General features: G+C 70.3%; 51 protein-coding genes and 2 tRNA genes (1 of these 53 running past the window's edge). 42 read left to right on the forward strand and 11 right to left on the reverse strand.

Annotation, left to right across the window (positions count from 1 at the left end):
* The first annotated feature begins 311 nt into the window (after positions 1 to 311).
* The 19 genes from ABT061_RS42015 (at position 312) to ABT061_RS42105 (ending at position 23,386) form a co-directional block, all read left to right on the forward strand.
* Positions 312 to 1,604, forward strand: a complete 1,293-nt coding sequence (locus tag ABT061_RS42015) for a bifunctional folylpolyglutamate synthase/dihydrofolate synthase (RefSeq protein ID WP_350928965.1) — start codon at positions 312 to 314, stop codon at positions 1,602 to 1,604.
* Between the two features lie 49 nt (positions 1,605 to 1,653).
* Complete coding sequence (locus tag ABT061_RS42020) at positions 1,654 to 1,992, forward strand: DUF4233 domain-containing protein (protein WP_350928826.1); 339 nt, start codon at positions 1,654 to 1,656, stop codon at positions 1,990 to 1,992.
* Between the two features lie 11 nt (positions 1,993 to 2,003).
* A complete protein-coding gene (locus tag ABT061_RS42025) occupies positions 2,004 to 3,845 on the forward strand; it encodes a hypothetical protein (RefSeq protein WP_350928828.1) in 1,842 nt (613 codons plus the stop codon).
* A gap of 91 nt (positions 3,846 to 3,936) precedes the next feature.
* A complete protein-coding gene (gene ndk / locus ABT061_RS42030) occupies positions 3,937 to 4,347 on the forward strand; it encodes a nucleoside-diphosphate kinase (RefSeq protein ID WP_030924808.1) in 411 nt (136 codons plus the stop codon).
* Positions 4,348 to 4,538: 191 nt separating this feature from the next.
* Positions 4,539 to 5,570 carry a rod shape-determining protein gene (locus ABT061_RS42035; RefSeq protein WP_350928830.1) on the forward strand — a complete coding sequence of 344 codons (1,032 nt, stop codon included), beginning with the start codon at positions 4,539 to 4,541 and terminating at the stop codon, positions 5,568 to 5,570.
* On the forward strand, positions 5,570 to 6,478 hold the full coding sequence (gene mreC / locus ABT061_RS42040; RefSeq protein ID WP_350928832.1) for a rod shape-determining protein MreC: 909 nt from the start codon (positions 5,570 to 5,572) through the stop codon (positions 6,476 to 6,478). The genes ABT061_RS42035 and mreC overlap by 1 nt, the downstream gene beginning before the upstream one ends.
* A gap of 4 nt (positions 6,479 to 6,482) precedes the next feature.
* Positions 6,483 to 7,010: a rod shape-determining protein MreD gene (gene mreD, locus ABT061_RS42045; protein ID WP_350928834.1), complete on the forward strand. Its 528-nt coding sequence runs from the start codon at positions 6,483 to 6,485 to the stop codon at positions 7,008 to 7,010.
* A 48-nt stretch (positions 7,011 to 7,058) separates the two neighbouring features.
* Positions 7,059 to 9,122, forward strand: coding sequence for a penicillin-binding protein 2 (gene mrdA / locus ABT061_RS42050; RefSeq protein WP_350928836.1), 2,064 nt, complete (start codon positions 7,059 to 7,061; stop codon positions 9,120 to 9,122).
* A gap of 79 nt (positions 9,123 to 9,201) precedes the next feature.
* A complete protein-coding gene (gene rodA / locus ABT061_RS42055) occupies positions 9,202 to 10,365 on the forward strand; it encodes a rod shape-determining protein RodA (protein WP_350928838.1) in 1,164 nt (387 codons plus the stop codon).
* 55 nt (positions 10,366 to 10,420) lie between these two features.
* On the forward strand, positions 10,421 to 12,331 hold the full coding sequence (locus ABT061_RS42060; protein ID WP_350928840.1) for a TIGR03960 family B12-binding radical SAM protein: 1,911 nt from the start codon (positions 10,421 to 10,423) through the stop codon (positions 12,329 to 12,331).
* 104 nt (positions 12,332 to 12,435) lie between these two features.
* Positions 12,436 to 13,215 (forward strand): TIGR03936 family radical SAM-associated protein, encoded by a 780-nt coding sequence (locus ABT061_RS42065; protein WP_350928842.1) that lies wholly within the window; start codon positions 12,436 to 12,438, stop codon positions 13,213 to 13,215.
* 97 nt (positions 13,216 to 13,312) lie between these two features.
* Positions 13,313 to 16,081: an Rne/Rng family ribonuclease gene (locus ABT061_RS42070; protein WP_350928844.1), complete on the forward strand. Its 2,769-nt coding sequence runs from the start codon at positions 13,313 to 13,315 to the stop codon at positions 16,079 to 16,081.
* Between the two features lie 333 nt (positions 16,082 to 16,414).
* Positions 16,415 to 16,717 carry a 50S ribosomal protein L21 gene (gene rplU / locus ABT061_RS42075; protein ID WP_030924785.1) on the forward strand — a complete coding sequence of 101 codons (303 nt, stop codon included), beginning with the start codon at positions 16,415 to 16,417 and terminating at the stop codon, positions 16,715 to 16,717.
* 19 nt (positions 16,718 to 16,736) lie between these two features.
* Positions 16,737 to 16,994 (forward strand): 50S ribosomal protein L27, encoded by a 258-nt coding sequence (gene rpmA / locus ABT061_RS42080; RefSeq protein ID WP_030924780.1) that lies wholly within the window; start codon positions 16,737 to 16,739, stop codon positions 16,992 to 16,994.
* Between the two features lie 105 nt (positions 16,995 to 17,099).
* Positions 17,100 to 18,452, forward strand: coding sequence for a GTPase ObgE (gene obgE, locus ABT061_RS42085; RefSeq protein WP_350928847.1), 1,353 nt, complete (start codon positions 17,100 to 17,102; stop codon positions 18,450 to 18,452).
* A gap of 48 nt (positions 18,453 to 18,500) precedes the next feature.
* Positions 18,501 to 19,625: a glutamate 5-kinase gene (gene proB, locus ABT061_RS42090; protein ID WP_350928850.1), complete on the forward strand. Its 1,125-nt coding sequence runs from the start codon at positions 18,501 to 18,503 to the stop codon at positions 19,623 to 19,625.
* Between the two features lie 18 nt (positions 19,626 to 19,643).
* Entirely contained in the window at positions 19,644 to 20,933 is a 1,290-nt protein-coding gene (locus ABT061_RS42095) for a glutamate-5-semialdehyde dehydrogenase (protein ID WP_350928852.1), read from the forward strand.
* Positions 20,934 to 21,179: 246 nt separating this feature from the next.
* Entirely contained in the window at positions 21,180 to 21,371 is a 192-nt protein-coding gene (locus ABT061_RS42100; protein ID WP_350928854.1) for a hypothetical protein, read from the forward strand.
* Between the two features lie 221 nt (positions 21,372 to 21,592).
* Entirely contained in the window at positions 21,593 to 23,386 is a 1,794-nt protein-coding gene (locus ABT061_RS42105) for a serine/threonine-protein kinase (protein WP_350928856.1), read from the forward strand.
* 271 nt (positions 23,387 to 23,657) lie between these two features.
* Here ABT061_RS42105 and ABT061_RS42110 read toward each other — a convergent pair whose 3' ends face one another.
* The gene (locus ABT061_RS42110; RefSeq protein ID WP_350928858.1) at positions 23,658 to 24,683 is read right to left on the reverse strand and encodes a M48 family metallopeptidase; all 1,026 of its coding nucleotides are present in this window, start codon (positions 24,681 to 24,683) and stop codon (positions 23,658 to 23,660) included.
* A gap of 74 nt (positions 24,684 to 24,757) precedes the next feature.
* Between ABT061_RS42110 and nadD the strand changes: the two genes are divergently transcribed.
* The 4 genes from nadD to ABT061_RS42130 all read left to right on the forward strand — a co-directional run bounded on the left by nadD (position 24,758) and on the right by ABT061_RS42130 (position 26,975).
* The gene (gene nadD, locus ABT061_RS42115) at positions 24,758 to 25,429 is read left to right on the forward strand and encodes a nicotinate-nucleotide adenylyltransferase (RefSeq protein ID WP_350928860.1); all 672 of its coding nucleotides are present in this window, start codon (positions 24,758 to 24,760) and stop codon (positions 25,427 to 25,429) included.
* 312 nt (positions 25,430 to 25,741) lie between these two features.
* A complete protein-coding gene (gene rsfS, locus ABT061_RS42120) occupies positions 25,742 to 26,149 on the forward strand; it encodes a ribosome silencing factor (protein WP_030924760.1) in 408 nt (135 codons plus the stop codon).
* Positions 26,146 to 26,772, forward strand: coding sequence for a histidine phosphatase family protein (locus ABT061_RS42125; protein ID WP_350928863.1), 627 nt, complete (start codon positions 26,146 to 26,148; stop codon positions 26,770 to 26,772). The genes rsfS and ABT061_RS42125 overlap by 4 nt, the downstream gene beginning before the upstream one ends.
* A gap of 130 nt (positions 26,773 to 26,902) precedes the next feature.
* Positions 26,903 to 26,975 (forward strand) — tRNA-Ala (locus ABT061_RS42130).
* A 436-nt stretch (positions 26,976 to 27,411) separates the two neighbouring features.
* On the opposite strand, the gene ABT061_RS42135 is transcribed toward ABT061_RS42130, so the two are convergent.
* Complete coding sequence (locus ABT061_RS42135) at positions 27,412 to 28,752, reverse strand: ATP-binding protein (RefSeq protein ID WP_350928865.1); 1,341 nt, start codon at positions 28,750 to 28,752, stop codon at positions 27,412 to 27,414.
* Entirely contained in the window at positions 28,749 to 29,426 is a 678-nt protein-coding gene (locus ABT061_RS42140; protein ID WP_350928867.1) for a response regulator transcription factor, read from the reverse strand. The genes ABT061_RS42135 and ABT061_RS42140 overlap by 4 nt, the downstream gene beginning before the upstream one ends.
* Positions 29,427 to 29,476: 50 nt before the next feature.
* Between ABT061_RS42140 and ABT061_RS42145 the strand changes: the two genes are divergently transcribed.
* A complete protein-coding gene (locus ABT061_RS42145) occupies positions 29,477 to 30,127 on the forward strand; it encodes a hypothetical protein (protein WP_350928869.1) in 651 nt (216 codons plus the stop codon).
* Here ABT061_RS42145 and ABT061_RS42150 read toward each other — a convergent pair.
* Positions 30,124 to 30,621, reverse strand: coding sequence for a 2-thiouracil desulfurase family protein (locus ABT061_RS42150; RefSeq protein ID WP_350928871.1), 498 nt, complete (start codon positions 30,619 to 30,621; stop codon positions 30,124 to 30,126). The genes ABT061_RS42145 and ABT061_RS42150 overlap by 4 nt on opposite strands.
* 86 nt (positions 30,622 to 30,707) lie before the next feature.
* On the opposite strand from ABT061_RS42150, the gene ABT061_RS42155 reads away from it, so the two are divergent.
* From ABT061_RS42155 to ABT061_RS42170, 4 genes are all read left to right on the forward strand, one after another.
* Positions 30,708 to 31,070, forward strand: coding sequence for a hypothetical protein (locus ABT061_RS42155; protein WP_350928873.1), 363 nt, complete (start codon positions 30,708 to 30,710; stop codon positions 31,068 to 31,070).
* On the forward strand, positions 31,067 to 31,447 hold the full coding sequence (locus ABT061_RS42160; protein WP_350928875.1) for a hypothetical protein: 381 nt from the start codon (positions 31,067 to 31,069) through the stop codon (positions 31,445 to 31,447). Before ABT061_RS42155 ends, ABT061_RS42160 begins: the two co-directional genes overlap by 4 nt.
* Positions 31,448 to 31,513: 66 nt before the next feature.
* Positions 31,514 to 32,161, forward strand: a complete 648-nt coding sequence (locus tag ABT061_RS42165; protein ID WP_350928877.1) for an SRPBCC family protein — start codon at positions 31,514 to 31,516, stop codon at positions 32,159 to 32,161.
* 311 nt (positions 32,162 to 32,472) lie between these two features.
* Entirely contained in the window at positions 32,473 to 33,702 is a 1,230-nt protein-coding gene (locus ABT061_RS42170) for a CynX/NimT family MFS transporter (RefSeq protein ID WP_350928879.1), read from the forward strand.
* 62 nt (positions 33,703 to 33,764) lie between these two features.
* On the opposite strand, the gene ABT061_RS42175 is transcribed toward ABT061_RS42170, so the two are convergent.
* Positions 33,765 to 34,958, reverse strand: a complete 1,194-nt coding sequence (locus ABT061_RS42175; RefSeq protein WP_350928881.1) for a phytoene desaturase family protein — start codon at positions 34,956 to 34,958, stop codon at positions 33,765 to 33,767.
* A 36-nt stretch (positions 34,959 to 34,994) separates the two neighbouring features.
* Entirely contained in the window at positions 34,995 to 35,891 is an 897-nt protein-coding gene (sigJ, locus tag ABT061_RS42180; RefSeq protein WP_350928883.1) for an RNA polymerase sigma factor SigJ, read from the reverse strand.
* A gap of 109 nt (positions 35,892 to 36,000) precedes the next feature.
* Here sigJ and ABT061_RS42185 point away from each other — a divergent pair, with 109 nt between their 5' ends.
* Both ABT061_RS42185 and ABT061_RS42190 read left to right on the forward strand, forming a co-directional pair.
* Positions 36,001 to 37,431 (forward strand): MFS transporter, encoded by a 1,431-nt coding sequence (locus ABT061_RS42185; protein ID WP_350928885.1) that lies wholly within the window; start codon positions 36,001 to 36,003, stop codon positions 37,429 to 37,431.
* Between the two features lie 19 nt (positions 37,432 to 37,450).
* A tRNA-Ala gene (locus ABT061_RS42190) sits at positions 37,451 to 37,523 on the forward strand.
* 316 nt (positions 37,524 to 37,839) lie between these two features.
* Here ABT061_RS42190 and ABT061_RS42195 read toward each other — a convergent pair.
* Positions 37,840 to 39,042, reverse strand: a complete 1,203-nt coding sequence (locus ABT061_RS42195) for a serine hydrolase domain-containing protein (RefSeq protein ID WP_350928887.1) — start codon at positions 39,040 to 39,042, stop codon at positions 37,840 to 37,842.
* 336 nt (positions 39,043 to 39,378) lie between these two features.
* Here ABT061_RS42195 and ABT061_RS42200 point away from each other — a divergent pair, with 336 nt between their 5' ends.
* From ABT061_RS42200 to ABT061_RS42250, 11 genes are all read left to right on the forward strand, one after another.
* Positions 39,379 to 42,054 carry a family 78 glycoside hydrolase catalytic domain gene (locus tag ABT061_RS42200; protein WP_350928889.1) on the forward strand — a complete coding sequence of 892 codons (2,676 nt, stop codon included), beginning with the start codon at positions 39,379 to 39,381 and terminating at the stop codon, positions 42,052 to 42,054.
* Positions 42,051 to 43,046, forward strand: coding sequence for an ABC transporter permease (locus ABT061_RS42205; RefSeq protein WP_350928891.1), 996 nt, complete (start codon positions 42,051 to 42,053; stop codon positions 43,044 to 43,046). The genes ABT061_RS42200 and ABT061_RS42205 overlap by 4 nt, the downstream gene beginning before the upstream one ends.
* A complete protein-coding gene (locus ABT061_RS42210) occupies positions 43,043 to 43,915 on the forward strand; it encodes an ABC transporter permease (protein WP_350928893.1) in 873 nt (290 codons plus the stop codon). The genes ABT061_RS42205 and ABT061_RS42210 overlap by 4 nt, the downstream gene beginning before the upstream one ends.
* Complete coding sequence (locus tag ABT061_RS42215; RefSeq protein WP_350928895.1) at positions 43,912 to 44,910, forward strand: ABC transporter ATP-binding protein; 999 nt, start codon at positions 43,912 to 43,914, stop codon at positions 44,908 to 44,910. The genes ABT061_RS42210 and ABT061_RS42215 overlap by 4 nt, the downstream gene beginning before the upstream one ends.
* A complete protein-coding gene (locus tag ABT061_RS42220) occupies positions 44,907 to 45,863 on the forward strand; it encodes an ABC transporter ATP-binding protein (protein ID WP_350928897.1) in 957 nt (318 codons plus the stop codon). Before ABT061_RS42215 ends, ABT061_RS42220 begins: the two co-directional genes overlap by 4 nt.
* A gap of 65 nt (positions 45,864 to 45,928) precedes the next feature.
* Positions 45,929 to 47,506 (forward strand): ABC transporter substrate-binding protein, encoded by a 1,578-nt coding sequence (locus ABT061_RS42225; protein WP_350928899.1) that lies wholly within the window; start codon positions 45,929 to 45,931, stop codon positions 47,504 to 47,506.
* 38 nt (positions 47,507 to 47,544) lie between these two features.
* Positions 47,545 to 48,381, forward strand: coding sequence for an SDR family NAD(P)-dependent oxidoreductase (locus ABT061_RS42230; protein WP_350928901.1), 837 nt, complete (start codon positions 47,545 to 47,547; stop codon positions 48,379 to 48,381).
* On the forward strand, positions 48,378 to 49,307 hold the full coding sequence (locus ABT061_RS42235; RefSeq protein WP_350928903.1) for an NAD(P)-dependent oxidoreductase: 930 nt from the start codon (positions 48,378 to 48,380) through the stop codon (positions 49,305 to 49,307). Before ABT061_RS42230 ends, ABT061_RS42235 begins: the two co-directional genes overlap by 4 nt.
* 4 nt (positions 49,308 to 49,311) lie before the next feature.
* Entirely contained in the window at positions 49,312 to 50,256 is a 945-nt protein-coding gene (locus ABT061_RS42240) for a zinc-dependent alcohol dehydrogenase (protein WP_350928905.1), read from the forward strand.
* Positions 50,257 to 50,320: 64 nt separating this feature from the next.
* Positions 50,321 to 51,040, forward strand: coding sequence for an MBL fold metallo-hydrolase (locus tag ABT061_RS42245; protein WP_350928907.1), 720 nt, complete (start codon positions 50,321 to 50,323; stop codon positions 51,038 to 51,040).
* Complete coding sequence (locus tag ABT061_RS42250) at positions 51,037 to 51,936, forward strand: aldo/keto reductase (RefSeq protein ID WP_350928909.1); 900 nt, start codon at positions 51,037 to 51,039, stop codon at positions 51,934 to 51,936. The genes ABT061_RS42245 and ABT061_RS42250 overlap by 4 nt, the downstream gene beginning before the upstream one ends.
* On the opposite strand, the gene ABT061_RS42255 is transcribed toward ABT061_RS42250, so the two are convergent.
* The 4 genes from ABT061_RS42255 to ABT061_RS42270 all read right to left on the reverse strand — a co-directional run bounded on the left by ABT061_RS42255 (position 51,918) and on the right by ABT061_RS42270 (position 56,135).
* A complete protein-coding gene (locus ABT061_RS42255; RefSeq protein ID WP_350928911.1) occupies positions 51,918 to 52,775 on the reverse strand; it encodes a fumarylacetoacetate hydrolase family protein in 858 nt (285 codons plus the stop codon). The two genes, ABT061_RS42250 and ABT061_RS42255, sit on opposite strands and share 19 nt — an antisense overlap.
* Positions 52,776 to 52,783: 8 nt before the next feature.
* Complete coding sequence (locus ABT061_RS42260) at positions 52,784 to 53,563, reverse strand: IclR family transcriptional regulator (protein WP_350928913.1); 780 nt, start codon at positions 53,561 to 53,563, stop codon at positions 52,784 to 52,786.
* Between the two features lie 138 nt (positions 53,564 to 53,701).
* Positions 53,702 to 55,276 (reverse strand): acyl--CoA ligase family protein, encoded by a 1,575-nt coding sequence (locus tag ABT061_RS42265; RefSeq protein WP_350928915.1) that lies wholly within the window; start codon positions 55,274 to 55,276, stop codon positions 53,702 to 53,704.
* Positions 55,277 to 55,637: 361 nt separating this feature from the next.
* The gene (locus tag ABT061_RS42270) at positions 55,638 to 56,135 is read right to left on the reverse strand and encodes a hypothetical protein (RefSeq protein ID WP_350928917.1); all 498 of its coding nucleotides are present in this window, start codon (positions 56,133 to 56,135) and stop codon (positions 55,638 to 55,640) included.
* Positions 56,136 to 56,301: 166 nt separating this feature from the next.
* On the opposite strand from ABT061_RS42270, the gene ABT061_RS42275 reads away from it, so the two are divergent.
* A protein-coding gene (locus ABT061_RS42275; protein WP_350928919.1) for a diacylglycerol/lipid kinase family protein crosses the window boundary here: on the forward strand, positions 56,302 to 57,164 show its 5' portion. It continues 55 nt past the right edge of the window; the window shows 863 of its 918 coding nt (coding positions 1-863); the start codon lies at positions 56,302 to 56,304; the stop codon falls past the right edge of the window.

Consider the following 57,164-nt stretch of genomic DNA (forward strand, 5'->3'; position numbering starts at 1 on the left):
GTCGCCGCCGGACAATCTTTCATGAGGGCCCTCACCTTTGGTGGGGGCCTTCGTGCTTTCCGGGAAGGGTTCCGAAAGGCCGGGGCTCCCGCCGGTCGGCTGGAATCCGGGCCGTCGGCCGGTGATCCTCGGGTTTTCCAGGAGAGTTCTGGCCGGCCGGTGGGAGCCTTTCTGTTTTCGTATCTCGCGATGGGAAAGGGCCCCACCGGGTGGTGAGGCCCTTTTTTGCGTTGGGGGTACTCGTGTCCGGAAGCCGACCGGGACGTCAGTAGGCTGGAGACGTGGACTATCGAGCGGTTGAACAAGCGATCATGCAGCGTGGAGTCGAGTGGAACTTCGAGCCCAGTCTCGACAGGATCGCCGCGCTTATGGACCTGCTCGGTTCCCCGCAGCACTCCTATCCCGTCGTGCACGTGGCCGGTACGAACGGTAAGTCGAGCACGACCCGGATGATCGAGGCGCTGCTGCGTGAGCGCAATCTGCGTGTCGGCCGGTTCACCAGCCCGCATCTCGTCTCCATGCGCGAGCGCATCAGCGTGGACGGTGCCCCACTGAGTGAGGAGCGCTTCGTCGAGGTCTACGAGGACATCGCGCCCTACCTGGAGATGGTCGACGCTCAAGGGCGACGGCTCTCCTTCTTCGAGACACTCACCGCGATGGCGTTCGCGGCGTTCGCCGACGCCCCCGTGGACGTCGCGGTCATCGAGACGGGAATGGGCGGCATCACCGACGCCACCAACGTCGCGGACGGCGCTGTGGCGGTCATCACGCCCATCTCCCTCGACCATGTCGAATACCTCGGGCCCGACGTCGAGACGATCGCGGGGGAGAAGGCCGGCATCATCAAGGCCGGGGCGACCGCCGTGCTCGCGCAGCAGGAGCTTCCCGCAGCCGCGGTGCTGATGCGGCAGGCGGCCCAGACGGGCGCCACCGTGGCACGCGAGGGACTGGAGTTCGGAGTGCTGGGCCGGGAGCTCGCCATCGGTGGGCAACTGCTCCGGCTCAAGGGTCTCAAGGGTACCTATGACGACATCCTGCTCCCCCTGTACGGCGCTCACCAGGCCGGCAACGCCGCCTGCGCCCTGGCCGCGGTCGAGGCGCTGACCGGCGGGGACGAGCCTCTCGACGCCGAGCTGGTGCGGCAGGCGTTCCTGGGGGTGCGCTCGCCCGGCAGGCTGGAGGTGGTGCGCCGGGGCCCCACGGTTGTCGTCGACGCCGCGCACAACCCGGCGGGGATACGGGCCACTCTGGACGCCGTGCACGAGTCCTTCGACTTCGCGAAGCTCATCGGAGTGCTGGCGGTGTTCGAGGACAAGGACGTCGAGGGCATCCTGGAACTGCTGGAACCGATGATGGACGAGATCGTGGTGACCCGGAACTCCTCGCCAAGGTCCATGGACGTGGACGATCTCGCCGCGCTGGCCGAGGAGATCTTCGGTCTTGACCGGGTGCACCAGGTCGAGCGGTTGGACAGTGCGATCGACAGGGCGATCGGCATGGTCGACGCTCTGGGAGAGTTCAGCGGTGCCGGGGTGTTGATCACAGGTTCCGTGGTCACCGCCGGCGACGCGCGGCTCCTGCTCAAGGCGGACGAGACGCAGTGAGCGGTGAGTGCCGACGGCCGCAGGCCGGGCGACTGAGGAGGAGAGAGAAATGATCACGGTCACTCCGGGCATGAGGCGCCTCTGCGCCAGCGTGCTCGGCATGGAGGCCATAGTCGTCGGGCTGTTCACGCCGGTGGCCATCAACACCCAGGGCGTCGAACCGGCCATCGCGGCCACCGTCGGGCTGGGTCTGGCGCTCCTCTGCGTGCTGGTCATCGGCCTGCTCAAGCGGCCTTTCGCCTACGTCGTGGGAAGCCTGGTCCAGGTGCTCGCCATCGCCTCCGGCTTCATGGTCCCGACCATGTTCTTCCTCGGAGTGATCTTCGCCGCGCTGTGGATCACAGCGATATTCGTCGCTCGCCGTGTCGAGGGCGTGACTTCTCGCTAAAGTCGGCCAACATGGCCGTCCCTCCCATTCAGCCGACTCGGGCAGTGGGCGCCGGGCCCACGGGCCTGGTGCGCGCACTCCGTGTCTCGTTGATGCTCGACGTCGTCCTCGGACTGCTCGTAGCAGTAGTGCTGCCGTTGGCGATCGTCGCCATCCCCAACACCATCTCGGTGGTCGCAGCCCTCCTGCCACCGGAAGTCTCACAGATAGCGATGATCAGGGCGCATGGGCTGGCGCTCCCCGCGATGGTCCTGACCATGCCGGTGGCCGCGGTGCTCGTACGCCGGGTGCGGGCGGCCCCGATGGTGGTCGCGGGGCTGACCCTGCTCGCCTTCGCGGACGCCGCCGGCGGCTATGCAGGGTCCACGGTGCTGGTGGGGGTCCTGCGGGTCCTGCACGGTGTCGGCGCGGGCCTGCTGGTCCCCGCCACCCTGATGGCCGTCTGGGGGCGCTCACCGTTCCTTCGGGCGCTGTGGGCGGCCGCGCTGGCAGCGAGCCTCCTGGCCGCACAGGCGCTCGCGCTCTGGCCCCTCGACCAGGTCGACTCCTGGCGCGTCACCCTGCAGCCGTACCCGATGCTCACCGGGGTAGCGCTCGTGCTGGCCGCGCTCTACCTCGTGCTGTGGCTGAAGGACGGGGAGAGCGCCGCCGGTCCGGGCGCGGTCGTCGCGGCACGCGGGCGCACGCTGTGGGCGGTCGTGCCCGCCGCGGGCGTCGCGGCCCTCGCCCTGGGCAGCACGTTCGACTGGTCGGCGAGTCTCGTGATCCGCGCGGCCCTGGTGTCCGTCGTCGTGCTGCTCGCCCTGGCCTCCTCGGGGGCCTCACGGGGGGCCGCCGGCCGCGCGCCGGCCTACGCGATGGTCGCGGTCGGTGTCGTTGTCCTGCCCACCGCGGCCCAGGTCACCTACGTCGAACTCGGCGGGCTGGGCGGTCCGGGTCTGTCCGGCCTGTGGTCGGCCTTCGCGATCGCCACCGTGGTGGCCCTCCTGGCCGCCGCGCTGACGAACCGGCTGGGCGCCACGGCCATGCCCATGGTCACCGCCGGTGGACTGGTGGTGGTGGTCGGGGGCCTGTGTGCGGTACGGCTGTTCCTTCCCGCTCCGGGCGGGCTCGCGCTGATTCTTCCGTTCACGCTGCTCGCGGGTGGTGCCTCGGTGGCTCTCACCGGCGCGCTGCGCTCCTGTGCCGAGGAGGCCGCGCTCCTGGCGCTGTCGCTGTTCTTCCCCGCGGTGCTGGCCGGATTCCTGCTGGGCAGCGGTGTCCAGGTCGCCCAGCTGCGGGAGGCCAAGACCCCGCAGGCGCTGGTCGACGGGTTCGTGGACGCTCTGCACCTGTGGGCACTGATCGGGGGTGGCCTGGTGCTCGTGGTGATCGTGCTCGCTGCCGTACTGGCCCGTCTCCTGCCGGGGAGTCCGGGAAGTCCGGAGAGCCCGCCGGATGCCGGTACGGCGGACACCTCGCCCGTGGCGGGCCCCACCTCCGGGCTGGTGCCCTCTCCCGCGGGGGAGGTCGATCCCGCCGGCGGGGTACGGCAGGGAGGCGTCATGCGAGGACAGTCAGGGCCCACGGTGGTGCGGCCGCGCTCCGAGGCGATGACCGGTTCCCACACGCAGGTCCGCTCGAAGCCGGAGGCCGGGCCGGTGCGCGGGTCCGTCGCCGCGGCGGGAGGAGGTGCTGGGGCGGGCAAGGGCAACAGGTCCAGGCCCCGGCACGAGCCGGACCGCGTTCCCGAGCGGGACCCCGACACGGAGCCGGAGCCGGAGCCGGAGAAGGTGGTCGCGCCGCCGGTGGTGGTGCCACCGCCCGCGCCCTCTCCGGAGGATGGCCCGGGGAGCGGTCCGGCCCTCCAGTGACTCCGCCGACCACGGGAAAGCGCGCGAAGGGCGGTAAACTTCGCGCGATTACCGCAGTCAGCGACCCATACGTGTTCGAAGGAGAACCTCAGTGTCCGAGCGCACCCTTGTCCTGATCAAGCCCGACGGTGTGGCGCGTGGTCTCATCGGCGACGTGATCGCCCGTGTCGAGCGCAAGGGCCTGAAGGTCGTGGCGCTGGAGCTGCGCACCCTGGACGTCGACACCGCCAAGACGCACTACGCCGAGCACTCCGAGCGGCCGTTCTTCGGTGAGCTGGTGGAGTTCATCACCTCCGGTCCGCTGGTCGCGCTGGTGCTGGAGGGGCCGCGCGCCATCGAGGCCTTCCGCTCCCTCGCCGGCCTGACCGACCCGGTCAAGTCCGCTCCCGGCACCATCCGCGGTGACCACGCTCTGGAGATCGGCGAGAACGTCGTCCACGGCTCGGACTCCCCCGAGTCCGCCGCAAGGGAGATCAAGATCTTCTTCCCGGATCGCTTCTAGGCGCCCGCTTTTATCGTGTTTGTCGGGCCCCGCCGTCCTTCTGGACGGCGGGGCCCGACCTATTTGGCTAACCCAAGATTTTGCTGCGGTAGGCCGGCTCATTGCGCTCAAGGGTGGGTGCGTCACGTTACGATTCGAGTGCGTTCCGTAGTTTTCGCCGACGACCTGACGGAAGGAGGCCAGCCTTCCTCATGGGCAGCAATCTTGCTTTTTTGGGCCGTGACATGGCAGTCGACCTCGGCACCGCGAACACCCTCGTGTATGTCAGAGGGCGCGGAATCGTGCTCAACGAGCCGTCCGTCGTAGCGATCAACAGCATCACTGGGAAGATCGTGGCCGTTGGCATCGAGGCCAAGCGGATGATAGGCCGTACTCCGAGCAACATCATCGCCATCCGTCCGCTCAAGGACGGTGTCATCGCCGACTTCGACGTCACCGAGCGCATGCTGCGCTACTTCATCCAGCGGGTGCACAAGCGCCGCCATTTCGCCAAGCCGCGCATCATCATCGCCGTGCCGAGCGGGATCACCGGGGTCGAGCAGCGGGCGGTCAAGGAGGCCGGATACCAGGCGGGCGCCCGCAGGGTCTACATCGTTGAGGAGCCCATGGCCGCCGCGATCGGCGCCGGGCTCCCCGTGCACGAGCCCACCGGCAACATGGTGGTCGACATAGGCGGCGGCACCACCGAGGTGGCGATCATCTCGATGGGCGGTGTGGTCACCAGCCAGTCGATCAGGGTGGGCGGTGACGAGCTCGATCAGGCGATCATCGCCTTCGCGAAGAAGGAGTACTCGCTGATGCTCGGCGAGCGCACCTCCGAGGAGATCAAGATGGCCATCGGCTCCGCCTGTATCCTCCCGGAGGAGAGCCATGCCGAGATCAGGGGACGTGACCTGGTCAGCGGCCTGCCGAAGACGATCGTGGTGTCGGCGGCCGAGATCCGCAAAGCCATCGAGGAACCGCTCAACGTGATCGTCGACGCGGTCAAGACCACACTTGACAAGTGCCCGCCGGAGCTCTCCGGAGACCTCATGGACCGGGGGATCGCCCTCACCGGAGGCGGGGCTCTCCTCAAGGGCATGGACGAGCGGCTGAAGGCCGAGACCGGCATGCCGATCCACCTCGTCGACAACGCCCTCGATTCCGTGGCGCTGGGTACGGGCAAGTGCGTCGAGGACTTCGACGCACTGCAGCAGGTCCTGGTTCCCGAGCCGCGGCACTGATGAAGGACACCCGCCGGGCACGGGTCAACCTGGGGCTGCTACTGGCCGCCGCGCTCGTGCTCGTGACCATCGACCACCGTTCGGCCGCGCAGTCCCCGTTCGGGCCGCTCCGCATGGTCGGCACGACGTTGTTCGGCACCGCGGAGAGTGTGGGGTCGGGGATCGTGCGGCCGGTCGGCGAGTTCTTCGAGACGATGACCGAGGCTCCTTCCGCGCGTGGACGCATCGAGGAGTTGCTCGCGGAGAACCAGCGGCTCAAGCGGGACCTGGTGGCGCAGAGCCTCGACCGGGGGCGTTCGGAGGAACTGCGCAAGCTGCTCGGGGTCTCGGGCACCGGCGGATACAAGATCCTGCCCACCCAGGTGATCGCTCGGCGCGGGGCTCCCGGCTTCGAGGAGGCCGTCGAGCTCGACGTGGGGCGCGCCGACGGGGTGCGCACCGAGATGACGGTGCTGAACGCCGACGGCCTGGTCGGCAGGGTGATCCACGTGGGCGCGTCCACCTCGACCGTGGTCCTGCTCAGCGACCCCGCCTCGGCGGCCGGAGCCCGGCTGGAGGGAAGCAACGAGATCGGGGTGGTGCACGGGGTGGGGGAGAACGGCCGCCTGGTCCGCTTCCGGCTGCTCGACTCGACCGCGCCGATCATCCCCGGCCACCGCATCGTGAGTTTCGGTTCCCAGCGCGGCACGCCGTACGTGGCGGGGGTGCCGATCGGGGTGGTGGAGCGGGTGGAGGCCACGCCGGGTGAGCTGACCCGTATCGCGTACGCGCGGCCGTACGCCGACCTCACCGCGCTGGACGTGGTCGGCGTGGTGGTGCAGGCGCCGCGCCGGGACCCGCGTGACGCGGTGCTCCCCTCCGGCCCGCGAAAGGCGGCGCCTCCCCGCTTCCAGCGAGAGGGGGTCTGACGGGATGGGGCGCAACGCGATCTTCGTGGCGCTGCTCCTGGGAATCATGATTTTCCAGGTGACCGTCGTCAACAGGCTGCCGCTGCCGGGGCAGGCCGCGCCGGATCTGGTGCTGCTCGCCGTGGTGGGGTACGCGCTGGCCCGCGGGGCGGCGGCGGGGGCGGCCATGGGTTTCGCCGCCGGGCTTCTCAGCGATGTGCTGCCGCCGGCCGCGCACCTGTTCGGGCACCACGCGCTGGTGCTCTGCCTCGTCGGCTTCATCGCGGGGCGCGCGGTGGAGAGCCATCCGGGGGCGGGGCCGCTCGCGGCGCTGGCCTGCGCGGTCGCCGGTCCGGTGATCGCGGTGGCGACCGGCGCCCTGCTGGGAGACCCACGGATCGGCGTGCCCATGCTCACGACCACGCTGCCGCAGGCGGTGCTCTACAACCTGCTTGCCGCGTCGCCGGTGGTGTGGGTGGTGCGAAGGCTCGTCTGCGGGCCGGAGCCACGCCCCGTCCAGGTGCTCGGATACGTCATGCGGAGCCGCTTGTGAGGCACCTCGTGCTGGGGGACACGTGAGCGGCGGTGAGGAGGAGCGAGCATGGGCCTGATGCGGGGGCGGCTGGTCGTGGTGCAGTTGCTGGTGGTGTCGATGCTGGCGTTGCTCGCTGTCCGGCTCTGGCAGGTGCAGGTGGTGCGCGGTCCGGAGTACGTGGTGGCCGCCACCGAGACGCGTACGCGCGATGTCGTCGTTCCCGCGGTACGCGGGCAGATCCTTGACTCGACGGGCCGTCCGCTGGTCCGAAACCGGACCACGCTGGTGGTCTCGGTCGACCGCACCCGCCTGAACCGGATGGAGGGCAACGGCAAGGAGGTGCTCGAGAAGCTGGCCGCCGTGCTCGGCCGTCGCCCCGCCGAGCTACGGGAGCGCATCAGGGCATGCGGGCCGGGGGTCGCCCGTCCCTGCTGGCCGGGCTCTCCGTACCAGCCGATCCCCATCGACGCGGATGTCACCACGCGCGAGGCCCTGCAGATCCTGGAACGGCAGGAGGAGTTCCCCGGGGTCACGGCCGAGGTGCAGGCGGTACGGGAGTATCCGAGCCGGAGCGCGGGAGCGCAGGCGCTCGGCTACCTGCAGCCGATCACGCAGGAGGAGCTGAACAGGCGCGACGGGCTCAGAGCGGCGTTCTCCGGGGTCGACCTGGTGGGCAGGGACGGCCTGGAGTCGGTCTACGACGCGTCGCTGCGTGGGACGCCGGGGATGCGGCGGGTGCAGGTCGACCGGCTTGGCAAGGTCATCGGGGTGGAGCAGCACGTGTCTCCGGTGCCGGGCGACACGCTCATCACCAGCATCGACTCCAGGGTGCAGGCCACGGCGGAGAAGGCATTGGCCGAGGCGATGAAGGGCGCGCCCACGGCGGACGGCGCGGCGGCGGTGGTGCTGGATGTGAAGACGAGCAGGGTCGTCGCTCTGGCCAGCGCGCCGACGTACGATCCGGCGATCTGGACCGGGGGAATCTCCGAGGCGCAGTACCAGCGCCTGCTGTCCGGCAAGGCGGGCAAGCCGTTGGTCTCCCGGGCCATCAAGGGCGAGTTCGCGCCTGGTTCGACGTTCAAGGTGTCGTCGGTGGCGGCGATGCTCAAGGACGGCTACCCGCTGCACGGCCAGTACGACTGCCCGGGGTCCTTCATGGTGGGCGACCGGCCGTTCAACAACTTCCGGGGTATCGGGCTGGGAACGCTCACCCTGCACATGGCGCTGGTGAAGTCCTGCGACACGATCTTCTACCGGGCGGCCTACGAGCAGTGGCTGCGCGACGGCGGGCTCAATCCCAAGGGGAGGACCAAGGAACCGATGGCGGCCATGGCGCGCGCCTACGGTTTCGGCCGACCCACCGGCATCGACCTGCCGGGTGAATCGGCGGGCCGGATTCCTGACCGGGCGTGGAAGAAGACGCTCTGGTCGGTGACCAAGGACACCAACTGCAAGCGGGCCAGGACCGGATACCCGGAGGTGGCCAGGAGCAGCCCCAGCAGGGCCGCCTTCCTCAAGCGGTTGGCGTACGAGAACTGCCTGGAGGGGTACCAGTGGCGGCCCGGTGACGCCGCCAACTTCTCCATCGGGCAGGGCGACGTGCTGGTGACGCCGCTGCAGCTGGCGGCGGCCTACGCGGCGCTGGTCGGGGACGGCAGGCTGCGCAGCCCCCGGCTGGGCTGGGCGCTGGTGCGTCCCGACGGCACCAAGGTCAAGGAGATCGAGGTGCCGGTGGTGGGCAGGCTGCCGCTCTCACCACGGGAGCGGGCCTACATCAAGGGGGCGCTGAGCGAGGTCGCCTCCGACGGCACCGCGGCCGGGGCCTTTGTCGGGTTTCCCATGAACAAGGTCAAGGTCGGCGGAAAGACCGGCACCGCCGAGGTCTACGGCAAGGCCGACACGTCGTGGTTCGCCTCGTTCGCCCCGACGGACAAGCCGCAGTTCGTGATCGTCGCCATGGTGTCCCAGGGCGGGATGGGCGCCCAGACCGCGGCTCCGGCGGTGCGGAAGATCTACGAGGGCATCTTCGGGTTCAAGCCCGACGGCAAGCAGGCCTCCCCGATCCTGCCGGGCGGGCGCCCGGTAAGAGCGCTTCCGGTGATCGCGAAAGACGGGACGGTGGCGCGATGAGGTCCGCTGTGGCATCGGTGACACCGTCCGCGGTGGTGTCCGTGACGGCGTCGGCGGTGACGTCCGCCAGGAGAGCGGCGTGAACCGGGCGGCGGCCGCACCGCCGAGGGCGTCCCTGGCCGGCAGGACGGTGGCGGCGGCCACCGCGGTGGGCCGGATGGACGGGGTGATGCTGGTCGCCGTAACCGCCCTGGGAGTGATCGGCACGATGCTGGTCTGGTCTTCGACCAGGACATGGGCGGCCGGCTCCACGGGACTGGTCAAGAAGCACATCCTCAACCTCGTCATCGGAGCCGTGCTGGCCGGTACGGCCGCGATGCTGGACCACCGGACGCTGAGAACCTTCGCGCCGCTGGTGTACGGCGTGACGCTGATCGGGCTGCTTCTGGTGATCACACCCCTCGGCAGCACCGTGAACGGCGCACACTCGTGGATCATGCTGGGTGGTGGTTTCGCGTTCCAGCCCTCGGAGTTCGCCAAGCTCGGCCTGGTGTTGATGCTCGCCATGCTGCTGGCCCAGCCCGCCCGCGGCACCGACCGGCCGAGGAGCTTCGACGTCGTGATCGCGCTGGTGGTGGCCACCTTCACCATGGGGTTGGTGATGCTCCAGCCCGACCTGGGAACCACGATGGTCATCGGGGTGATCACGGCGGGTGCGATCGTCGTGGCCGGCGCCCGCAAGCGCTGGATCGGCGGGCTCACCCTCGGGGTGCTCGGCGCGGGGGCGGCCGTGTGGTTCCTCGACATCCTGGAGCCGTACCAGATCGCTCGGTTCACCGCGTTCCTCAACCCGGCCAGCGACCCGCGCGGGGTCGGCTACAACAGCACTCAGTCGTTGATCGCGATCGGGTCGGGAGAGGTGTTCGGCAAGGGGCTGTTCGGGGGCGGCCAGACCACCGGCCGCTTCGTACCCGAGCAGCACACCGACTTCATCTTCACGGTGGCGGGGGAGGAGTTCGGCTTTCTCGGTTCGGTCACCGTGGTGGCGCTGCTCGGGGTGATCCTGCTGCGGGGGGTGCGGATCGCGCGGGAGTGCGAGGACCGGTTCGGCACGCTGGTGGCCGGGTCGATCGTGTGCTGGCTGGCCTTTCAGTCGTTCGTCAACATCGGGATGACGGTCGGGATCATGCCGATCACCGGTCTTCCCCTGCCGTTCGTCTCCTACGGCGGTACCGCCACCTTCGCCAACATGATTGCTTTTGGGATGCTTCAGGCGATTCACATGCGCCGGCAGTCTTTCTAGCGCCGGCATGGGTGACTGCCTATGGCACTCTCTCCAGGCGGATATTCTTGATGGCATGTCTGTCGAGTCGCTGTTTCCCCGCCTGGAAGCGCTCCTGCCCAGAGTGCAGAAGCCGATCCAGTATGTCGGAGGTGAGCTCAACTCGACCGTCAAGGATTGGGACGAGACCACGGTTCGCTGGGCGTTGATGTATCCGGACGCCTACGAGGTCGGTCTGCCCAACCAGGGCGTCCAGATTCTCTATGAGATCCTCAACGAGCTGCCGGAGACACTGGCCGAGCGGACCTACGCGGTCTGGCCCGACCTGGAGGCGCTCATGCGTGTCGAGGGCGTACCTCAGTTCACGGTCGACGGGCACCGTCCGGTACGGGCGTTCGACGTGTTCGGTCTCTCCTTCTCGACCGAACTCGGCTACACCAACATGCTGACCGCGCTGGATCTGGCGGGCATCCCGCTGGAGGCGTCGGAGCGGGGCGACGATGATCCGATCGTCCTGGCCGGCGGTCACGCGGCGTTCAATCCCGAGCCGATCGCCGACTTCCTCGACGCCGCCGTGCTGGGCGACGGGGAGCAGATCGCCATCGCGATCACCGAGGTCATCCGGGAGTGGAAGGCCGAGGGCTCGCCCGGCGGGCGCGACGGGCTGCTGATGCGGCTGGCCGAGTCCGGCGGGGTCTACGTGCCGAAGTTCTACGACGTCGACTACCACCCCGACGGCCGTATCCAGCGCGTCGCACCCAACAGGTCGGGTGTGCCGTGGCGGATCCACAAGCACACGGTCATGGATCTGGACGAGTGGCCGTACCCGAAGAAGCCGCTGGTCCCGCTGGCCGAGACCGTGCACGAGCGGTTCAGTGTGGAGATCTTCCGCGGCTGCACCCGAGGTTGCCGGTTCTGCCAGGCCGGCATGATCACCCGTCCGGTGCGTGAGCGCTCGATCACCACGATCGGCGACATGGTCGAGGCGGGCGTGAAGGCGTCGGGTTTCAACGAGGTCGGCCTGTTGTCGCTCTCCTCGGCCGACCACTCCGAGATCGGTGAGGTCGCCAAGGGACTGGCGGATCGTTACGAGGGCACCAACACCTCGCTCTCGCTGCCCTCGACCCGGGTCGACGCGTTCAACATCGACCTGGCGAACGAGTTCTCGCGCAACGGCAGGCGTTCCGGTCTGACGTTCGCCCCCGAGGGCGGCTCCGAGCGGATGCGCAAGGTGATCAACAAGATGGTCACCGAGGAAGACCTGATCAGGACCGTCACCACCGCGTACACCCAGGGCTGGCGGCAGGTGAAGCTCTACTTCATGTGCGGCCTGCCCACCGAGGAGGACGTCGACGTCGAGGGCATCGCCGACCTGGCCAAGAAGGTCATCAAGGCCGGTCGAGAGGCCACCGGGTCGCGCGACATCCGCTGCACGGTCTCCATCGGTGGCTTCGTTCCCAAGCCGCACACCCCGTTCCAGTGGGTCGGCCAGGCCGACCACGAGACGGTCGACCGCAGGCTCAGGGCGTTGAAGGAGGCCCTGCGCGGTGACAGGGAGTACGGCCGGGCCATCGGCCTGCGCTACCACGACGGCAAGCCCTCGATCGTGGAGGGTCTGCTGTCGCGGGGCGACCGCCGGGTCGGGGAGGTCATCCGCGCGGTGTGGGCGGACGGCGGCCGGTTCGACGGCTGGAGCGAGCACTTCTCCTATCAGCGCTGGATGGACGCCGCGGCCAAGGTCGGCGTCGACGTCGACTGGTACACCACGCGCGAGCGCGAGGAGAACGAGGTCCTGCCCTGGGACCATCTCGATGCCGGTCTCGACCGCGAATGGCTCTGGCAGGACTGGCAGGACGCGGTCAACGACGTCGAGGTCGAAGACTGCCGATGGACCCCGTGCTACGACTGCGGCGTCTGCCCCACGATGGGGACGGAGATCCAGATCGGGCCCACCGGGAAGAAGCTGCTGCCACTGACGGTTGTCTGAGGTAGGCGGTGCGTGAGCGCCGCCCACCCAAGAGACGACGACCACGACTTTGGAAGGACGACACCACCCTGAAACCCGCTCCCGACGGGCCGCCGCCCGCGCCAGTGGTGCAGCGCCTCCGTGTGCGCTACGCCAAGCGCGGCCGCCTGCGCTTCACCAGCCACCGCGACATCTCCCGGGCGCTTGAACGCGCGGTCCGGCGAGCCGACGTCCCGGTGGCGTTCAGCGCGGGCTTCTCGCCCCACCCGAAGATCTCCTACGTGGGAGGGGCCGCACCCACCGGGGTCGCCAGCGAGGCCGAGTACCTCGAGATCAGCGTGACGCGCGAGTGTGACCCGGAGCGGCTACGAGCCGCTCTGGACGCCTCGTTGCCTCCCGGTCTCGACGTGCTTGACGTCGTGGAGGCCGGCCCCGCGAGTCTGTCCGACCAGATGGAGTGCTCGGCGTGGGAACTGCGGCTGCCCGGAGCCGATCTCACCCTCGCCGGTGTCGCGGTTGAGAGATTCATCGCCACCGATCACGTCGAGGTCGAACGCCTTACCAAGAAGGGGATGCGACGTTTCGACGCGCGGGAGGCGGTGCTGAGCCTCGCGGCATTTGAGGGCAAAGGGACAACAGCAGGTCAGGCGTCCAGTCGGCCATGTGTCATACTTCGCATGGTTGTACGGCACGCAACTCCTGCCGTTCGACCCGACGACGTTCTCACTGGACTGCGTCTTGTGGCTGACTTCGCGCCGCCGGTGCCCCCCGAGGTGACCAGGCTGGCGCAGGGCCCGCTGGACGTTCGCACCGGTGAGCCCGCTGATCCGTTCGGCCTGGACCGCGACATTACGCGCGGCGGCGAAGCGGAACCGGTGGGCAGGCACGTCGGCGGCGACATATAGGACTTGGCGCCGGGCTATGAGCCTGGCGGACAGTGAGAGACGAGAGCTCCCGCGCGGCGCGGAGACGTGCCCGGGAGCTGAACGGGAGAGCGCCCGCATGCTCGACAACGAGCCCAACGCCGGGGTCAACAGCCTCGGTGGGGACACGACAACAGAAGAGACGCGGCCACCGGCGCCCCGGCGCAGGGCCGCGAGCCGACCCGCAGGACCTCCGCCGGAGGAGCCGGATTCGGCTCCCGAAGTCGTGACGGCACCCGCACCCCGGGCGGCGTCCGGCATCTCGCCGGAACCGTCGGCGGCCGGTGCGTCCGGGCCCGCGGCGGAGCCCGCGAAGGCTGTGGAGCCCGCCGAGGCGGCAGAGGTGAAGGAGGCCGCGCCCAAGCGCGCCACCAGGCGCAAGACCACCGCGACGGACGGCACCGCCACCACCACGCGGCGTAGTCGTGCGAAGAAGGTGGCCGAACCGGTCGCCGAGCCTGTCGAGACGGCGGCCGCCGCCGTTCAGGAGCCCGCCGCCGAGCCCGCGCCGCAGGAGGAGCCCGCCGCCCCTGCCAAGCGCACCCGTACGCGCAAGAAGGCAGTCGTGCGGGAGGAGCCGGCCGTGGCCGAGGAGGTCACCGGCGAGGTGCCCACGGCCGGGGCGGAGGAGGCCGAGGCGGAACTGCTGCTCGAGCTGCCCGTCGACGAACCGCTCGATGACGAGCCCGCGGGTGAGGACCTCATCGAGGAGGCCGTCGAGGAACGGCGGCCGGGGCTGTTCGCCGACCCCTTCGGGCTGGTCGCCCAAGAACGTTCCGAGGTGCCCTCGGTGACCTTCCAGGCACCCGCGGCGGTGTTCCAGCCGCTGTTCCAGGCCCCCGACCCGCAGCGGGCCACGCAGCCCGCCGCCCGGCCCGCGCCGGTCCAGCCTCCCGCGCCGCAGCCGGAGCCCGAGCCCGTCGAGGCGAAGGCCGAGATCGCCGAGGAGCCCGAGGACGAGGACACGGACGGAGACGAGGACGCCGGTGGCCGCCGGCGTCGGCGCCGCAGGGGTGGCCGGGGCCGTGGCAAGACGCGGGACCTCGACGAGAGCGAGGAGACCGAGGCCGAGCAGGACGAAGAGGACAGGCCCGAGGCCGAGCAGGACGAAGACTCGGAGAGCGGCAGCTCGCGCCGGCGTCGCCGCAGGCGGCGCAGGGGCACCGACGAGGCGGGAGAGGTCCACGACGACCCGCCGAACACCGTGGTGCGCATCCGCGCGCCCCGCGCCGGGCGCAGCACCTCGGTGGACGAGGTGCAGAGCGTGCGAGGCTCGACCCGCCTGGAGGCCAAGAAGCAGCGCCGCCGCGAGGGGCGCGAGCTTGGCCGCAGGCGTCCGCCGATCATCACCGAGTCGGAGTTCCTGGCCCGCAGGGAGTCCGTCGAGCGCATGATGGTGGTCCGCCGTACCGGCGGGCGCACCCAGATCGCGGTGCTGGAGGACGGGGTCCTCGTCGAGCACTACGTCAACCGCGAGGCGAGCCAGTCGTACGTGGGCAACGTCTATCTCGGCAAGGTGCAGAACGTCCTGCCGAGCATGGAGGCCGCGTTCGTCGACATCGGCAAGGGCCGTAACGCGGTGCTGTACGCCGGAGAGGTGAACTTCGACACCGCCGGGCTGGAGGGACAGCCCAAGCGGATTGAGGTGGCGCTGAAGTCGGGCCAGTCGGTGCTGGTACAGGTCACCAAGGACCCGATGGGGCACAAGGGCGCCCGCCTGACGAGCCAGATCAGCCTGCCCGGGCGCTACCTGGTCTACGTGCCCGACGGCTCGATGACCGGGATCAGCCGCAAGCTCCCCGACAAGGAGCGCACCCGCCTCAAGAGCATCCTCAAGAAGGTCATGCCGGAGAACGCCGGGGTCATCGTCCGCACGGCCGCCGAAGGCGCGTCGGAGGACGAGCTGAGCCGCGACGTGGCCAGGCTGTCGGCGCAGTGGGAGAACATCCAGCGCAAGGCCAAGTCGGCCAGCGCGCCGGAGCTGCTCTCCTCCGAGCCGGACCTGACGGTCCGGGTGGTCAGGGACGTGTTCAACGAGGACTTCTCCTCGCTGGTCGTCGCGGGAGACGAGGTGTGGGAGACGGTCGACGAGTACGTCCGTTATGTCGCCCCGCACCTGGCCGACCGCCTCAGCAGGTGGGAGGAGGACGGTGACGTCTTCGCCGCCTACCGGATCGACGAGCAGATCGCCAAGGCGATGGAGCGCAAGGTCTGGCTGCCCAGCGGTGGCTCGCTGGTGATCGACCGGACCGAGGCCATGACCGTGGTCGACGTCAACACCGGCAAGTTCACCGGCCAGGGCGGCAACCTTGAGGAGACCGTCACCCGCAACAACCTGGAGGCGGCCGAGGAGATCGTCCGCCAGCTCAGGCTGCGCGACATCGGCGGCATCATCGTCATCGACTTCATCGACATGGTGCTGGAGAACAACCGGGACCTGGTGCTGAGGCGGCTGCTGGAGTGCCTGGCCCGCGACCGTACCAAGCACCAGGTCGCCGAGGTCACCTCCCTGGGTCTGGTCCAGATGACGCGTAAGCGGGTCGGTCAGGGGCTCCTGGAGGCGTTCTCCACGGTCTGTGAGTGCTGCAACGGCCGCGGCCTGCACGTCTCGACCGAGCCGGTCGAGGGCAAGCCGGAGCCGCGTGGTACGCAGGGCAAGATGGCGGTCGAGAAGGCCGTCGCGGAGAAGCTCGGCAAGGACGGTAGCCACGCTGTGGCGGCCGGTGACCAGTCGGGTCGTGATACGGTGACCGATGCGCTTGATGGAGTCCAGAATGAGGACGGTCAGGCAGCACAGGCTTCTGGCCGGGGGCGGAGACGCTCCCGCAAGGCCAGGTCGGCCGAGTAGGTCCTGTCCCGCAGATTTTGCCGTGGCGTGGGTCTGCCGGACGGTGTCTCGTAGGGCGGAAGAGGAGCTCATAGCGTGCTATGGGTGACGGAACCGTCGCGAGGCCCCGTCCGGGTGACCAAGGCAGGCAGAAGATCCAAGGAGCAGGACCTGAGGTCGGCACCTCCGACGTTCCGCCCGGTTCGACCAGGACACCGTCAATCCGGTATTCTGGTGAACCGGTGCGCTCATGGCGCGCCCTGTTCGCGCGCCTACCCGGTACGTCATCAATGACCACAGCCGGATGCGGGGCGCAGCATCCAGCGAGCAAGCAGTCAGAAGAAGGGTTCCGCGGTGTACGCGATCGTTCGTTGCGGCGGCAGGCAGCAGAAGGTCTCCGTCGGTGACGTCCTTGAAGTGGACAAGGTCGCCGGCGAGGTCGGTTCCACGGTTTCGCTGCCGACGGTCCTCGTCGTCAACGACGGCGACGTGACCACCGAGGCGGGCAAGTTCACGGTTGCCGCCGAGATTCTCGGTGAGACCAAGGGTCCGAAGATCCGGATTCTGAAGTACAAGAACAAGTCGGGGTACAAGAAGCGCCAGGGTCACCGCCAGCGGTACACCCAGGTGAAGATCACCGGCATCGACCAGGCCTGAGTTTCGGGAGTTTTGCGAGATGGCACACAAGAAGGGCGCGTCGTCCACTCGGAACGGCCGCGACTCCAACGCCCAGCGGCTCGGTGTGAAGCGCTTCGGCGGTCAGCTGGTCAACGCCGGCGAGATCATCGTTCGTCAGCGTGGCACCCACTTCCACCCCGGCGACAACGTCGGCCGTGGCAGTGACGACACGCTGTTCGCGCTGGCCGCAGGCCACGTTCTGTTCGGTGTCAAGCGCGGGCGCCGCGCGGTGAGCATCGTTCCGGTCGCGGAGTAGATTCGCACCGACAGACGTTGAGGGCAGGGGTGGATCGCATTCGGCGGTCCACCCCTGTTCGCGTTTTCCGCAGAAGTTCCCGTAGATAGAGGTAGGAAAGTAGAGATGCCGGACTTTGTGGACCAGGTGGTCCTGCACATCAAGGCCGGTGACGGGGGAAACGGCTGCGCCTCTGTCCATCGGGAGAAGTTCAAGCCGCTGGGGGGCCCGGACGGGGGCAACGGTGGCCGCGGCGGCGACGTGATCCTGGAGGTGGACGCCAACACGGCGACGCTCCTGGAGTACCACCGCCGCCCGCACCGCAAGGCCGACAACGGCAAGCAGGGACAGGGCTCCAACCGCGACGGTGCCAACGGTCCCGACATCGTCATCCCGGTGCCGGACGGCACCGTGGTCAAGGACGCCGACACCGGTGAGGTCCTCATCGACTTGGTCGGCGCGGGCACCCGCTATGTGATCGCCGAGGGCGGGCACGGCGGGCTCGGCAACGCCGCACTGGCCAGCGCCAAGCGCAAGGCCCCCGGGTTCGCGCTGCTCGGCGAGCCCGGCGACGAGCTCGACGTGATGCTGGAGATGAAGAGCGTCGCCGACGTGGCGCTGGTCGGCTTCCCCAGCGCGGGCAAGTCCTCCCTCATCGCGGCCCTGTCCGCGGCCCGGCCGAAGATCGCCGACTACCCGTTCACCACGCTGGTCCCCAACCTCGGGGTGGTCACCGCGGGCGCGACCGTCTTCACGGTCGCGGACGTCCCCGGCCTGATCCCCGGCGCCTCACAGGGCAAGGGCCTGGGGCACGAGTTCCTGCGCCACGTCGAGCGCTGCAACACGCTGGTGCACGTGATCGACTGCGCCACGATGGAGCCGGGCCGCGACCCCATCAGCGACTACGAGGCGATCGAGGCCGAGCTCGCGGCGTACGGCAAGCTGGAGGACCGGCCGCGCCTGGCGGTGCTCAACAAGTCCGACGTGCCCGACGCCCGCGACCTGGCCGACATCGTCGGGCCGATGCTCGAGGAGCGGGGGCTGCGGGTCTTCTCGATCTCCGCGGCCACCCACGAGGGGCTCAAGGAACTGACCTACGCCATGGGGGAGATGGTCGCCGCGGCCAGGGCCGCCGCCCCTGTCCCCGAGCCGACCCGACTGGTCATCAGGCCCAAGCAGCACGGTGACACCGGATTCGCCGTCCGCCGGATCGACGAGGACACCTTCCAGGTCACCGGGGCCAAGCCGGAGCGGTGGATCCGCCAGACCGACTTCACCAACGACGAGGCCGTGGGCTATCTGGCCGACCGGCTGGAGCGGCTCGGTGTCGAGGAGGAGCTCACCAAGGCCGGGGCGAAGGCCGGGGCCGAAGTGATCATCGGTTCCATGGAGAACGGCTACATCTTCGACTGGCAGCCGACGCTCAACGCCGAGGCCGTGCACCAGGGGCCGCGCGGGTCGGACAACCGGCTCGGTTAGTACGCTTCCCGCTGTTCTTCCAGTGATCATTTTTGAAAGGTGCGTGTCGTGGACTCTGCGCGCGAACGGATCCGTAAGGCCTCACGCCTCGTCGTGAAGGTGGGTTCGTCCTCGCTCACCACTCCGCAGGGAATGATCGACGTCGACCGGGTGGACGCCCTGGTCGACGTGCTCGGCGCCCGGCGGAAGTCCGGCACCCAGATCGTGCTGGTCTCCTCGGGCGCGATCGCGGCGGGCCTCGGCCCGCTGGGCCTGGCGGCCAGGCCACGCGACCTCGCCACCCAGCAGGCCGCGGCCTCGGTCGGCCAGGGTGTGCTGGTGGCCCGCTACACCTCCTCCTTCGCCAGGTACGGCCTGCGGGTCGGTCAGGTGCTGCTGACCGCCGACGACATGATGCGCCGCTCGCACCACGTCAACGCCGAGCGCACGCTGGCACGCCTGCTGGAGCTGGGCATCGTCCCGGTGGTCAACGAGAACGACACCGTGGCCACCGACGAGATCCGATTCGGCGACAACGACCGCCTCGCCGCCCTGGTCGCACACCTGACCAGGGCCGACGCGCTGGTGCTGCTGTCGGATGTGGACGCCCTCTACGACGGCGACCCCCGCCGCCCCGGCGCCCGCCGGCTCACCGAGGTGCGCGGGCCCTCCGACCTCGTCGGGGTCGAGCTCGGCAAGGGCGGCGCGGTCGGCACCGGTGGCATGGTCACCAAGGTTCAGGCCGCCAAGATCGCCACAGGGGCGGGCGTTCCCGTGGTGCTGACCGCCGCCGCGCACGCGGCCCAGGCCCTCGCGGGAGCCGATGTCGGCACCTACTTCCACCCGGAGGGCCGCCACCCGGGCACCCGCCTGCTCTGGCTGGCCCACGCCACCACCGGCCGAGGCCGGCTCCATCTGGACTCCGGCGCCGTCGAGGCCGTGGTGAGCCGCCGCAAGTCACTGCTTCCCGCGGGGGTCACGGCGGTCGAGGGCGACTTCGCGGCGGGCGACCCGGTGGATCTGTGCGAGCCGCTCGGCCAGGTGATCGCGCGCGGCCTGGTCAACTTCGACGCGGGGGAGATCCCCGGGCTGCTCGGCCGTTCCACCAGGGAACTGGCGGCCACCCTGGGGCCCGAGTACGAACGAGAGCTCATCCACCGTGACGACATCGTCATACTGGAATCCCACCACTAGTTCTTTTTGGAGCGCGAGATGTCCGAGGACTTCCTGAAGGTAGCCCTGGCGGCTAAAGAGGCCGCCGCCGAGCTGGCCCCGCTGCCGAGGGCGCCGAAGGACGCCGCGCTCCGGGTGGTCGCGGACGCGCTCGTGGCCGGGTCCGCCGAGATCGTCGCGGCCAACGCGCTCGACGTCGAGAAGGCCAGGGAGAGCGGGACCTCCGAATACATGATCGACCGTCTCAGCCTCGACGAGGCCAGGATCGAGGCGATCGCCGAGGCGGTCCGTCAGGTCGCCGACCTTCCCGACCCGGTGGGTGAGGTGATCCGGGGCAACACGCTGCCCAACGGACTGGAGTTGCGCCAGCTCCGGGTCCCGCTCGGGGTGATCGGCATCATCTATGAGGGCCGGCCCAACGTGACCGTGGACGCCGCGGCGCTCTGCCTCAAGAGCGGCAACGCCACCCTGCTGCGCGGCTCCTCCAGCGCGTACGAGTCCAACACGGTTCTCGTCAGGATCATGCAGGAGGCGCTGGCGGGCACCGAGGTGCCCGCGGGGGCCGTCCAGCTGGTTCCCGGGCTGACCCGCGACTCGGTCAAGCAGCTCATGCGGGCCCGCGGCCTGGTCGACGTGCTGATCCCGCGCGGCGGGGCCTCGCTGATCAATTCGGTGGTGGAGGAGTCCACGGTCCCGGTGATCGAGACCGGCGTGGGCAACTGCCACGTCTATGTCGACGCCGACGCCGACCTCGACCTGGCGATCCAGATCCTGATCAATGCCAAGGTCCAGCGCCCCTCGGTCTGCAACTCCGCGGAGACGCTCCTGGTGCACGCGGCCGTGGCGGACACCTTCGTGCCGCGCGCACTGGCCGCGCTGGAGGCGGAGGGCGTCACGGTGCACGGTGACGCCCGCGTCGCGGCGTACGGTGACGTGGTGCCCGCCGACGAGGAGGACTTCCGGATGGAGTACCTCTCGCTGGACATCGCGGCCGCCGTGGTCGACTCGCTGGAGGACGCGGTCGCGCACATCAGGAAGTACGGCTCAGCCCACACCGACGCGATCGTCACGCGCTCGGTCAGCGCCTCCCGCAGGTTCGTCGCCCTGGTCGACTCCGCGGCCGTGGCGGTCAACGCCTCGACCCGGTTCACCGACGGCGCGGAGTTCGGCTTCGGCGCGGAGATCGGCATCTCCACCCAGAAGCTGCACGCGCGCGGCCCCATGGGCCTGCCGGAGCTGACCTCGACCAAGTGGGTCTACACCGGCGAGGGCCACCTGCGCACCAGCGAGGGTACGGTCCTCGCCTCGGCCGAAGCCCGCCTGAGGTAGGGGCGCGGGCCGCGGAGCGTTCCCGGCGCCGAGGACCAACGGCGTCGGGAACGCTCCGCGAGCCGCACGGTACGGGTGATCCATCGGGGTTCCGGGATCATCGCGCTGCCGGGCGCTCCGGGGTCTACGGTGTAGTCGGCACTCCGGAGGTTCATCGGGGATCTCGTTCGGTGACTTTGATCGTCACTGAGCGTTATGGTGTGTCGCTCCGTGTGATCACGGTCGCTTATGGTTTGACTGGACTTCATGGAAATCGTCGTTGCATTCCTCTTCATAGCTTTTGTCGTTTTTGGTGCGGACCGGCTACTGCTGCTCATGGAGAGCCGCGGGCATGTCAACTGGCGCCGCACCCGGCGCCGTGACCTGTCGGCGGAACCCACCGCGAAGCTCGACAGCCTGCTGGAAGACCCGGTCCGCAAGCCCACGCGCCGGCCCTGAGAGGCCCCGCCCGTGGCCTGACCCGAGCCTGACGAGGCGCACGAGGAGGCGCGCGTCCCGCCATGCCGATCTTTTCAGGAGTCCGGCGTGCCATCGGGAAAACGTCACACTCGCCCGCTATGGTGTGGTCTCCTACGGCTGGACAGCAGGGAAGCGAGCGGGAGCGAGCGACCCGATAGGCGCAGCGGTCCCTGACCCATGTGGCCGACGCAGGAGGTCACATGGGTCGTCTCGGGCGGGTCGGTCCTTACACGTTGCTGGAGCGTCTCGGCCGGGGAGGCATGGGCGAGGTCTACCTCGCCGTCGGCCGCCGTGGTGACAACGTCGCGCTCAAGGTCCTCCACGACATGGTCGACACCGACTCCGAGGCCCGGATGCGTCTGGAGCGGGAGGTCCGTGCCCTTCGCAGGGTCGAGAGCCCCTACGTGGCCCGCGTCGTCGACGCCGACCTCAACGGTGATCGGCCCTACCTGGTCATGGAGCACATCGAGGGAGAGACCCTCCTGGAGCGGGTACGGCGCGGCGGCCCCCTGGACGGAGGTCTGCTCACCCTCGCACAGGGGCTGGCCACCGCCTTGTCGATCATCCACGCGGCCGGGGTCGTCCACCGTGACCTCAAACCCGCCAACGTGCTGGTCAACGAGGACGACGAGCCCGTCCTCATCGACTTCGGCATCGCCCACGTCCTGGACGCCACCAGACTCACCCTGACCGGCACCTTCCTCGGCACCCCCGGTTACACCGCCCCCGAGCTGTTCGCCGACGAGCCCGTGGGCGAGCCCGCGGACGTGCACGCCTGGGCGGCCACCGTGGCCTTCGCCGCGACCGGCAGGCCCACCTTCGGCAGGGGCACGGTCGAGGCGCAGATGTACGCGATCCTCAACGGTCAGGCCGATCTTGAGGGTGTCCCGGCAGCCCTGCTGCCCCTGATCCGCGCGGCCCTGCACCGTGAGCCGGCCAAGCGCCCCACCGCGGCCCTTCTCGCCGGCCGCCTCGGCCGGCTCGCCCGGGTGGCCTCGCCCGAGGCGGGAGTCTCCCAGAAGGCGGCAGGCTCCGCGGGGGAGAAGCCCGGCGGAGCCAGGAAGCAGGAGAGCCGTCCCAAGCCCCGCGCCAAGGGCGACGAGCCCGCGAGGAGCGGCCGATCGGCCAGGGGAAGGTCGCCCGCCCCGGCGGCGGAAGGCTCGGCGGGGCCCGCGCGGGCGGTACGCCCCCCTGCCGCCGCGGAGGGCACGTCACGTGGCGGACGGGCGGCGCTCGCCTCCGGTGAGGCGCCCCGCGCGGGGCGAGCGCTCCCCGCGGCGGGGGAGACGTCGCGGGGCGGGCGTCAGGCCTCCCCGGCCGCTGAGGCGTCCAGCGGTGGGCGTGCGGCTCTCGCGGCAGGTGAGGCGTCGCGGGGCGGGCGTTCCTCCGCCGCGGATGGCCGGGCGACCCGGCGCCGGGCGGGCAGACGGTCCGGCGGCGCGGCAGGGGAGGCTCAGGCCCCTGGCCGGGCAGGGCCGCTGCCCACGGGCAACGCGGCGCTGCTCCTGCTGGCGGTGCTGGCCGTGCCGTGCGTCGTGGCCACGGTCATCTGGCCGCCGGCCACCTTCGCCGTCACCGGCCTGTTCGCCGCACTGGCCCGCGCGCTCTGGGGCGGGCACTGGCTGGTCAGGAAGCGCAAGTCGGCCAGGGTCCGGGTGGCCCTGCGGGTGCTGGGCTTTCCGGTGATCTTCGCCGCCTCGCTGCTGACCGTCCTGGCCTGGCCGGGGCTGCCGGCGGCCGCCCTGGCGGGTCTCGCACTCTGGCTGACCCTCGGTGGCTCGCTGCCACCGGAGTGGTGGCTGCACTCGGCCCCGATCGCCGTCTCCGGCGTCGTGTTCGGCGTCGTCTGTGGCGGTCTCCTCGGCCGGGAGATCGAGCGGATCGGCGCCGAGCTCGTCGAGCTCCGCAAGGAGGGACTGCGCGCGCTCGCCGTGCTGGGCGGCTTCGTCGCCCTGTGCTCGGCGGCCGTACGCGCGATCGCCCTTCTCGTGTAGGGGGCGTCCTTTCGTCGAAAAGGCCCCCGGCGCCAGGTCCCGGCCGGTGGTGGGGGTCGTGCCGGCTCAGGCGACCTTGGGCGGTGTGGCGGCCCAGGTGTCGTGGGAGGCCGGGGCGCCGGTGATGTGCCCCACGTTCGTTCAGGCGCCGCGGTCGGTCCCCTTGCCCGCGGGATCACCGTTGACCTTCAGGGGGCGCGGCAACGCGTTCCGGGGCCGTACCTATCGAATAAAAAAGGGCCCGTCCGGGCCCTTTTGGTGGAACTCGCGGCTAATTTCCATCGCGGCGGGAGAAGCGATTGAAGATGCGCTCCCCGGCGTTGACAGCACCTTCCGCCACGTCGCGCAGAACACCGATGAACGGGTCCTGGGACTGCGACCAGGACTCGCGGTAGGAGCGGGCGGCAGCCCGGACCTCCTCGGAGATCTTCGCGTTGGAGTCGTCGGCGCGGCGGGGGTAGTCGCCGGCGATGATCGTGTCGTACTCGCCGCCGCGGCGCCACTTGTCGAGCTCGGCGACGCGGGAGACGGCGAACGGATGGGTGGTGCCCAGCAGGTTGAGGACCTTGAGCAGGCCGTCGCGGACGTCGCCCGCGGTGTCGTACTCCCGTGCCTGGTCGAGGAAGGCCTCGATGTTCATCTCGTGCAGGCGCGAGCCGCCGGCGAGCTTCATCAGGGCGCGCAGCGCCGCATCGGGGTCCTGGCCGCAGAGCAGGCCGCCGCGGTCGGCGGAGAGCTCGGACTTGCGGTGCCACTCCTCCAGGCCGGCCACGATCGCGCGCAGGCCGATGTAGCCGAGCGGGATCCAGGCCACGCGCGTGGCCAGACGGGTCAGGATGTCGAGCATGGTGCGGTAGACGGCGTGGCCCGACAGGATGTGGGCGGTCTCGTGGCCGATGACGAAGCGCTGCTCCTCCAAATCCATCAGGTCCAGCAGGCCGGTCGTGACGACGATGAACGGGTCGTCGAAACCGATCGCCTTCGCCTGCACCAGCGGGCTCTGCTGCACGTAGACCTCGGGAATGCGGTGGAGGTCGAGCGTGTAGGCCGCGTCGCGGCCCATGTCGTGCAGTGCTCGGAACTGCGTGTCACCGGTGCGTACGGCCGAGGCGAGGTAGATCAGGCGCAGGCGGCGCTCACTGACCAGGCCGGACATCTGCTTGAGCACCGTGTCGAATCCGCTGAGCGATCGGAGGGCGACCAGCGCGGACCGGTCAGCGGGATGTTCGTAGGCGCGTGAGCTGATGCCGGGAAGCTGCACGCGGTTGCGATCCGGGGTGGTGGTCATGTCCGGCATGCTACGTCGGGTCTGCCTGCCACGCGCGGGGGGTGATTAAAAGCTCTGTACGGCTTGCGCGTATGGTCCGTTTCATGATGAACGCGCCTACCGGTCGGGGGAAGCGGCGCCTGGGCGTCATGGGCGGGACCTTTGATCCGATCCACCATGGTCACCTGGTCGCGGCCAGTGAGGTCGCCCACCACTTCGACCTCGACGAGGTGGTCTTCGTGCCGACGGGACAGCCCTGGCAGAAAGCCGACAGGACCGTCTCCGCCGCGGAGGACCGGTATCTCATGACGGTCATCGCGACCGCGTCCAACCCTCGCTTCTCGGTGAGCCGCGTCGACATCGACCGCCCGGGGCCGACCTTCACCATCGACACGCTCCGGGAGATCTCCTCTGCCTGGGGGCCCGACGTCGATCTCTACTTCATCACCGGCGCCGATGCCCTGGCCCAGATCCTGAGCTGGCGCGACGTCGACGAGCTGTTCACCATCGCGCACTTCGTGGGTGCCACCAGGCCCGGCCACGTCCTGCACGACCCCGGCCTTCCCGAGGGGAAGGTCAGCCTGGTGGAGATCCCGGCGCTGGCCATCTCGTCGTCGGAGTGCCGCGAGCGGGTGGCCGCCGGGGAGCCCATCTGGTACCTCGTGCCCGACGGCATCGTCCAGTACATCAACAAGCGTGGCCTCTACGGCAAGGCGTCATCTGAGGGGGATCGTCCCCGGCGGTTGGGGCAGGGCAGGCCGGAAGAGAATCTGTGAATCGCGATGATCTGCGGAAATGGCGCAAGTTAGAACGTGTTTCGCTATGATTTGAGAAGTTTGCGTGGGACGGGTGTCCACAGCTCAACCGGCTTGATCGCCGAATGACCCGGGCACCTGCCCGTCCCACCCGAGATCGGCAGGCGCGGCCCCGACCGCGCGGTACGCCCCCGATCAGACCGCCAATCCGTTTGCGGTACGGAATCGGGCGGCCCACGATAGGCGTTGTTCGAACGGTGGCTCTTCAACGAGCGCCGAATCGGGCACCCTGATAGGTGACAGCGCCGACTAGCAGGAGGACTGACCCACACCGTGACAGCAACCGACAGATCCATCCAGCTCGTCAGGCTCGCCGCCGAGGCGGCGGCGGACAAGCTGGCCGATGACATCCTCGCCTATGACGTGAGCGACCAGCTCGTCATCACCGACGCGTTCGTGCTCTGCTCCGCCACCAACGACCGCCAGGTCCGCGCCATCGTCGACGAGATCGAGGATCGGCTGCGGATCGAGGCCGACGCCAAGCCCGTCCGCCGCGAGGGCGAGCGCGAGGGCCGCTGGGTCCTGCTGGACTACATCGACATCGTCGTGCACGTCCAGCACGAGGAAGACCGCACCTTCTACGCGCTCGAGCGCCTGTGGAAGGACTGCCCCTCCATCGCGCTGCCGGACAGCGTGACCCAGGTCGCCGCCCAGCGCGCCCGCGGGGCGGTAGCTGAGTGAGCCGTCGCGTCGTCTGTCTCAGACATGGTCAGACGCTGTGGAACGTCGAACACCGCTTCCAGGGCCACAGCGACATCCCGCTTGACGAGACCGGGATCGCGCAGGCGACCCGTGCGGCCTCGCTGCTCGCCGCGCTCCGCCCGAGCATGATCGTCTCCTCCGACCTCCAACGGGCCTTCGACACGGCCTCGGCACTGGCCCGCGTCACCGGCCTGAACGTCATGGTCGACAAGGATCTGCGAGAGCGGGGCGGCGGGCAGTGGGAAGGGCTCACCCGGGAGGAGATCTCCGCGGGTTGGCCCAGGGAGTTCGCGGCCTGGGAGGCGCCGGGCGGCGAGGAGGTCGGCGACGTCGCCGACAGGGTGGCCTCGGCGGTGCGCCGCTGGGCCGCGCAGGTCGACTCCGACGGCCTGCTCGTCGTCGCCTCCCACGGGGCGGCGATCCGGCTCGGCATCGCCAAGCTCATGAACCTGCCGCAGGAGCTCTGGCCCGCCCTGGGAGGCCTGGGAAACTGTTCCTGGTCGGTGCTGGAGGAGTCGCGCAAGGGCTGGCGCCTGCTGGAGCACAACGCCGGAACCCTCCCCGAGCCGGTCAGCAGCGACGACAGCCCCGAGGCCACCTAGGAGTGACCTCGCCGGTGCGGCTTGCGCCCCGGTGGCGGGCGCGGGCCGTGTGGCCGTCGATTAGGTGAACATGTCGGTGTCCTTATATGCTTCCCAAGCGCCGCGACGAGAGCACTCGAAGCGGTGACCAGGGGCTATGGCGCAGCTGGTAGCGCGCCTCCATGGCATGGAGGAGGTCTGGGGTTCGAATCCCCATAGCTCCACAGTTGAACCGCCTCTGACCTGCGCTTTTGTGCAGGGCAGAGGCGGTTTCCGTTTCTGGCCGCGGATCTCGGCGCGTCTTGCCGGGCCGGCCGCGCGCCCTCCGTCTGAACGTGAGGCCGGCCCGGTGAGACGCGCGGGGGATCACGGACGCGGGTGGCGTACGCGATCCCTTCCGCGCTCCTTCATGATCGTGCAGCCGGATTGGCGAAACAGCGTGCTTTAGCTGCTCTTAAGGCGTGCTTACGTGCGATCTAACCAATGTCTGACTTCTCCGTGCCCCGGGGGAAGCGGCTTCTCGCCTCCCTCGAACGAGGCGGGCGACGGCCAAGCCCCGCCCGTTTCCGGCACGGGACCCACAAAAGAGAAGAAACGCGCCTGTCGCGCAAACCCCGATGGTCTCCCCGACAAGCATGACGGTGACCTTCAGCGGGCTGTTCAACGCGGTGCGTTCCCGCGGGACCAGCGGCCGCGGACCAGGCGCCGGGTGATGCGCGGAGGCCGATCGTGCCGGTCGGTGCGGAACCAGAGCTGGACCCTGGCGCCGCCGAGGGAGGAGGCGTCGATCCGCAGCGTGCCGCCGGTGGACTCGGCGAGCCGGCGGGCGATGTCCAGGCCCAGCCCGGTGGATCCCGCGCCGCTGCTCCCGCGCCGCAGCGCCGCCTCCGGGTCGGGGATCCCGGGGCCGGCGTCGGCGATCAGCATGCCGACGGTGCCCGAGCCCTGGTGCAGGGTCACCGTGAACGCCGTGCCCTCGGGGGTGTGCCGGAAGATGTTGCCGAGCAGGGCGTCCAGCACGGCGCTGAGCTCTCCTGCCGCGACCGGAACCCGCGTGGAGGTCGAGGCGCCGATCAACTCCCAGGCGCGCTGCTGGTCCTCGGCCAGGGCGGACCAGAAGGTCAGCCGCTCGCGCAGCACCTCGGCGGCGTCACAGTGGACGAGCTCCGGCGCCAGGGAGGGTTGCCTGGCCGCCGCGATGATCTGGTCCACCTCCGCTTCCAGGCGGCCCAGCGCGCTCCTGCTCTGTTCGGCCTCGGGCCCCAGGTGGTCCAGGCTGAGCCGGAGTGCGGTGAGGGGTGTGCGCAGGCGGTGCGACAGGTCGGCGGCCATCTCCCGCTCGGCGGCCAGGAGCTGGACCACGCGGTCGGCCATGCTGTTGAACGCCTCACCGACCGCGACCAGCTCGGGTGGGCCCTCCGGCTCGATGCGGACGCTGAGATCTCCGGCGCCCAGCGCGCTCGCCGCCCTGCCCAGGCGCCGGGCCGAACGCACCACCCGGACGCCCAGCCGGTCGCCGACCAGCAGGGAGCCGGCGACGAGCACCGTCGCCACCCCGCTCAGCACGGCCCACGACGCGGCGACGCCCCGGGTGAGGTCGTCCGAGGGGATGAAGATCTCAATGACCACGGTCCGCCCGCCCTCCAGGGCGACCGGGCGCAGCAGGAGGTAGCCGGTGTCCATCTCCGCGGTGATGGCCCTGGTCAGCCGGGAGGCGGCGGCCACGGTCTCGGCGGGGGCCCTGACGGTGCCGGCCGAGCCGCCGCCGGGCAGGTGGACCGCGATCCGGTCCTGCGCGCCCGTGCTGAGCAGCGCGTGGGTGAGCCGGGTCTCCTCGACGGTGATGGCCAGCACCGGGACCAGAGCCGACGCCTGCCGTTCAGCCTCGGCCATGGCCCGGCCGTAGGCGATCTCCCTGACGATGAGCCCGAGCGGGATCAGGAAGGCCAGGGCGACCATCGAGGTCCCGGCGACGGTGAGCAGGGCCAGGGTCCGTCTCACGACGGTGTGATCAACATGACCCCCACGCCGCGTACGGTGTGCAGGTAGCGGGGGGAGGACGCGCTCTCGCCGAGTTTGCGCCGCAGCCACGACAGGTGGACGTCGATCGTCTGGTCGTCGCCGTAGGACTGCTGCCACACCTCGGTGAGCAACTCCTTACGGGAGACCACCCGGTCGGCGCGGGCGGCGAGGTAGGCGAGGAGGTCGAACTCGCGTCTGGTGAGGGTGAGAGGGACGCCGTCCAGATGGGCCTCGCGCCGGTTCAGGTCCACCGACAGCGCACCGACGCACAGTAGCGGCGGTGGGGTCGCGCTCCGCGCCCGGCGCAACACGGCGTCCAGACGGGCGTTCAGGTGGTCGCCGGAGAACGGCTTCACCAGATAGTCGTCGGCCCCCGCCTGGAGCAGACGGACGATCTCCGCTTCGTTGTCCCTGGCCGTGGCGATGATGACGGGGACACTGGATACGCTGCGGACCATCTTGAGAGCCTCCGCCCCGTCCAGGTCGGGTAGCCCGAGGTCGAGGACCACCGCGTCCGGGGGGTTCTGGGTGATCTCCCTCAGGGCGTCGAGGGCACGTCCCGCGCTGCGCACGACGTGCTGGCGCCTGCTGAGTTCCTGAATGATCGCGGATCGTACGTACTCGTCATCTTCGACCACCAGAACTGTCGCCATGTCATGTAACGGTAGTGAATGGTGGGACATGTAACGTAATAATCCGTGACATGCGGCAAACGCTGGGGTTCATAGCGGTGTGGTGCGGAGCCACCGTCCTGGCGATCTCGGTCGCCTGGTTCGGCGTCCGCGACGTGCTCCGCAGCGAGGTCTTCGAGGACGCGAGTATCGAGCCCCTCAACGCCGCCATCGGCCGCACCGGAGACTCGCGACTCCCGCTGGGGGCGCCGACGGGACCGCAGGTCATCGGCGTGCCGACGGCCTCCTCGGAACCCGTCCGTACCCCGGCGCCCCGTCTCATCCCGCCCACGCGGGATACCGCCGGATCGCAGCCGGCCCGTTCCCCGTCGAGGACGGCCGCGCCGGTGCGCACGCGGGACGCCGGGCTCTCCCGGTCGGCGCCGTCCCCCTCGCGGTCCGGATCCGGCGCGCCGTCGCCCACCGCGCCCAAGCCGGCGGCCACCAAGACCAGGTCGATCTCGACCGAGAACCTGCGCGTGGTGAACGTCAAGGGTGGTTCGGTCTCGTTCGCCATCGAGAACGGTGTGTGCCGCCTGATCGCCGCGGCCCCCAACGCGGGCTACGAGGCCAAGGTCGCCTCGGCCACCGGGTGGATCCGGGTCGACCTGGTCAAGGGAGAGCACGGCTCTGCGGTCTTCTGCATCGGCGGGGAGAGCCGTACAGACCTGTGGGAATACTAGGGTTCGCCGATCTCGCGCAGTCGTGCGGCGGCCTCGGTGATGCGATCCTCGCCGAAGACCGCGATGCCGTGCAGTTCGAGCAGGGCCGAGGTGACTCCGTGACCGGGGACGCGCCGGCCGGCGAAGGTGCCGTCGTAGACGGTCAGGCTGCCGCAGGAGGGGCTGCCCTCCTTCAGGATCGCCACCTTCACGTCGAAGGACCTGGCGACGGCGAGCGCCGCCTGAGCACCGGCGAGGAAGGCGGCCGTGACGTCGGCACCCCCGGCGGTCAGCACCCGGGCCGTCCCGGAGAGCACCGCCGCGCCTCCGGCGCCGCTCTCGATCTCCGCGGCGGGGCGCGGGACGGGCAGGCCGCCCTCGACCTCCGGGCAGAACGGAACGAGTCTCCCCTGGCGCCGCCACGCGGCCAGCAGCGCGTCGCCGCTCGTCTTGGCGGCCCCGTCGTAACGGACCTTCCGCCCCATCAGGCAGGCGCTGACCAGGATCCTTTCCACGGTCTCAGAATAGACGCCGTGCAGGAGGGGGTGAGGGGGGCGGGCAGTACCCTACTGCTCATGCTTTTCGATCCCCTGCGGTCTCGATGATCGGCCCGCTCGCGACCGGCCTGATCCTGTTCTCCCTGGCGGTCGGCCTGGTCAGCCTCCTGACCACCATGCGGAACAGAGCGATGGGCACCGTGCTCCTCGTCGCGCTCGGGGTGCTGGAGGTCGGACTGCTGGTCCAGGCCGGGTTCGTGATCGCCGCGATGGTGCGGGGCGAGGGGCCGGCGAGCTCGGCCACGCTCATCGGCTACCTGGCGGGCAGCGTGGTGATCCCGCCGGTGGCGGCCTTCTGGGGGATCGGCGAGCGCTCACGCTGGGGGCCCGCGGTGGTCGCGGTGGCGGGCTTCGCGATTCCCGGCATGGTCGGGCGGCTGCTCCAGGTCTGGCAGGGGATGCCGTGAGCGAGCCGGCGATCGGCAGTGGGCCCGGCCGCGCGCTGGTGGCGGTCTACGGGGTGTTCGCCCTGGCCGCGGGGGCCCGCGCCGCGGTGCAGATCGCGACGCGCCTGCAGGAGGCCCCGCTGGCCTACTGGCTGTCGGCGTTCGCCGCCGCCGTCTACATCGTGCTCACCGTCGCGCTGGCCAGGGGGAACCGGCCCCTGGCGCTGGTCGCCTGCGGGATCGAGCTGGCCGGGGTGCTCATCGTCGGCACGCTCAGCATGGTCTACCCAGAGGCGTTCCCGCGTGCCACAGTCTGGTCGGGTTATGGAAGCGGATATCTCTTCATCCCGTTTGTGCTGCCAGTCCTGGGGCTTTACTGGCTTCTGCGGCGCCGCTAGTTAGGTCCGGACCGCACCGGGCAGGTCTGCCTCCCGAACCGACCGAACCACAAGGGAGGCACGGTCATGAGCTCGATCGAACAGTCAGTCGACGTCAACGTCCCGATCCGGACCGCGTACAACCAGTGGACCCAGTTCGAGAGCTTTCCCGAATTCATGGAAGGCGTGGAGTCGATCAAGCAACTCAGCGACACGCGTACCGCGTGGGTCGTCGAGATCGCGGGGGTCCGCCGGGAGTTCCAGGCGGAGATAACCGAGCAGCACCCCGATGAGCGGGTGGCCTGGAGATCGGTCGAGCGGCCGCACCAGGCCGGTGTGGTGACCTTCCACCACCTCGGTCCGGACACCACCCGGGTCACGCTCCAGATGGAGTACGACCCCGAGGGGTTCGTCGAGACCGTCGGCGACCGGCTGCAGATCGTCCGCCTGCGGGTCCGCGGTGACCTGGAGCGTTTCAAGACCTTCATCGAGTCGCGCGGTGGCGAGACCGGCGCCTGGCGCGGGGATGTGCCGGGACCGCACGAGCACGGTGCCCGGGTCGGCGGCACCGGCACGACAGGTGGCCGCGGCTCTGACGAGCCCGCACCTCCGCGCACCGTGGGCCAGGGCTACCCGCCGGAGTCCGCGCTTCCGCCTCCCGGCGGCGAGCCGCTGCCGCCGGCCGGCCGCCGGCTCGGCGAGGAGCCGCCGCTCACCCCGGGGCCACGCGTCTGACGCTCGCGGGTCCGGGATGACCGCCTGATGTCCGCCCGGATCGCAGGCTCGCCCGGTGCGGCCCCAGATGTCCGGTGCCCTGACCGTCCGGGTTCTTCGGCATCGGAGCCGGGGACACGCCGGTGCGCGAGAGAGCCGGGTCACGCCCTGTAAAGGGATGCGTGGCCCGGCTTTCATATTGTCAGCAGTTTTCGATCACCTCCACCCCGACGCGTCGGTCAGGAACAAACAGAGGTTTCAGTCCTGTTAAAGTTACAGTCAGCCAATCATCCTACGATTGGATGAAACCACTGAGGAGGACTGAAACCAGCATGAGCGTGCTAACCCATCAGACCAGGGGCCGCACCGGTGGAACGACAGGATCTCTCGCCTGGTTGCTCGTGCTGGGAATCGTTCTCGCGTCGCTGAACCTGCGCACCGCCGTCACGAGCGTCGGGCCGGTTCTCGACCAGATAGCCTCCGGCCTCGGCATGACCGCCCTCGGAGTCGGGCTGCTCACCACGCTCCCCGTGCTCATCTTCGCCTCGGTCGGCGCGCTGACCCCGGCGCTGGCCAGGAAGGTCGGCGAGCACCGCCTCCTGCTCTTCTCCCTCATCGTCCTGGGCGCCGGCCTGCTCATCCGCTCGATGGTGGACTCGGCCGAGGTGTTCCTCTACAGCAGTGCCCTGGCACTGTCGGGCGGAGCGGTGGGCAACGTGCTCATCCCCAGCCTGATCAAGCGCCACTTCCCCGGCAGGGCCGGGATCATGACCACCGTCTACACCACGGCCCTCGCGGTGGGCACGATGCTCGCGGCCGCCGCGACCGTGCCCATCCAGCAGGCCACCGACGGCAACTGGCACGTTGCCCTCGGGGTGTGGGGGGCGCTCGCCGCCGTCGCCGCCATTCCGTGGCTTGCGCTCGCGCGCAGTGAGCCGGAGCGGCGCGGCGCGGGCGAGGGAACGAGTGCCCGCGCCCTGCTCCGCAGCAGGCTGGCCTGGGCGGTCGCCGCCTACTTCGGCACCCAGAGCATGGTCGCCTACATCATGTTCGGCTTCCTGCCGAAGATCCTCATCGATGGTGGCTACAGCAGCGGGCAGGCGGGTCTGGTGCTGGGCGTCTTCACCGCGATCGGTATCCCGGTCTCGCTCCTCGTGCCCTGGATGGCGTCGAAGTTCACCGACCAGCGGCCCGTGGTCGCCGCCTTCGTGGTCTTCTACGTCGCCGGCTTCCTCGGCCTCTGGCTCGCGCCCGTCGGCCTGGCGTGGCTCTTCGCGAGCCTGGTCGGCATCGGGATGGGGTCCTTCCCGCTCGCGCTCACCATGCTCGCCATGCGCACCCGCACCCCCGAGGCGACAGCCGCGCTGTCGGCCTTCGGGCAGAGCACCGGATATCTCATCGCGGGCGCCGGACCCCTGGTCATCGGCTTCACGCACGAGTCGACCGGCGGCTGGACGCTGCCGTTCCTGCTGCTGCTCGGGGTGGTCGCGGTGCAGTTCGTGGCCGGCTGGTACGCCGGGCGGCCGGGTTACCTGGAGGATGAGCGGGCTCTGGCACGCTGACCCTCCCTCGCCGCGCGGCCTGTGCCCTCTCGGGGGCGGCACAGGCCGCGCCGGCGCAGCCGTCAGGCGATCGACGAGTGCGGCTCCCGATGGCCCGCTCGCCGGATGGCCCGCAGGGCGGATTCCGCCGCGATCAGAGCGCTGTGCGAGGAGACCTCACTGAGCAGGCCGGGGGCCGCCACCGAGTCACCGGCCAGCCAGACGCCGTCCCCCCGGTCGATCGCGGGCCGGTCCCGCCAGGTGGTCCCCGGCAGGTCCAGCGCTCCGGTGCGGCCGTTGCAGGTGGCCTCCCGCCGCCAGGTCGTCCGCTCCCGCCAGCCGGGAAGCCCGAGATCTGCCACCCGCTCCGCCCTGGACACCGCCTCGACCTTCGTCTCACCCGCTCTGACCGGCATCTGTAGCTGGCAGAGGGTCTGCCCGTTGGTGGCGAGCGAGGGGTCCGCCAGGCCGTACTGCTCCATGAAGCCGCCCTCGTCCAGGTCGGAGACGAGGAAGAGGTCGTCGCCGCTCACCCGGAGGCCGAGGTCGAGCAGGACGGCCTTCCCGCTCTCCCAGCGCAGCGACCCGTCGCCGAGCAGCGTCCTGGCGGCGTCCAGTGAGGTCGCCACGATCACGGGGGTGTCCTCGGGCAGGCGGTCCACCCGCGAGCCGGTCTCGATCCGCACGCCCAGACCGCGCGCGTGTACGGCCATCCGCTCGATCACCCGCCCCCAGCCGCCGACGATGTAGCGCGGTGCCGGATACCTCGGCGCGGTCGCCCGCAGCACTCGCTCCCAGACGAACGCCGCCGACAGCCGTCCGGCGTCGGCGTCGTAGGTGATCACACCGACCAGCCCGGCGAGAGCCCGCATGGCCTCCTCACCGAAGTGCCGGGTGGCCCAGGTCCTGAACTCCTCGTCCACCGGGGCCCGCAGTCGCCGTTTGGTGCACGCCCTCAGCAGTGACCAGGGTGGCATGGCGGACAGCCGGTCGCCGTGCCGGAACCTGCCCTTCGCGAGCTTGCCGGGCGTGGGCTTGGTGTACGGCCCGACCAGACCTCTTCTCACCAGCCAGCGCCATGGCTCGCCGTCGGAGTAGAAAACGTGGGGGCCGTCGTTGGCGATGTACGGGGCCGCGGTGCTGCGGGCCCGGCCGCCCGGCTCCCGGTGGGCCTCGTGGAGGGTGACCCGCGCGCCGCCTTCGGCGCACGCGATGGCCGCGGTGAGCCCGGCGAGCCCGCCGCCGACGATGCTGATGTCTCGCGTGTTTGGTGTCATGCCCTCACGACGGAGCGCGGGGCGCCGTTCGTGACATCACCGCGATCCCCTCAGCCGGAAGAGCTTCTCCGGGTTCGCCACCAGGAAGACGGTCCTGATCAGTCCGTCCTCGACGACCAGCGAGAACACCGTGATCGGCTGCCCGCTCACGCTCACCACCGCGGCGGGCCCGCCGTTCACCTCCGCGATCTCCACCTCGAAGCCGGGGAACGACTCGGCGCCCAGGCTCTCCATGAATCTCCGCGCGCCCGTCTCGGATCCGATCGAGGACAGGAACCGCGCCACCCTGCCCGCGCCCCTGATGACCCGCAGCGGGGCCTTGACCTTGCCGCCGCCATCGCTGACCAGCGACGCGTCCTCGGCGAGCAACGTGGTCAGCGCCTCCAGGTCTCCGGTCACGGCCGCCGCGGCGAACCGCTCGGTGAGCCTGCGCCGCAGCCCCCGGTTCACCTCGAACCTCGGTCTGCCCTCCTGGACGTGCTCCCGGCCGCGCCGGGCCAGTTGCCGGGTCGTCGCCTCGCTGCGCCCGATCACCTCGCCGATCTCCGCGTACGGCATGTCGAACGCCTCCCGCAGCACGAACACCGCACGTTCCAGCGGGGACAGGGTCTCCAGCACCACGAGCAGCGCCAACTCGACCGAGTCGGCCAGTTCGGCGTGCTCGGCCACATCCGGGGTGACGACCAGTTCCGGCAACCACGGCCCGACGTAGGACTCCCGCTGGGCCCGCACCCGCCGGAGCCGGTCGATGGAGAGCCGTGTCACCACCCTGACCAGGTAGGCGCGGTCGTCCCGCACCTGGGAGGCGTCCACCCCCGACCAGCGCAGCCACGCCTCCTGGACCACGTCTTCGGCGTCGGTCACGCTGCCCAGGATCCGGTAGGCGACCCCGGTCAGCAGGTCGCGGTGTCCTTCGAAACGCTCAACGGCCATAGGGGCATAGACGTATCACGGCCCTCCGGTGTGACATAGCCCGGTAAACAGCTGTTTACTGCCGCGCCTTACCATGCGAGAGCAGAAGTCGGCAGCGAAGGAGTGTGCAGTGACGGGAACGATCGTCGTCGAACCGGGCGCCGCGCAGCAGGGCAGACATCTCTGGTTGACCCTGGTGGCACTCTCCGCGGCAGGGATGGTCGTCTCCGTCCAGCAGACCGTGGTCATCCCGCTGCTGCCCCGGCTGATGGCCACCTTCGGCGTGTCGGTGGCCGAGGTCACCTGGGTCTTCACCGCCTCACTGCTCGCCGCCGCGGTGGCCACGCCGCTGCTGTCGCGCCTCGGCGACATGTACGGCAAGAAGCGGATGATCCTGTTCACGGTCGGCCTGCTCGTCCTGGGCTCGTTGGTCTGCGCCCTGTCCGGTTCCTTTTCCGCACTGATCGCCGGACGGGCCCTGCAGGGCGCGTCGGCGGCGCTGGTGCCGCTGGCCATCGGTATGATCAAGGACACCTTCCCGCCCGACAGGGTCATGACGGCCATCGGGGTGGTCAGCGCCACCATGGGCGTCGGCGGCAGCCTCGGCATGATCGTCACCGGCCTGATCGCCGACCGCACCCCCAGCCACCACCCGGTCTTCTGGATCACCGCGGGGCTCGGCGTGATCGCGATCGTTCTCATCGTGCTGAGCGCCCCCGGCGGCGGAACCGGTGCCGGAGGCCGCCCCGACCTCATCGGCGCGGCACTGCTGTCCGCCTGGCTCGTCTGCCTGCTGCTGGCGATCTCCAAGGGCAACGACTGGGGCTGGGGTTCGGGAGCCGTCCTGCGGCTGTTCGCGGGCGCGGGCGGATTCGGTGCCGTCTGGGTCTTCAGCCAGCTGCGGCTCCGGGCGCCGATGGTACGGCTCCACCTGCTCGTCGGCCGCCGTTCCCTCCCGGCCAACCTGGCCTCGCTGCTCCTGGGCTTCGCCATGTTCGGCTCCTTCGCCCTGATCTCCAGCTTCATCCAGACACCCCCGTCTGCTGGGTACGGTTTCGGGGGATCTGTTCTCGACGTCGGTCTCTACGCCCTGCCCAGCACCGTGACCATGCTGCTCTCCTCCTTCATGGCCGGCCGTCTCTCGGCCTGGTTCGGCCCCGCCTACTCCCTCGCTCTCGGCGCCGGCCTGTGCGCGATCGGATTCGGCTGGTTCACCCTCTTCAACGACTCGGTGCTCCAGCTGGTCGGCGCCAACGCGGTGCAGGGACTGGGCTTCGGCGTCGCCTACGCGGCGCTGGGCGCGCTCGCCGTGCAGCACGTGCCCAGGGACCAGAGCGGCATCGCCAGCGGCATCAACTCCCTGGTCCGCTCCATCGGCGGCAGCCTCTCCGGCGCCGCGACCGCCGCGCTCCTCACCTCCATCACCGTCGCCGGCACCGCCATCCCGTCCCGGGACGCCTACGTGATCTCCTTCGGGATCATCACCGTGAGCGCCCTGGGGTCGGCGGCCATCGCGCTCGTGTCCGGAATGATGGCGCGAGGGGTGTCTGAAGTCGGTTAAGATTTCATCTGCATCGCAAGGGGCTATGGCGCAGCTGGTAGCGCGCCTCCATGGCATGGAGGAGGTCTGGGGTTCGAATCCCCATAGCTCCACTTCAGGGCGGTTCTCAAGACGGCCTGAAGTGTGTTGACGAGGTCCCGTCCGATCATCTCGATCGGGCGGGACCTCGCCGTTTGACGGCCACATCTTTGGCGCGGTCCGCCCGGAGGGCGAGTCCTGCTTTCGGGGCTGTGCCGGTTGGGTTCTTGAGCGCGAGCGGGTTGCCCGCCGCCTCGCTCAGCACGCGGCGGGGCACCGACTTCGGCAGACCGGGGTGAAGCAGGTCCAGCAGCCGCCCGGCCGTCGGGTGATCTCCTATGACCGGCGCGGGTTCGGGCGCTCCGCGCGTTCCTGGGACGGCCTTCCCGGTCAGTCCTCCAGCCCGGCGTGCAGAAGATGGCTGAGGAGGGTTCGGATGGCGGCGGTGTGGGGGGAGGGCAGGAGCTGGGTCAGGAAGATCGCGGTCAGGTGGTGACGGGGGTCGATGAGGAAGGTCGTTCCGGCCGCGCCGGACCAGCCGTACTGGCCGGGGGCGCAGGTGACGCCGCGGGCGATCGGATCCAGGTCCGTGGAGAAGCCGAGGCCGAAGCCGAGGCCGTCGTAGCGGCCGGGTTCGGGGATCGTCACGGCGGCCTGGGCGAGATCGACGCCGCCGGGCAGGTGGTTGGCGGTCATGAGACTCACCGTGCGGCGATCCAGCAGGCGGACGCCGTCGAGGGTGTCGCCGCCGCGCAGCAGCATCTGGGTGAAGCGGTGGTAGTCGGCCATGGTCGACAGCAGCCCGCCGCCGCCGCACAGGAAACCGGAGCTCTCCAGCACCGTCTCCCCGGTCTGCTCGACCAGGTAGCCGGTCTCGTCAGGGGTGTACAGGCGGGCGAGGCGGGCGCGCTGCGCCGTGGTCGGGGTGAAGGTGGTGTCGGTCATTCCCAGCGGCGCGAAGACACGCTCGGCGAGGAAGGCGTCCAGGTCCTGTCCGGAGACGACCTCGATCAGGCGGCCGAGGACGTCGGTGGAGACGCTGTAGTTCCAGCGGGTGCCGGGTTCGAACAGCAGCGGCAGCCCGGCCCAGGCGTCGGTGAGCTCGGCCAGGTCGCGGCCCGCGGGCTGCGGTGAGCCGAGGCCACGGGCGCGGTACATCCCGTCCAGCGGATGGTCCAGGAAAGCGCCGTAGGACAGGCCTGAGGTGTGCTGGAGCAGGTGACGGACCTGGATGGAACCCCGCGCGGACTCGGTCTCGGGGGCGTCCGCGTCGCCGCCGGTGAAGATCCTCATGTCGTGGAAGGCCGGTAGGTGGCGCTCCAGCGGGTCGGCCAGGTCGAAGCGGCCTTCCTCGTGGAGGATCATCGCGGCGACCGAGGTGATGGGCTTGGTCATCGAGTAGATCCGGAAGATCATGTCATCGCGGTTGTCCAAGCCGTGGGAGCGGCGGTGGACGACCTGCCCGTGCCGGCTCACCAGGAGTTGCCAGCCGGGTAGGACGCCGTTGTCGACGTACTCGCGCAGCCGCTCGTCGAGTGTGGTCAGGCTCGATGGGGCGAGGCCGTGGGAGGCGGGGTTCACCGCGGTCTGCATGGGCCGGTTCCTCTCCGGACGGCGAGACGCCCCGTAATCGAAGCGACCCGCGCGATGCTGTCCTACGGCGCGCCGCTGAGTCAAGGGTATAGACGCGTGTTCACATACGTGAACTGAAGAGCCTCTTTGGCCTGCTTATCCGACAAATCGGGCATATGTGAAACTAACCATCAAATATATGTGTGGTAGATCAAATATGTGCGGTAAGTTCATGTATATGAACTTCGGTTCTCATACTTGACAGTTCGGCGTGAATTGGCGCACGATTCCGCTCGTGTGAACGGTGCGTTACAAAGGCGCGTTCCGGAGGGCCGTAAACCAGAAGGGCAGTTCGCGATGATGAGGCAGCAGACAAGCCCGGCGTTGAGTTCGCTGCGCACCGGGGGGCGCGTCGATCCGCTGGGCATGCCCGGCACGCCGCCGCGCCTGTCCTGGTCGGTCGCGCCGGACGCCCGGATCGATCCCGGCACGTCCTTCGAGGTGTCCGTCGCAGCCTCGGAGCGCGCGCTGCGGGACGGTCCGGTGCTGTGGTCGGGTGGCGGCGAGCGCCCCTGGGTGGGCTACGGCGGGCCGGAGCCCGCCTCGCGCCAGCGGCTGCACTGGCTGGTCACTGCCTTGGATCGTTCCGGCCTGCGCCTGGCCAGTGACGTCGCGTCGTGGGAGGTCGGGCTGACCTCGGCCGCCGACTGGCGGGCTGAGTGGATCAGTGCCGAGCCGGTGGCGTTCCCGCGCGAGAGCTGGGACCCCTGCCCGTACCTGCGGCGCGAGTTCGACGTCGAGGACGTGGGCTCGGTCCGGGTGTACGCGAGCGCGCTCGGCCTCTACCGCCTCTGGCTCAACGGCGTCGAACTGACCTCCGGCGAGCTGTACCGGCCCGGCTGGACCGACTACGCCGTCCGCGTCCACCACCAGACCTTCGACGGCACGGCGGCGCTGCGGCGCGGGCGCAACACCCTCACCGCCGTCCTGGCCAAGGGCTGGTACGCGGGACGTCTCGGCCTGCTCCGCGAGCCCGGCTACTACGGCGACCAACCGGCCTTCCTGGCGCAGCTGGAGGTCGACGGCGTTCCCGTCGTCGCCACCGACGGCGAATGGCGCACGGGGCACGGCGCGCTCCAGGCCTCCGACCTGCTGCGCGGCGAGATCCAGGACCTGCGGCAGGAGCCCGTGGGCTGGCACCTGAACGGGTTCGACGACAGCGCGTGGGCCCCGGCCCGGCCCTTCGCCGGGGCACCCGAACTGGTGCTGCCGCAGCCGCACGACTCGATCACCGGTTACCGGACGCACTCCGGCCGGTTGGTCCACGAGCACACGCGCGGCCCGGCCATCTTCGACTTCGGGCAGAACCTGGTCGGCTGGACCAGGCTCACCACGCCCTGCACGCCCTCGGTCGAGCTGATCGTGCGGCACGGCGAGATCCTCACGCCGGACCTGCTGGTCTACCGCGACAATCTGCGCGGTGCCTTCCAGGAGGACCGCTACACCGTTCCCGACCCGGGGCCGCACCGCCTGGAGACCTCGTTCACGATGCACGGTTTCCGCTACGCCGAGGTGTGGGGGTTGCCGTCGACGACGCCGCACGGCGCCTACAAGGTGCTGCCGGAGACCTTGATCGAGGCGCGCTCCGTCACCGGGCTGCCCAGCCGGACGGGCTGGTTCGAGTGCTCCGACGACCGGCTGACCCGGCTGGCGAGCAACGTGGAGTGGACCGTGCGGGACAACTTCCTGGAGGCGGCGACCGACTGCCCGCAGCGGGACGAACGGCACGGCTGGCTGGGCGACGCAGGTGTGATCGCCCCGACCGCCGCCTACCACTTCGACGTCTCCGCGTTCGTGGCCAAGTTCGCGCAGGACGCGGCCGACACTCAGGACTCCGACGGGGGCATCCGCAACTACGCGCCGGCCGTGCCGCCGGGCACGTTGAGACCGGGTGCGCCAGGCTGGTCCGACGGCTTCATCCGGCTGGTGCACCTGCTCGTCCAGCGGTACGGCGAGCTGGCCGCCGCGCGGCGCCTGTTCGAGCCCATGGTGCGCTTCCTCGACCACGTCGACCGCGCCAACCCCGACGGCCTGCGGGTCAACCAGACCGGCGCGGACTTCGGGGACTGGCTGTCCCTGCCCGAGCGCGACGGGCTGGAGCGGCACCCCGGGTTCGAATACACCGGCGCGTATTCGACCACGCCCCGGCCGATCGTCGGGACCGGGCACAGCTACCGTTCCTTCGTCCAGCTGTCCGAGATCGCCCATTGGCTGGGCGAGGACGGTGAGGCGGCCCGGTTGGCGGCCAGGGCCGAGCAGATCCGCGCCGCCTACCTGGGGGCGTTCCTGCTGCCGGACGGCAGCATCAAGGAGGCGACCCAGACCGCCTATGCCCAGGCCGTCGGGTACGGCCTGGTGCGGGGCGAGGCCGCGTGGGCGATGGCCGACCGGCTACGCGAGAGCATCGAGCGAATCGGATACGTGACCGCCGGGATCCACGGCGTCGAGCACGTGCTGCCCGTTCTGAGCGCCCACGGGCACACGGACCTCGCCACCGGGCTGCTGCTCCGCGACCAGATGCCCAGCTGGCTCTACATGGTCGGCCAGGGCGCGACGACGATCTGGGAGAAGTGGAACGGCATCGAGCCGGACGGGTCGCTGGCCACCGCCGAGATGAACTCCTTCAACCACTGCGCCCTCGGCGCGGTCGGCCGTCACCTCTTCGAGGGCGTGGCGGGCATCGACGCCACCGAGACCACCTGGACCGGAGAGGTCGTCGTGCGCGCCCGCTACAGTCGCGAACTCGACTGGGTCAGGGCCGCCTATGACAGCCCGGTCGGCCCGATCCGCAGCGACTGGAAATGGTCCGGCGAGGTCGTCGAGCACGAGCTGGAGGTGCCCGGTGCCGCGTACGCGACCGTGCACGCACCGGTCGGCGCCGCGCTGGAGGCCGGGGGCGCGACCGCCGGTGCCGGGCAGGTCCGGCTCGGCCCCGGCCGTCACACGGTCCGCGTGCACCTGGGTTCGCGATGAGGACGCGGACGGTCGTGCTGCGGCTGGCCCGGCTGGCGGCCGTGCTGATCGTGGTGTCGATGCTGTGCTTCCTGAGCCTCAACCTGCTGCCGGGAGACCCGGCCCGGGCGATTCTCGGCGAGTCGGGCACCCCCCAGTCGGTGGCGGCCCTGCGCCAGGAGCTCGGGCTGGACCAGCCGCTGGCCGACCGCTACGTGAGCTGGCTGGGCAACATCCTGCGGGGCGACTTCGGCCGCTCCTACGCCAACCGGCAGCCGGTCGCCGACATCATCCTCCAGCGGGCCCCGGTCACCATCGAACTCATCGTCCTCAGCCAGATCATCGCGCTCGCGGTGGCCGTGCCCCTGGCCGCCGTCGCCGCGATCAAGCGGGGGACCGCGGTGGACCGCGGCATCAGCTCGCTGGTGTTCGTGGCCGTATCGGTGCCCTCCTTCGTCCTCGCGTTCGTGCTGATCTGGGTGTTCGCCATCAAACTCGGGCTCTACCCGGCCAACGGTTTCATCCCGGTCAGCGCCGGACTGGGGCAGAACCTCGGCTCGCTGTTCCTGCCCGCCCTCGCGCTCGCTGCCGGGCCGGCCGCGCTCTACCAGCGGGTACTGCGGGCCGACCTCGTCGAGACGTACGGACAGGAGTTCATGAACGTGGCCCGTGCCAAAGGGATCTCGCCGCTGCGGATGGCCGTGCGGCACGCGTTCCGGCCCAGCCTGCTCGGGCTCACCACCTCACTCGGCGTGGTGGTCGGCATGCTGATCGGATCGAGCGTGATCATCGAGAACCTGTTCAGCCTGCCCGGTCTGGGGTCGATCCTGGCCCAGTCGGTCAGCGCCCGAGACTACGTCACCGTGCAGGGAGTCGTGCTGGTGGCGGCCACGTCGTTCGTGCTGATCAACGCGGTCGTGGACCTGTTGTACGGCTTCATCGATCCCCGGCTGCGGAAGACGCGGACGGTGGGCCGCCAGGTCAGGCGCGCGCGCGAGGTGCCGGTCGCGTGAGCACAGGACTTCTCCCCGCGGTGGGCGCCGCCGGTACCTGGCGCCGGCGGCTGCGTGCCTGGCGGCTGACCGACGCGCTGTCGCTGACCTGGCTCGGGCTCCTCGCCCTCGCCGCGCTGGCACTGCCGCTTTTCCTCCAGCTCGACACCGAGACCATGTCGGCGACCGAGCGACTCAGTGGTCCTTCCGCCCAGCACTGGCTCGGCACCGACAACTACGGTCGTGACCTGCTCGCCCGTGCTCTGTCCGGGGCGCAGATCTCGCTCGGGATCGGGTTCGGCTCGGTCGCCGCGGCCGCCGTCATCGGGGTGCCGCTCGGCATGCTCGCGGGCTATCTGAAGGGCCGGGTGGACGCGGCCATCTCCTTCGTCGTGGACGTGATCCTCGCCTTCCCCGGGCTGGTGCTGGCACTGGCGCTGGCCTCGTTCCTCGGGGCCTCGGTCAGCAACGTGATGATCGCGATCCTGGTGCCGATGACGCCGGTGTTTGTCCGGCTGGCCAAGGCACAGACGATGTCGGTGGCCGGCCGGGAGTACGTGGAGGCGAGTCAGGTGATCGGCACCCGGACGTGGTCGATCGTGGTGCGCGACGTGCTGCCCAACATCCTCCAGCCCGTCCTGGCGTACGCGCTGGTCAGCGTGGGCTCGGCGATCCTCATCGAGGGCGGCCTGAGCTTCCTGGGGATGGGCGTGCCACCGGAGCAACCCTCCTGGGGAAGCATGATCAACAACGGCCGGATCTTCATCAGCGAGGATCCGCGCCTGGTCGCGGTGCCGTCGATGTTCATGCTGCTGACCATTCTCGGACTGAACCTGATCGCCGACCGCTTCCTGTCCCGTTCCGACGCCGCGACGGCAGGTGTGCGATGACCTCCGCTGCCAACGACACGCTGCTGAGTATCCGGGACCTGGTCGTGGAGTTCCCGACCGCTGCCGGGACGGTCCGTGCGGTCGACCATGTGAGTCTCGAACTCGGCTACGGCGAGCGCCTGGGCATCGTCGGGGAGTCGGGTTCGGGTAAGAGCGTGCTGGCCCGCACCGCGATGGGGCTCACCCGATCGGGCACGGCCCGGATCAGCGGTCAAATCGTGATCGACGGACATTCGGTGCTGGATCTCGGCGAGCGCCGCCGCCGGGCGCTGTGGGGACGCGAGGTCGCCATGGTCTTCCAGGATCCGCTGAGCGCGCTGCACCCGATCACGCCGATCGGCGAGCAGATCGCCGAGGCGGTCCGCCGCGACCCCCGGGTGACCCGCAGCCAGGCCGCGGCGCGGGCGGTCGAGCTGCTGGAGACCGTGGGCATCCCGCAGGCCGCCCGGCGCGTCCACGCCCGCGCCCATGAGCTGTCCGGCGGAATGCGCCAGCGGGTGGCCATCGCGATGGCCGTCGCCTGCCGTCCCAAGCTCCTGTTCGCCGACGAGCCGACCACCGCGCTGGACGTCACCGTGCAGGCCCGCATCCTCGACCTGTTCGACGAGCTGTGCGCGAGCTTCGGGATCGGACTGGTGATGGTCAGCCACGATCTCGGCGTCGTCGGCCGCCACACCGACCAGGTCGCCGTGATGTACGCCGGGCGGATCGCCGAGCGAGGGCCGGTACGGGCCGTCTTCGCCCGGCCGAGCATGCACTACACCAGCTCGCTCATGGCCGCGATCCCGCGGCACCGCGCGGCTGAGCAGTCCCTGCCGCGGCCGATTCCGGGGCAGCCGCCCAACCTGCTGGACCCGCCCCCCGGCTGCCGTTTCGGGCCCCGGTGCGGGCACGCCTCGCCACGCTGCCGCGACGAGCAGCCGCCGCTGCTCGCGCTCGGCGACGTCCCCGGCCACGAGTACGCCTGCTGGCACCCAGGAAAGGCGAGCCGATGACGGAACAGAAGCAGCCGATCTTCACGTTGGAGAACGGCTCCGTGCGGTACGGCGGCGGCCCCGAAGCCGTCTCGGATGTCTCGGTGCGGCTCTATCGAGGGGAGATCCTCGGTCTGGTCGGGGAGTCCGGCTGCGGGAAGTCCACCACGGCACGGGCGATGCTCGGCCTGGTCCCACTGAGCGGCGGCCGGTTGACGCTGCACGGCACGCCCGTGGGCGTCCACGATCGGCGGCTGCGGGCGTCGGTGCAGGCGATCTTCCAGAACCCGGCCGCGTCGTTCAACCCGAAGAGGTCGCTGCTCGACTCGGTCGCCGAGCCGCTGCGGGTGCACGGCCAGGGCACCTCGAAGGAACGGCGCGCGCGGGCGCTGGCCGAGCTCGACCGGGTCGGCGTCACCGAGCAGATGGCGGTCCGCCGACCGAACGAGGTCTCCGGAGGCCAGTGCCAGCGGGCCGCGATCGCCCGGGCCACGATCCTGCGGCCCGAGGTGCTCGTCTGCGACGAGCCGGTCTCCGCGTTGGACGTCTCCATCCAGGCGCAGATCCTGGAACTGCTGGCCGAACTGCGCACCGAGCAGGGCTTGGCCATGCTGTTCATCTCCCACGACCTCGGCGTCGTCGCGTCCCTGTGCGATCGGACCGCCGTGATGTACGCCGGGCGGGTGGTCGAGCAGGGCGCCGCGCCGGACATCGCCAACAGGCCACGCCACCCCTACTCGGTCGCCCTCCAGGACGCCGTGCCGTCACTGGACCTGACCACCGATCTCGCGCCCCGGATCCGTACCAGGACCGGGACCGACGATGTGGACGGCCGGCTCCTGCCCGGCTGCCGCTTCGCCGCGCTGTGCCCGTCCGTCACCTCTGCCTGCACGGCCACTCCGCCCGCGCTGGACGAGCTGTCCCCGCGGCACGAGGTCGCCTGCTACCACCCGTTCGAGCCCGCTGTCCGCTGACATCGGCTCCATCAGTCCCCGAGAAAGAAGGCAAGGCAATGCGCGTCCCATATCGGGGTAGCCGCGTGGGCAGGGCGACCGTCCTCCTCCTCGCGTCCGCCACGGCGATCACCATGTCCGCCTGCACGGTGCAGGACGGCAGCACCACCTCCGGCGCCCCCGCCGCCACCGATGCCGTCCCGAAGGCCGGGGGAACCCTGACCGTCGGCGGCGGGGTCGACCTGACCACCCTCGACCCCTCCAAGGGCTCGGCCAACACGATGGCGCTGATCGGCTCGGCGGTCTACGACACGCTGATGGTGGTGCCGAAGATCGGTGATCAGCCGGAGCCGAACCTGGCCAAGTCGCTGGTCGAGAGCGATGACCAGATGAGCTGGGAGATGACGCTGCCCACGGGCGTCCAGTTCAGCGACGGCACGCCCTTCAACGCCGAGGCGGTGAAGTTCAACCTCGACCGGAACAGGGCCGAGGGCTCGACCGCGGCGGCGCTGCTGTCCTCCATCGACTCGGTCGAGGTCAAGGACGACAGCACGGTCGTCATCAAGATGAAGAAGCCCTTCAGCAACCTGCCGTACGTGTTCGCCTACGACGGCTCCGGCACCGCCGGGTACGTGGCCTCCCCGACGGCGTTGAAGCAGTACGGCGACGACTACACGGCGCACGCCGCCGGGGTCGGGCCGTACAAGCTCCAGTCGTGGTCGCCGGGCAGTCCGGTGGAGCTGGTCCGCAACCCCAACTACTGGAACAAGGACAAGCAGGCCTACCTGGACAAGGTCGTGGTCAAGACCATCGGCGACCCGCAGAGCGCCTACCAGGCGCTGCTGGCCGGGGACATCGACCTGATGGCGACCACCTCCTCGACGCTGATGAAGACGGCCAAGGCGAACACCCAGGTCAACTTCGTCCAGGGCGTCGGCGGTGACCAGGACAGCATCATCCTCAACGTGACCAGGCCCCCCTTCGATGACGAGCGGGTCCGTCAGGCGGTGTCGAAGGCGCTCAACCGCCAGGAGATCGTCGACCTGGCCACCGAGGGCCTGGGCAAGCCCGCGGTCAGCCTCTTCCCCGAGGGCAATCCCTTCCACGGCACCGAGGCCAACCCGGAGTACGACCTCGCGGGGGCCAAGGAGCTGATCAAGGCGTACGAGACGGAGACCGGGAAGAAGGCCTCCTTCACCTACACCTGCAACAACGCCCGGGCGGCCACCGACGTCATCGTCTCCCAGCTCAAGGCGGCCGGGTTCGACGTGAAGCTGGACGCGCTGGAGGGTTCCGCCTGGCTGGCACAGTTCTTCGGCAAGAAGTACGGGGCGATCTGCTGGACGATGGCCGGATTCCTCACCCCGGACCTGCTGCCGTACCGGTTCCTGCACTCGGGTGGCGATCTGAACACCGGCGGGTTCAAGGACGCCGCCTTCGACGAGAAGGCCGAGGCGGCCCGCGTCACCGGGAGTCCCGAGGAGCAGAAGAAGCTGTGGAACGAGGCGGACGCCGTCCTGACCAGCCGGCTCCCGTGGGTGTGGACGACCAGCGCGCCGATCGGCTTCATCTGGTCCAAGCGGGTGCACAGCATCGACCTCGACGAGCCGGGCCGGCTGCGCTACAGCGTGCCGAGCTTCCTGAACGCGTGGGTGTCGGGCTGACCTCGCGACCGGACGCCTGACCGAAGGGTAGGACAATCATGGACTGGACGGATCGTGTCGGCGTCGTGACCGGCGCCGCGTCGGGTATCGGCGCGGCCACGGCTCTGCGCTTCGCCGCGCGCGGCATGCATGTGATCGGGTTCGACGTCGACGAGACCGGCCTGGCCGCCACTCGCGAGGCGATCGAGCAGGCGGGCGGCACGGCCACCGTCGAGGTGGTCGACGTCGGCGATGGCGAGGCGGTGCGCCGCGCCGTCGCCGGCATCGGGGCCGCGCACGGCCGCCTGGACGCGGTGGTCAACTGCGCCGTGAACTTCCTGGCCCGGGGCCTGGACGTGACTCCGCCGGAGTGGGACCGGGTGCTCCGGGTCAACGTGCAGGGCATCAGCAACGTGGTGCAGGCGGCGCATCCGCTGCTGGCCCGTTCCGGGGCGGGCGCGATCGTCAACACCGCCAGTGTCTCCGCCCACGTCGCCCAGCCCGCGCGCTGGACCTACAACGCCACCAAGGGCGCCATCCTGACGCTGACCAAGTGCATGGCGATGGACCTCGCCCCGGACGGTATCCGGGTCAACGCGGTCAGCCCGGGATGGATCTGGACACCCGAGGTGAGCCGGGCCGCGCACGGCGACCGGGCCGCCGTCGAACCGGTCTGGGGCCGCTTCCACCTGCTGCGCCGCCTGGGCGAGCCGGACGAGGTGGCCCGTGCCATCGCCTTCCTGTGCTCCTCCGACGCCAGCTTCATCACCGGCGTGGAACTGCCCGTGGACGGCGGCTACCTGGCCATGGGTCCTGAGGGCCTGGGCGAGGACTCCAGCTTCGCCGGATCCGCTCCGGTGACGCACATCGACAGCGATTCGAGGAACCCGCGTTGAACACGCACATCGTCATCACCGACACCAACCTGGGGGACGGCTCCATCGAGTGCGGCGTCCTGGTCCCCGCCTTCGAGGTGAGCCGGCACGACGCCAGGACCGAGGAGAAGGTACTGGAGGTCGGCGCGGACGCCGCCGGCCTGCTGGTGCAATGGGCGCCGCTGACCGAGCGGGTCCTGGCGGGCCTTCCCCGGCTGCGCGCGGTCGTGCGGTACGGGATCGGCCTGGACAACATCGACCTGGCCGCCGCCGCCCGGCTGGGCATCGAGGTCCGCAACGTGGACGACTACTGCCTGGCAGAGGTGGCCGACCACGCGGTCGCGTCGATCTACGCCCACAACCGCAGGCTCACCGCGGCGAGCCGGTCCTACACCGTCAGGGGATGGACCACCGAGGGCATCGCCGCGCCGCTGCCCCCCGGCGAGGACCCCGTCGGCATCGCCGGGTTCGGGCGGATCGGCCGTGAGGTCGCCCGGCGCGCCACCGCGCTCGGCTTCCCGGTGCACGTGTGGGATCCGTACGTCACCGACCTGCCCCCCGACGTCACCGGACATGCGACGCTGTCCGGCCTGGCCGCGGCCGTCAACCACCTCACGCTGCACGTGCCCTCGACCGAGCAGACCCGCGGCATCGTCGGCCGGGCGGTGCTCGACGCGCTCGGCCCGGCCGGGCACCTGGTCAACACCGCCAGGGGCGCCCTGGTGGAGGAGGCCGCGCTGCTGGCCGCACTGGAGGCGGGCACGCTGGGCTTCGCCTCGCTGGACGTACTGGCCGGGGAGCCGCCGTCCGGGATATCGGCGGAGCTGGCCGGGCACGACCGCGTGCTGGTGACCCCGCATGTCGCCTACCTCTCGACGCGGTCGCTGCCGATGCTCCAGCGGCGGGCCGCCGAGATCATGCGCGACCTGCTGACGGCGGCGGGCTGAGACGGTGCGAGCTCTCGTTTTCACCAAGCCGAGCACCGTCGAGCTGCTCGATGTCCAGGACCCCCAGCCGGTCGACGGCGAGGTCCTGGTCAAGGTCCGCGCGGTCGGCATCTGCGGCAGCGAGCTGCACGGCATCCGCGACAGCGGCTTCCGACGGCCACCGCTGATCATGGGCCACGAGTTCGCCGGGACCACCCCCGACGGCCGCCGGGTCACGGTCAACCCCCTGCTCAGCTGCGGGGCGTGCGACCTGTGCCTGCTGGGCCGCGACCATCTCTGCCGCGAGCGGGCCATCCTGGGCATCCACCGGGCGGGGGCGTTCGCCGAGTACGTCTCCGTGCCGGAGAAGGCCCTGCACCCGCTCGCGCCGTCCATGTCGTTCGAGACGGCGGCGATGATCGAGCCCCTGGCCAACGGCGTGCACGCGCTGAACCTGGCCCGCCCGGCCGAGGGCGCCCGCGTCGCCGTGCTGGGCGCCGGCACGATCGGCCTGGTCTCCATGCTCGTGGCCAGGCAGTTCTCCGACCAGGTAGTGGTCTGCGACCTGTCGCGGGAGCGGCTGGAGGTGGCCGGTCGCCTGGGCGCGACCGCCGTCACCACGTCTCTCCGGGGCGAGTTCGACATCGTCGTGGACGCCGTCGGCGCGGCGGCGACGCACCGTATGTCGGTGCAGCACCTGCGCCCGGGCGGCACTGCCGTGTGGGTGGGACTGCTCAGCAGCGACGCCGCCTTCGACGGGCAGAAGATCGTCCGCGAGGAGAAGCACATCGTCGGTTCGTACTGTTACACGGCGGCCGAGTTCGCCCACGCGGTGAAGCTCGCCGAGGAGGTCGCGCTGGACTGGACGTCCTGTTTCGACCTGGCCGACGGCGCGGCCATTTTCGGCGAGCTGATGGCGGGCCGCCAGGATGTCGTCAAGGCGCTGCTGCGCCCGTGGGGAGAGGAGTGAGATGTTCGGTGTACGCCTGCTTCATCTGGGCGATGGAGACGTTCCGGGTCCAGAGGTGTACTGGATGTCGGACTGGGACCAGTGGTACCGGCTGGCCTTCCAGGCCGTGCTGATCCAGGGCGAAGGAGTCACCGCGCTCGTCGGCACGGGGCCGGCCGAGGACCTCGGCCCGATGAACGAACAGTGGGCCGGCTTCCTCGGCGAGCGCGCGGCGATGCGGCGCGAGCAGGGCCAGTGGCTGCCCGACCAGCTGGCCGCGCACGGGGTCGCGCTGGAGGAGGTCACCCACGTCCTGCTGACGCCGTTGCAGCTCTACACCACCTCGAACATCCCGCTGTTCCCGAATGCGCGATTCTGCCTGACCGAGCGTGGCTGGACCCACTTCCACCGCACCAAGCGGCACCCGCACGACGACCGCTGGTCCTGCCTGCCGCCGCACGTGCTGAGCTATCTCACCCACGACGCGTGGGACCGGGTCCGGCTGCTCGCCGACGAGGACGAGGTGGTGCCGGGGATCCGCACCTGGTGGACCGGATCGCACCACCGCGCCTCCATGGCCGTGGAGATCGACAGCACGGCGGGCGTGGTCACGGTGACCGACGCCTACTTCACCCGCCGCAACCTCGACACCGACCAGCCCATCGGGATCTGCGAGAACATCTACGAGGCGATGGCGGCCCACGAGCGGGTCCGCAGGGTGGCCGACGTGCCGCTGACCCTCTACGACGCCGACCAGCTCACCCGCTATCCGGACGGCGTCGTCGCGGCGGTCCCCGGTTCGTGACCGGGATCCGCCCGCCGACGCCCCGGCTGATCGGATCGCGCCAGGTCGGCCCGGTCGGGCTGGGCGGCGCCCGCTGGTCTCTGGTCGCGGAGCCGGACGAGGCGGCCGCGCTCGCGACGCTGCACGCCGCCATCGACGCCGGGGTGACGCTGGTGGACACCGCGCCCGCCTACGTCCCGGCCTCGCGTCCCGGGTGCAGCCACAACGAGGAGCTGATCGCGCGGGGCCTGGCCGCTCACCCGCGCGGCTCCTCGGTCCTGGTGGCGACCAAGGGTGGGCACTGGCGCGACCCGGGCGGCGGATTTCCCGTCGACGCCCGGCCGGAGACCCTGCGGCGGCACTGCCTGGGCAGCCTCGCCGCGCTCGGTGTCCCGCGGATCGACCTGTACCAGTTGCACTGGCCCGATCCGGAGGTGCCGATCGCCGACAGCGTCGGCGCGCTGGCCCGGCTGCGTGATGAAGGTCTCGTCGAGCTCGTCGGGGTCTGCAACGTCGGGCTCGTTCAGCTACGGGAGGCCACCGCGCGGACCCGGGTCGACGCGGTGCAGAACCGATTCTCCGTGCTGGACCGCGCCGATCGCGCGGTGCTGGACCACTGCACCGCGCACGGCATCGCCTACCTCGCCTACTCGCCGTTCGGCGGGCCCGCCGGGGCGCGCGGCCTGGCCGGCCGCCTGCCCGCCCTTGGCGAGATCGCGCTGGCGCGTGGCGTGAGCGCGCACGAGGTGGCCATCGCCTGGCTGCTGGCCCAGTCCCCGATGGTCGTTCCCGTCGTCGGCGCCGGGCGCCCGGGCAGCGTCGCCGCCGCCGTACGGGGGGCCGGGCTCGTCCTGAGCGAGGAGGAGCTGCGGTCGCTGGACCGGGCGGAGCCGCCGACTCAGGACGCGGGCTGGTAGTCCACCACCTTCTGCTCCTGCCGGCCCAGCCCGTCGATCTCCATGCTCACCACGTCGCCGGCCTTGAGGTACGGAAAGCGGCCGGAGAGGCCGACGCCCTCGGGGGTGCCGGTACTGATGACGTCGCCGGGCAGCAGCAGCATGTGGTGGCTCAGATGCACGATGAGCTCGGGCACCGAGAAGATCATGTCGGCGGTGCTTGAGTCCTGCCGTGGCTCGCCGTTGACCCAGGAACGCAGCCGCAGCCGGTCGGGCCGGAGTTCGGCCGCGGGCCGCAGCACCGGGCCGAGCGGGTTGAACGTCTCGGCGCACTTGCCCTTGGACCACTGCCCGCCCGACACCTCAAGCTGGAACGCCCGCTCCGACAGGTCGTTGGAGAGCGCGTAGCCCGCCACGTAGTCGAGGGCCTCGGACGGGTCACTCAGATAGCGCGGCGTGCGCTTCATCACCACGGCGAGCTCGACCTCCCAGTCGGTCTTGACCGAGCCGGGAGGGAGGATCACCTCGTCGTCCGGGCCGACCACGCAGCCTGGGTGCTTCAGGAAGACCACGGGCTGCTCCGGCGGGGCCGCGCCGGACTCGGCCGCGTGGGCGGCGTAGTTCATCCCGATGCACACCACGGCGGCCGGCCGCGCGATGGGCGACCCGATCCGCTGCCCGGCCGTGTCGATCTCCGGAAGCTCGCCTGCGGCCAGGGCGGCGGCGACCCGCTCGATACCGTCGGCCGCGAAGAACGCGCCGTCAAGGTCGGCGGTCAGCGGGGTGAGGTGGTATTCGCGACCTTCGTGCCGTACGGCGGGGCGTTCTGACCCGGCGGGGCCGAACCGGAAGAGTTCCATGTCAGTCCTTATACGTTGCCGCCCGCGCCGTCCTGGTAGCCCATGCGCAACGAGAGCTGGTGAGCGGTGGAGCGGACGTTGTCGATGGTCGTGGCGATGAGCGCCGGCGTCTTGCGCATCTCGGGGATCGAGACGCTGATCGCGGCGCGGCTGCCCCCCCGGTGGCCGCTGAAGGAGGCGGCGATGCAGAACACGCCGGGGGTGTACTCGGAGTTGTCGGTCGCGTAGCCGTTCTCGCGCACCTCGCGCACGGCGGCGAGCAGGTGGGGCAGCGACATGATGGTCTGCGGGGTGTACTGGACGAAGCGGACCTCGGCGAATCGTTCCCGGATCTCCTCGTCGCCGAGCTGGCTGAGCAGGGCCTTGCCGATCCCGGTGGCGTAGGCCGGCAGCCGGATGCCGACGCGGGAAGCGAGCCGCAGCTGCTGATCGGGGTCGACCTTGGCGATGTAGACGTTGTCCGTGCCGTCGAGCGTGGCCAGCTGGACGGTCTCGTTCAAGGTGTCCCGCAGCGCCTCCATGTACGGCAGCGCCGCCTGCTCCAGGTCGGAGACCGCGACGTAGCTCTGGCCCGCCTGCCACAGCCGGATGCCGACGCGGAAGCGTCGCGTCTCGGCGTCCTGTTCCAGGAACCCCCGGGTGGCCATCGTGACGAGCAGCGTGTAGGTGCTGCTTTTCGGGATCTCCAGCAGGCGCTGGATCTCGGTCAGGGTAAGGCCGTCGCGATGGTCGGTCAGCAGGTCCAGAATGGCGAGGGTACGGTCTGCCGACTTGACAAGTGGGTTCATGGGTATGGAAAGCCGTTCATGTAGGTAAACCGGGGTTCGGTCAGTGGTACCTTACTCGGCTCGCTGACGCACAGGGGAGAACCTGGAAAGGTCCGGCTGGTCGCCCCGCGTGGGGGTCCACGCTCTCGACCGGCGGCGCTAGCGGACATCGGCCCGAGCCCGCAACAGCACCTTGCGGATCTTGCCGGAGGACGTCTTGGGCAGCTCCCCGAACTCGATCCGGTCCGGTGCCTTGAACGCGGCGAGCCGGCCGCGCACGTACGCGCGCAGTTCCTCAGCCGAGGCCTCCGCGCCGGGGCGCAGGGTCACGAAGGCAATCGGGCGTTCGCCCCAGCGGTCGTCGGGAACGCCGACCACCGCCGCCTCCAGGACCGCCGGATGGCCGGCCAGGGCCGCTTCGACCTCGATCGAGGAGATGTTCTCCCCGCCGGAGATGATGATGTCCTTGGCGCGGTCGCGCAGTTGCAGGTAGCCGTCCGGATGCAGTACGCCGAGGTCGCCGGTGCGAAACCAGCCGTCGGGCGCGGCGGCCCGGGTGGCCTTCTCGTCCCGGTAGTAGCCGAGCATCACCGTGTTGCCCCGCAGCGCGACCTCGCCGATCGTCTCCCCGTCCCGCGGCACGTCCAGGCCCTCGGCGTCGAGGACGCGCATCGCGCACGACACCAGGTTCGAGACGCCCTGGCGGGCGCGCAGCAGCGCCTGCTCGTCGGCGGGCAGGGCCGACCACTCCGGCCGCCAGTCACAGATGGCCGCCGGGCCGAACGTCTCGGTCAGGCCGTACAGGTGGGTGACGTCGAAGCCGACCCGGTCGCAGCCCTGGAGCAGGGTGGGCGACGGCGGCGCGCCGCCGACCGCGATCGTCACCCGGTGGCCGTCGAACGCCGCAGGGGCGGCCTCGACCAGGGAGATCAGTACGGTGGGCGCGGCGCACAGCATGGTGACCCGCTCGGTGGCGATCAGCTGCCACACCCGGGGCGGGTCGACTCTGCGCAGGCAGACGTGGACGCCGCCGACGGCCGTGACCGCCCAGGGGAACGCCCAGCCGTTGCAGTGGAACATCGGCAGCGTCCAGAGGTAGACGGCCTCCGATGTGAGGCGGAAGTGGCTGACCATCGCCAGGGCCTGGAGGTAGGCGCCCCGGTGGTGGTACATGACCCCTTTGGCGGGCCCCGTGGTTCCGCTGGTGTAGTTCAGGGCCATCAGAGCGCGCTCGTCGGTCACGGGAACCCGGTACGGCGCGGCGTCGGCGCGCAGCGACTCGTACTCCTCCGGATTCACGGTCCTCAGGTCTTCCAGCGGTTCGACGACCGCCGCGGCGAGTTCGGCGAACTCGGGGTCGAACAGCAGCAGCCGAGCGCCCGAGTGCTGGATGATGTGACGCAGTTCCTCGGCCGAGAGCCTGGTGTTGAGGGTGACCAGCACCGCCCCCGCGTACAGCACGCCGAAATGCGACTCCAGCAGCAGCGGGGTGTTGGCGGCGAGTACGGCGACGCGGTCGCCCGGCCGCACGCCCAGACCGGCGAGCGCGCCCGCCTGGCGCAGGCACCGCTGGTGCAGCTCGCGGTAGGTCAGCCGGAGTGACCCGTCGATCACCGCTGTGCGGTCGGCGTGGACCGCCGCGGCCCGGTCGAGGAAGGCCGTCGGGGTGAGGGCATCGAAACTCAGGCCGGCGGCGATGCTCGCGCCGGGCGTCTGGCTGACATGAGCCGACACGACAACTCCACCTCTCTTGCCGGACGTTGCGGCCCATTGTCAGTTGGGTTCCGTATGCTGTCAAGCTGTTCATATATGTGAACTTCAAAAGGAGTCGCGAGGAGATACCGCGGTGCTCGCGGGCTGATCGGGGGCAGGGGACCTGGGCGTCGGTGCCGGCCTGGCCGGCTGAGGAGGTCCGGGACTCGGCCACGGTTTGGCCGGATGGTTGGTCGGTATGTCGTGGAGTGCTCTGACCTGGGATGCTGGGTCCGAGTAAGCGGTCATCGGCCCCTGTCCACGGGTAAGCCCCGCTCCCCGTGCGCCCCTCGTCGTTCACACGGGAGGGCGCCCTCGCGCTCCTGGGAACGGCGGGCCCGGGTCAGTCGTCGGAGGCGACGATGACGGCCAGGGAGCCCTCGTTCCGGTCGATCAGGACCAGCTCGTGGAACTCGCCGAGGATCCATCCCAGGTCGTCGTCGCGGGCCGCCTCGTCGAGGTCGCGGAGGCGATAGCGGGAGGTGGCCGCGCGGATCAGCCGGTAGACCTCGGTCTCCAGGTCGTGGGCGACGGTCTCGGGGAGATCGGTGTATCTGCCGGCCCAGGTGCGGATCGTGGCGGAGGCGGTTTCCGCGTCGACGTCCTCGAAGGAGGCGGCCGAGAGCGCGTCGAGGCGGTAGGGGCCGTGCACCGATCCGTCGCCCTTCCAGGAGTCGGAGCCCAGATAGTCGTCCCGGTACAGCTGGTGCGAGAGCAGCGCGGTGAGCAGCGGTTCGTCGTCCTGTCCGGGGGTGATGCGGAAGTGCTTCACGTCCACCCAGCGGTAGGTCCTGTCCTTGAAGTTGACCAGGGTGGTCGAGGTGAACGCCAGTTGCTCCATGGGTGTGACGATAGTGACTTCCAGGACCAGTTGATCACCGATTGACCGAACCGGACGGGCAGCCGGGAGGCGCGGAAACCAGATACGAGCTGGGCGCACGCGACGTTTGCCGCTCCGGGGCGAGGGCAGCCGCCACCGTATCCGGCACGGTGCTACAGGAGGTCAGATGCTGCCCCGGAAGCAGAGGATCGGCACGGTCGCGGTGATCGCTCACCGGCGGAAGTCATTCGGCGGAGGGCTGGACGAGCTGCGCAGGCTCCTCGCCGACGAGGGAGTCGGCGAGTTGCTCTGGTACGAGGTGCCCAAGAGCAAGAAGGCGCCGAAGAAGGCGCGGAAGGCGCTGAAGGAGGGGGCCGACCTGATCCTGGTGTGGGGCGGTGACGGCATGGTGCAGCGCTGCGTGGACGCGATCGCGGGCTCGGGCGTCACGGTCGGCATCCTCCCCGCGGGAACGGCCAACCTCTTCGCGCAGAACCTGGGCATCCCCGAGGACCTGCCCAAGGCCGTGCACGTCGCGTTCCACGGTGAGAGCCGGAAGCTGGACCTGGGGAAGGTCAACGGGGAGCACTTCGCCGTCATGGCCGGGGTCGGCTTCGACGCGGCGATGGTGGAGGAGGCCGACCGGGGGTTGAAGGACCGCCTGGGGCGTGTGGCGTACGTCTGGACGGGACTGCGCCACGTCCGCGGGGAACTCGTGCCGACGGAGGTCAGGATCGACGGGGTGACGTGGTTCGAGGGCGAGGCCAGCTGCCTGCTGCTGGGCAACGTCGGCACCATCACCGGCGGTATCGAGGCGTTCGACGACGCGCGTCCCGACGACGGATGGCTGGAGATCGGCGTGACCACCGCGAAGGGGCCGATCCAGTGGGCCCGCGTGCTCGGCCGGATGAGCACGGGGCGGTCCGAGGAGTCGCCGTTCGTCCGGATGACCCGGGCACGCAAGATCACCGCCAGATTCGGCTCTCCCATGACCTACGAGCTGGACGGCGGCGCCAAGGGGGCCGTCACCAAGCTCAAGGCCAGGGTCGT

The organism is Streptosporangium sp. NPDC002544 (genome assembly GCF_040295965.1).
Classification (GTDB): domain Bacteria; phylum Actinomycetota; class Actinomycetes; order Streptosporangiales; family Streptosporangiaceae; genus Streptosporangium.

Excerpts from the sequence above, each read along its gene's own strand:
- ABT061_RS42015 (WP_350928965.1), top strand. The coding sequence starts at position 312 with ATGCAGCGTGGAGTCGAGTGGAACTTCGAGCCCAGTCTCGACAGGATC.
- ABT061_RS42020 (WP_350928826.1), top strand. The coding sequence starts at position 1,654 with ATGATCACGGTCACTCCGGGCATGAGGCGCCTCTGCGCCAGCGTGCTC.
- ABT061_RS42025 (WP_350928828.1), top strand. The coding sequence starts at position 2,004 with ATGGCCGTCCCTCCCATTCAGCCGACTCGGGCAGTGGGCGCCGGGCCC.
- ABT061_RS42035 (WP_350928830.1), top strand. The coding sequence starts at position 4,539 with ATGGGCAGCAATCTTGCTTTTTTGGGCCGTGACATGGCAGTCGACCTC.
- mreC (WP_350928832.1), top strand. The coding sequence starts at position 5,570 with ATGAAGGACACCCGCCGGGCACGGGTCAACCTGGGGCTGCTACTGGCC.
- mreD (WP_350928834.1), top strand. The coding sequence starts at position 6,483 with ATGGGGCGCAACGCGATCTTCGTGGCGCTGCTCCTGGGAATCATGATT.
- mrdA (WP_350928836.1), top strand. The coding sequence starts at position 7,059 with ATGGGCCTGATGCGGGGGCGGCTGGTCGTGGTGCAGTTGCTGGTGGTG.
- ABT061_RS42060 (WP_350928840.1), top strand. The coding sequence starts at position 10,421 with ATGTCTGTCGAGTCGCTGTTTCCCCGCCTGGAAGCGCTCCTGCCCAGA.
- ABT061_RS42070 (WP_350928844.1), top strand. The coding sequence starts at position 13,313 with ATGCTCGACAACGAGCCCAACGCCGGGGTCAACAGCCTCGGTGGGGAC.
- rpmA (WP_030924780.1), top strand. The coding sequence starts at position 16,737 with ATGGCACACAAGAAGGGCGCGTCGTCCACTCGGAACGGCCGCGACTCC.
- obgE (WP_350928847.1), top strand. The coding sequence starts at position 17,100 with ATGCCGGACTTTGTGGACCAGGTGGTCCTGCACATCAAGGCCGGTGAC.
- ABT061_RS42095 (WP_350928852.1), top strand. The coding sequence starts at position 19,644 with ATGTCCGAGGACTTCCTGAAGGTAGCCCTGGCGGCTAAAGAGGCCGCC.
- ABT061_RS42100 (WP_350928854.1), top strand. The coding sequence starts at position 21,180 with ATGGAAATCGTCGTTGCATTCCTCTTCATAGCTTTTGTCGTTTTTGGT.
- ABT061_RS42105 (WP_350928856.1), top strand. The coding sequence starts at position 21,593 with ATGGGTCGTCTCGGGCGGGTCGGTCCTTACACGTTGCTGGAGCGTCTC.
- ABT061_RS42110 (WP_350928858.1), bottom strand. The coding sequence starts at position 24,683 with ATGCCGGACATGACCACCACCCCGGATCGCAACCGCGTGCAGCTTCCC.
- nadD (WP_350928860.1), top strand. The coding sequence starts at position 24,758 with ATGATGAACGCGCCTACCGGTCGGGGGAAGCGGCGCCTGGGCGTCATG.
- ABT061_RS42140 (WP_350928867.1), bottom strand. The coding sequence starts at position 29,426 with ATGGCGACAGTTCTGGTGGTCGAAGATGACGAGTACGTACGATCCGCG.
- ABT061_RS42145 (WP_350928869.1), top strand. The coding sequence starts at position 29,477 with ATGCGGCAAACGCTGGGGTTCATAGCGGTGTGGTGCGGAGCCACCGTC.
- ABT061_RS42155 (WP_350928873.1), top strand. The coding sequence starts at position 30,708 with ATGATCGGCCCGCTCGCGACCGGCCTGATCCTGTTCTCCCTGGCGGTC.
- ABT061_RS42165 (WP_350928877.1), top strand. The coding sequence starts at position 31,514 with ATGAGCTCGATCGAACAGTCAGTCGACGTCAACGTCCCGATCCGGACC.
- ABT061_RS42170 (WP_350928879.1), top strand. The coding sequence starts at position 32,473 with ATGAGCGTGCTAACCCATCAGACCAGGGGCCGCACCGGTGGAACGACA.
- ABT061_RS42175 (WP_350928881.1), bottom strand. The coding sequence starts at position 34,958 with ATGACACCAAACACGCGAGACATCAGCATCGTCGGCGGCGGGCTCGCC.
- sigJ (WP_350928883.1), bottom strand. The coding sequence starts at position 35,891 with ATGGCCGTTGAGCGTTTCGAAGGACACCGCGACCTGCTGACCGGGGTC.
- ABT061_RS42195 (WP_350928887.1), bottom strand. The coding sequence starts at position 39,042 with ATGCAGACCGCGGTGAACCCCGCCTCCCACGGCCTCGCCCCATCGAGC.
- ABT061_RS42200 (WP_350928889.1), top strand. The coding sequence starts at position 39,379 with ATGATGAGGCAGCAGACAAGCCCGGCGTTGAGTTCGCTGCGCACCGGG.
- ABT061_RS42205 (WP_350928891.1), top strand. The coding sequence starts at position 42,051 with ATGAGGACGCGGACGGTCGTGCTGCGGCTGGCCCGGCTGGCGGCCGTG.
- ABT061_RS42215 (WP_350928895.1), top strand. The coding sequence starts at position 43,912 with ATGACCTCCGCTGCCAACGACACGCTGCTGAGTATCCGGGACCTGGTC.
- ABT061_RS42220 (WP_350928897.1), top strand. The coding sequence starts at position 44,907 with ATGACGGAACAGAAGCAGCCGATCTTCACGTTGGAGAACGGCTCCGTG.
- ABT061_RS42230 (WP_350928901.1), top strand. The coding sequence starts at position 47,545 with ATGGACTGGACGGATCGTGTCGGCGTCGTGACCGGCGCCGCGTCGGGT.
- ABT061_RS42245 (WP_350928907.1), top strand. The coding sequence starts at position 50,321 with ATGTCGGACTGGGACCAGTGGTACCGGCTGGCCTTCCAGGCCGTGCTG.
- ABT061_RS42255 (WP_350928911.1), bottom strand. The coding sequence starts at position 52,775 with ATGGAACTCTTCCGGTTCGGCCCCGCCGGGTCAGAACGCCCCGCCGTA.
- ABT061_RS42260 (WP_350928913.1), bottom strand. The coding sequence starts at position 53,563 with ATGAACCCACTTGTCAAGTCGGCAGACCGTACCCTCGCCATTCTGGAC.
- ABT061_RS42270 (WP_350928917.1), bottom strand. The coding sequence starts at position 56,135 with ATGGAGCAACTGGCGTTCACCTCGACCACCCTGGTCAACTTCAAGGAC.